This is a genomic window from Ruegeria sp. K7, assembly GCF_056531785.1.
In genome coordinates, this window is record NZ_JBQFMJ010000003.1 from 55163 (window position 1) to 109634 (window position 54472).

Here is a 54472-nt window from a genome sequence, read left to right on the forward strand (position 1 = left end):
GCGGGGGCTACGATCCTGAATACCGGAATCGGCTGGCACGAAGCGCGAATTCCGACGATTGCCACCAGCGTCCCACGCGCAGCTTTTGCGTGGGTGACCAAAAAGCTGATGGGCAAGGTGTCGATCCCGGTGATCACCTCGAACCGGATCAACACACCCGACGTGGCCGAAGAAGTTCTGTCGACCGGTTGCGCCGACATGGTATCCTTGGCACGGCCAATGCTGGCGGATGCGGATTTCGTGAACAAGGCCATCGCTGGCGACGGCGCAAAGATCGCGCCCTGTATCGCCTGCAATCAGGCCTGTCTGGATCATACATTCAGCGGCAAGCTGACCACCTGCCTGGTCAACCCGCGTGCCTGCAATGAAACTGAGCTGGTGATTTCCCAGGCCGAGTCGCCAAAAACCGTTGCCATTGTTGGCGCAGGGCCTGCCGGACTGTCCACCGCGATGACCGCCGCCCAGCGTGGTCACGACGTGACGCTGTTCGACCGCGCCGCCGAAATCGGCGGCCAGCTGAACATGGCCAAGCAGGTTCCGGGGAAAGAAGAATTCTGGGGCCTCGTCGATTGGTACCGCACCATGATGAGCGATCTTGGCGTGAAGCTGGAACTGAACCGCGAGGTGAGGGCAGAGGACCTGACCGGATATGACGAAGTGGTGATTGCCACCGGCGTCACCCCGCGCGATCCGCAGATTCCGGGGCAGGATCGGGACAATGTCCTCAGCTATGTCGACGTATTGCGCAACAAGGCCAAGGTCGGGAAGTCCGTGGCCGTGATCGGCGCGGGCGGCATCGGGTTCGACGTGTCTGAGTATCTGGTCGAAGAGGGCCACAGCCCGACCACTGACCTGCCCGCTTGGATGAAGGAATGGGGTGTTACTGACCCGGCCAAGCACCGCTCGGGCCTTGCGCCGGAAGGGCCGCAACCCGAAGCGCCAAAACGTCAGGTCACGCTGCTGCAGCGCAAAAAACAGGCGCATGGCAAAGGTTTGGGCAAAACCACCGGCTGGATTCATCGCACGACACTGAAAATGAAGGACGTCAATTTCGTGGGCGGCGTGAACTATGAGCGTATCGATGATGAAGGCCTGCATGTCAGCTTTGGCGAAGAACGCGCCGACCCGACGGTGATTGCGGCGGATACGATCGTTCTGTGTTCCGGTCAGGTGTCCGAGCGCAGTCTGGCAGATGCGCTGATCGAACGCGGGATTACGCCACATGTCATCGGCGGCGCGGATGTTGCGGCCGAACTGGACGCCAAACGGGCAATCAATCAGGGCACGCGGCTGGCTGCGGCGTTCTAAGGAGACGACCCTTCGTTCGGCCTTTGTGGAAATTGGCCGCACACAGGTTTCGGTCTATATCTTAGGTGCTGCGCCCGTCTGCCGGGGGCGCAGACCTGACCGGGTGCAACTGTGGAGAAGGCCATGGCAACGGGCGAAGACAATCGGCGCGGGTTTCTCACCGGCGCGGTCACTTTTATCGGGGCGATCTGGGCTGCAGGGCGCACCGCTGCCGCGCAACTGACGCCGAATGCGGCAGAGGGTCCGTTCTATCCCACAGAACCGATGCGCGCCGCCGATGCGGATAACGATCTGGTCAAAGTCGTCGGTCTGGTCCGGGAAGCCGGAGGTGAGGTGATCACCCTAAAAGGACGGATCTCAGACAAGGCCGGGCGTCCCCGGGCAGGATACCGGATCGAGATTTGGCAATGCGACGTGAATGGAAAATACATTCACCCCGGCGACAGGCGGAATGTGCAATACGACCGGGGGTTTCAGGGCTTTGGACACGACATCACGGACGCGCAGGGTCGCTATAGTTTCCGGACAATCAAGCCAGGCAGCTATCCGGGCCGGACGCCGCATATCCATGTCAAGGTTTTAGAAAGCGACCGCGAGGTTCTGACCACGCAGTTCTACGAGGCGGGAAACCCCGGCAATAAGCGGGATTCGCTCTATCGGCGTATGTCCTCGGCCGAGGCCCGCAACGTTTCGATGACATATGTCGAGGTCTCGGGCGGGATAGAAACGACAGTCAACATAGTTGTCTGACAGGAAACGTTGTCAGTATTGCATGGCTCTGCGCGCCAAAAATTTGCCCGCCGTGGTTAACGGTGATTACCGCAAAGTTCGGTGTAAGGCGTTACTCCACCGTAATCGTAATCACCTCGGACACAATCGGCGTCGCATGCGGTACGTGGCCCGCATCGCCCAAAACCAGTTGCAGCGTGTGTTCGCCCGGCTCAAGGTCCAGCGTAACCTGGGTCTGGCCGCCACCGAAATGCAGGTGATTGTCGTCTGCGGGCAGGCCATAGGACAGCTCGTCCGCTCCATCCTCGCCCTCACCCAATGGCGGGCGATCGATCAGCAGGTGGTGATGGCCGGTGTTTTCCTTGTCCGTCCCCGCAGGGGCAACCCCCATGCCGCTGAGGCCAAACACCACCGTGACCGGCGACTGGACGGTGTCACCATCCGCGAGATTGACAAAATAGACCCGGGCGTCGGGGTTTGACGGCGTTTCACCCTGGGCCAACGCAAGCGAAGCGGACAGGCAAAGCGCGGCAACACCAATAAATGTTTTCATGATTCCCTCCCTGGACACAAATTTGCCATTCTCAACATAGCACGATTGGGCAATTGCCCCCTGATTTGCTGACAATGCACGTCCTGTAGCGCGCATGGAAACCACTGTTTCAGCGTTTCCCATGTGCAAACGATCCGAATCAAATCCCAGATATTATCCCATGTCTGCCCCGTTTCCGCCCAAGTTCAGGGCCATGGTCAGGCAAAGAACCAAGACCTGGGGTACGCGAATGGACCGATTGACCGAAATGGAAGCCTTTTCCAATGTAGTGGATCAGGGCGGCTTTACAGATGCGGCCAAAAAGATGGGCATCTCCAAATCGGCTGTCTCCAAGCATGTATCGAGCCTTGAGGCACGATTGGGTGCTAGACTGCTGAACCGGACAACGCGCCGCGTTTCGCCCACCGAGATCGGGCTGGCATATTATGATCGTGCCCGCCGGGTGCTGAATGACGCAGGCGAAGCGGACGCGCTGGTGACATCGATGCAGTCCGCCCCGTCGGGTCTGCTGCGGATCAGCGTGGCCACGGATTTTGGTGTGAATCACCTGTCGCCTGTGTTGTCCGGCTTTTTGTCGGCCTATCCCGACATCACCGTGAACATGGTGCTGAACAACCGGTACGTGGAGCTGATCTCAGAGGGGTTCGACGTCGCAGTGCGAATCGGAGAGCTGGAAGACAGCACGCTACGCGCGCGCAAGCTGACCGAAACCGTCAAACGGATGGTTGCGGCCCCCAGCTATATCGAGAAATACGGACGCCCGCAGAAGATTGACGATCTGAACGAACACAAGCTTCTGCACTATTCCAGCCAGTCATCCGGCAATGTCTGGAAACTGACTGCACCCTCGGGCGAAAAGCGGCAGGTTCGCACCGCCGGATGGCTGAGCGTCAATGACGGGCAATCCCTGCTGAACGCCGCCATCTCAGGGTTGGGTATCGCCTATCTGCCCAGCTATCTTTATGCCGACGCGATGAAGTCCGGCGCGGTACAGGACGCGATGCCGTCCCTGCCGGATGAGGTACAGGGCGTCTATGCCGTCTACCCGCCCGGCCGCTTCACGCAGCCCAAAGTAAGGGCATTCATTGATTTTCTGGCTGATTCATTCAGCGACAAGGGTCCGATGGACTGGTAAATTCTCCCCGTGGAACCTGAACGGCCCGCACGCCTGTCGTGCGGGTCTTTTTTTTGTCCCAGCCTAGGCAGGACTGTTAGGCACCTAATTGATCAGCAAAACCGCCTCGACCCGGCGATTGAGATCACGGCCTTCCGGCGTGGCGTTCGAGGTGATCGGTGCCAGATATCCAACCCCTTCCGCCTCGATCCGGTCCGGCGCGACGCCATGTGCCTCGATCAGGCGGGTACGGACCGACTGGGCACGTTTTGTGCTGACCGAGATATTGGCCTGCAGGTCGCCGGTGTCATCGGTGTTGCCCACAAGCGCCAGGCGCAGGTCGGGATTGTCACCCAGAAATCCCGCCAGCAGCGCCAGCGAGGCAAACGGACCCTCGCCCAAATCAACTTCACCGGTGCTGAAATGCAGGTCGTCCAGAATGACGTGCCCATTCTGCTGCAAGTCCGCCAGCAGGCCACCTTCGGTTTCGACCGTTTCCTCGACCACAACCGGGGGCGGCGAGGTTTCCGCCACTGGTGTAACACGGATCATCTGCACGTACCCGTCGGGCGGATTGCGGCTGACCAGCAGGCTCAGCACTTCCTGATCGCGCGAGGCGGACAGAAAACGATAGTCGTGAATTGCGACATACATGTCGGGTGTCGGAACCACTTCGATGCCAAAGCGGAAATCGAAACCGCCACAGGCGCGGGCCTCACATTCGAACCCAATATCAAATCCCTGCGCGACAAGCTGATCCCTGAGCGGGGCCAGAATCTGCAACGTCGTGCTGGATCCGGCCTGAAGCTTCCAGGTAAAGCGTTCGACCCGCCCCTCGACCTCGCGTGTCGGGACTGCGCCATCGGCGAACGGACCGGTCGGCAGCGCGTAACTGTCCAGCGGGCTGGTACGGTCGCTGATCTGACGGGCACCGGTTGGCATCGTCAGGTCCTGCGCCGCTGCCGGAGCGGCCAGCATCAACAGGCAAAGGGCAACGCAGCGGATCATCTGAACTGGGCGTGATAATCGTCGTTCGGGACCATACCCGTGGCGCTGGCCACCCGGTTCGACATGTTGAAAAAGCCGGTCACGTTGGCGATGTCCCAGATATCACGATCCGAGAAACCAACGTCACGCAGCCGCTGGCGGTCGGTTTCCTCGATCTCAGCGCTGGCTGTCGTCATTCTGGCGGCGAAATCCAGCATCGTACGCTGCTTGTCGTCCAACGGCGCCACGCGGTAGTTCATCACCAGCATCTCGCCCAACTGCGGGTTGCCGGACAATTGCCGGACGGCTGCGCCATGCGCCACAAGGCAGTAGAAACACTTGTTGATGGACGAGACCACAACCGCGATCATTTCGCGTTCCAGCTTGGTCAGCCCGCTGTCTGCCAGCATCAGATCGTTGTACATCGCGGTGAACGCGTTCAGCTTGTCGATATCAAACGCATTGGCCTTCAGCACATTTGGCACCATGCCCAGCTTTTCGACGCAGATGTCGAAATACTTCTGTGTCTCTGGCGGCAGCGGGTCGACCATGGGCAGGTTCAGCGCTGTGGGCATGTCTTGATCGGGCACGGCTGTCTTTCTCCTCAGGCCAGCTGGCGGTAGTGATACTCTCCGGCGATCTCCATCCCAAGGGAGTGATAGAGACGATTGGCGCCGGTATTTGCCTTGGTGCAGATCACGCTAAAGGTATGGGCGCCGTTGTCCAGCGCCCAAAAGGCCGCGGCGCGCATGGCCCATTGTCCCAGACCCTGTCGGCGATGTGCGGGCAGGATTTCCAACGCATGCATCATGGCAACCCCTTCATATACCGCCACAAATCCAACCCCCGCCGGTTGGTCCTTGCGCCGCAGAAGCAGGCCGGTCTTCGGGCCATCCGCCCGATCCATGACGGCCAGACGCTGCGGCCCGATACCGGCCGTCGCCCAAATCTCGCACATGATCGCAAGCGGTTTCCAGATGGTAAAAACAGTCACGCGCGGCACCGGCACGTCCGTCAAATGCCCGACCGGGCAGGCGTAGATGTTGACCGGATCAAGCACCGTGTAGCCGCGTCCGGCAAGCTGGGCATCCAGCGCGTCGTCCCCCGGACGCAGACAGAAGAGGCGTTTCTGCCCCAGTTCCACCATAGCTTTCTCGGCCGCATCAATATCGGCTTCGGTCGCGGAAGAAGTCGCACTGGCGGCGGACACCCGAGAGCCGCCACCCTGCCCTTGCCGCAGCCGGAACGGCCCGATTGTTTCGTACGCGGCGGCCGGCCATGTGCCATCCACCACGGCCTCCCAGTTGACGCTCAAAGCTGAAGCTCTTTCGCGAGGCGGGTGGTTGCGGCGTCGATACGGGCACCATCGGTGCCGCGCACAACGACGTTGGCACCAAAGACCCCGTTGATCTGGAACGGGTAGCAGCCGATGGTCAGATCGGAAAACTCCTCGGCCAGCGACGCCAGGGTTTGCGCGATATCCCCTTCACCGCGGTCGATGCGCAGGGTCTGTGATAACAACGGGCTGCCGCCGGTCAGCGTGGGCAGAACGCTGGCCACCATTGCCTGAAAGACGGAGGGCACCCCAGCCATCACATGCACGTTTTCGATGGTGAAGCCTGGCGCCGTCGAGACCGGGTTTTCGATCAGTACGGCACCGTCCGGAATGCGCGCCATGCGCAGACGGGCAGCGTTCAGGTCCAGCCCCGACTTGTCGTAATGCGCCTCGAGCAGGGCGCGCGCGTCGGCGCGAATGTCAATTGGGGTGTCAAACGCGCGGGCGATGCAATCGGCGGTGATATCGTCATGGGTCGGGCCGATGCCACCGCTGGTGAAGACATGATCGTGCGCGTCGGACAGCGCCCTGACCGCCGCCTCGATGGCCGGTGCCTCATCTGAAACGATGCGGACCTCTTTCAGGTCGATGCCGTGCTTGGTCAGCTCCTGAGCAAGATAGTGCATATTGGCATCGCGGGTGCGGCCGGACAGGATTTCATCCCCGATCACCAGCATTGCGGCGGTTGGATTGGCCATGTGCGCTCCCCTCTTGATCGACCGTTTGGGCAGGTATAGGCCGTGAGACATGCGATTTGAAACCCCTCTTGTCCCCGCCCGCCTGATCCGCCGATACAAACGCTTCTTGGCCGACTGCACGATTGAGGACGGGCGCGAGGTTACAGCCCATTGCGCCAACCCCGGCTCGATGATGGGACTGGCCGAACCGGGTGAGCAAATCTGGCTGGAGCCCAATGACGATCCGAAGAAAAAGCTGAAATACGGCTGGCGGCTAGTCGATCACGAAAACGGACATTTCACCGGGGTCGATACATCGGTTCCGAATAAAGCCCTGCGCGCAGCACTGAACGCCGGTGAAATCCCGGAACTGGCGGCATATGAAACCATCCGAGCCGAGGTGAAATACGGCCAGAACAGCCGCATCGATTTCCTTCTGACCGGGCCTAGCCTGCCGGACGCCTATGTCGAGGTCAAAAGCGTCACCCTGTCCCGCCAGCCCGGTCTGGCCGAGTTCCCAGACAGCGTCACCGCGCGCGGCACCAAACATCTGGGCGAGCTGGCGGCGATGGCCACACAAGGACACCGCGCCATTATGCTTTATCTGGTGCAGCGCACCGATTGCGACCGGTTTGCGCTGGCCGACGATATCGACCCCGCCTATGCGGCCGCCTTCGAGGCCGCGCAGGCGCAGGGCGTCGAGCGGCTGGTTTACGGAACGCGGATTTCGCCGGAAGGTGTTTGGGTAAACCCGAGACCCATTCCCACCTAAAGACGCCTTGCACGGCGCAGGCGTTTCGTTTCAACCCAGATTTGGATCACCACACAGATACCGACGGGTTACCTGCGTTTCCTGACAAGGTGGAGTTCATGGGTCTCCTTGAATTTGGGCCTCTTACTTCACGGCGTCTTGAGCCTCTTCGTACACCTCCGGCCAAAGCTCCGCATCCAGTCGCTTCACAAATGGCGCCAAGTGATCCGCCACCTCGCGCCAACGCCCGACCGACGACGTGCTGACGGGCCGGCGGACCTGAAGGCTGCTGGCGGTTTTGACCGCGTCCGATGAGGATTGCGGCGTCAGCATGCTTTCTTCGAACGACAGGTCGCAAACTTGGGCAAGCTCGGCTGCCGCGTCCTGCAGATTGTTGACCAGATACTCGTACCGGATGTCGTGAATACGGCCCGGCAGTTCCTTGTGCCAGTGCTGCATGTAGCGGCGGTAACGGTTGGCCTCGGCCGCCATCCATTTGAAGTCATGCGTGAAATACATCCCCTGCGCGCCGAAATTCTCGCGCCACATCGACAGGGCGACGTCCCTTGGATCGCGCTGGACGTTCAGGATCAGCGCATTGGGAAAGGCCTGTGCAATCGCGCCGAGATAGGCGTAGTTGCCCGGCATCTTGTCCACAAAGGCCGCGGCGTCCCGGTTCAGCTCGGGCAGGCGCTCGACATAGTAATCCGCCAGTGGTTGCGCCTGTGAATGCAGGCTTTCCTCTTTCATCACCCAGAACTGAACGGTGGCAAGCTCTCCCAGCCCCTGTACCTGTGAATGTGCCGACAGGATACGCTCGACCAGAGTTGTGCCCGATCTGGCAAGGCCGACAACGAAGATCGGTCGGGGAATGTCGGTTCGCGGGTCCGAAGATTCCTTCGGCAAAGGCGCAGCAAGACGGTCGCGGCATTCCTTCTCGCGGCTCTCCTCCAGACTTTCCAAACCGTCGCGCCGCAGTTCGTGCGCCTCGTCCAGATGATGCATCTCCTGCGCCAGGTCCTTGTCCAGACGCGCAAGGCTTGCGGCAGCGAAGTGAATCAGCGAGGCACTTTCACGGTTGGCGATCGGCCCCTCGCCGAGGAATTTTGAGACCTGAGCCCGCAAGGCAGGCAGATCGTCCTGCTTCAGGCCCGGCAGCTTGCAAATGAACTCCAGTGTTTCCGGATGACCGGGCGCCAAGGCAAGCGCTAGACGTGCGTGTTTCAGGGCTTCGTCCAGCCGACCGACCCCGGCCAGAGCCTTGGACTGGCGCAATTGCCCGTACTGAAATTTGGGATGCTGTTTGACAAGCGCCGTCAGGAGCCCGACCGCATCGTCCCAGCGGCGCAATTCGTCCAGAATATCGGCTTTCAGGCACTGCGCCTCGAGATTGCCGGGCTGGCGCTTCAGCACCAGATCAACGGCTTCCAACGCCTTTTGTTCCTTCTGCTCTCGCAGAAACGCCATCGCGCGAATGAACTGCTGGGGTGGCGTCAGGGGTGCGCGCGCGCCGATTTTGTCAATGAACGCCAGCGCCTTGCCAGCGTCGCCACCCTGAACAAGGCTCATGCCGTAATTCTGGATCAAATCCGCGTTTCCGGGTTCCAGCCGCCATGCCCGTTCGAAATAAGTCTGGGCCAGAGGGAACTTGCCCTGCTGGATCGCACACAGACCGGCAAGCCTTGGTAATGCCGACACGTTCGGCCATTTCTTGGCGGCTTTGGTTGCCCGTTTGAAAGCCCGATCGGCCCGGCCTTTCCTGAGCAGATCGCTGATGCTGGCGATTTCGGCCCTCAGCTGATCAGCTTTTTGCATTGCCATGCCTTTCTGTGATTTGCGCAAACCCGGCGGCTATTGCCATGTGCTATTTCATTCTGCCCGCAGGGTCTACCAGAGATGAGGCAACCCTCCGACTGCAGGTGCTACCCTGCACCCTCTGGTACTTTCTGCACAAGCAGCGTAAAAGGAATGCTGCGCGACACATTTGGAGCTTAGCGTCGATGAAAGAGCATCGTGGCCGTCTGACCAAGGACGGCATCCGCATTTATGAACAGGGTGACTTTGCCGGGATGCATGCGGCAGGGGCGCTGGCGGCGCGGATTCTCGACGACATTGCCGACCATGTTTTTCCGGGCCAGACCACAGGCGCGATTGACGGTCTCATCACGCAGATGGTCGAAGATGCGGGCGCGACTTCGGCCACTATCGGTTACAAGGGCTATCAGCACGCAAGCTGCATCAGCGTGAACCACGTGGTCTGCCACGGCATCCCCGGCGACAAAAAGCTGAAAGACGGCGATATCCTCAATGTCGACGTCACCGTCATTGTTGATGGCTGGTTCGGCGACACGTCGCGCATGTATGTTGCGGGCAAACTGCCGCGCAAGGCGGAACGACTGATCCTGGTAACCCATGACGCGTTGTTCAAGGGCATCGAAATGGTCAAGCCCGGCAATACTTTCGGCGATATCGGCCATGCCATTCAGACCTATGTCGAGGCCCATCGGATGAGCGTTGTCCGCGATTTCTGCGGCCACGGTCTGGGCCGGGTCTTCCACGCCCCGCCTAACGTGCTGCATTACGGTCGTCCGGGTACCGGAGCCAAACTGGAAGAGGGGATGTTCTTTACCATCGAGCCGATGGTGAACCTGGGCCGCCCCGAGACCAAGACACTGGCCGATGACTGGACCGCCGTGACCCGCGACAAGTCTCTGTCGGCGCAATTCGAGCATTCGGTGGGCGTGACCTCGGACGGGGTCGAGATCTTTACCCTGTCACCGGGCGGAAAGTTCCACCCGACCTATTCTTCCTGATCGGCAGCCTGCTCGCGCAGCAGTTTCAGCAGCATCGTCTCGTCACCCCATGGGGTGATTGCGTCATGGATAAACACGGGCGCGCGACGCGGTTTTGGCGGCGGGCCGGTCGTTGTGTCGGTATCGGATGTGATCGTCCAGAACGGAGACGGTAAGGCGCGGTCCATATCAGGGATGGTAGCACGCCCGGCTCAAATTCCCAAAAGCCGCGGGGCGTCGGCCATGTCGTGAAACACCTCTGCCCCCAATTGCGCCAGGGATGCCCCATCGTCATGGGCGGCAAACCCCAGGCACCGCATTCCGGCACGAATGGCGGCAGTGACGCCATTCACACTGTCTTCGATCACCACCGGGGACATCGAACCGAAACGTTCTGCGGCGGCCAGAAACATATCCGGCTCGGGTTTGCCGGTTCCCAGCACATGGGCGGAATACATCACATCGCTGAACCGGTCCCACAATCCATTCTGGCCCAATGTGATCCGCATCTTGTCCGGGCTTCCATTGGACGCGACACAGAACGGAATGCCCTTTTGATCCAAAAGCGTCAGCAGGCTTTGCACACCTGCCACCAACGGCACGCCTGCCCGCAGCTTTTCGTATGTTTCCGCATAAACCTGATCGGTCCAGTCGTCGGGCAGGTCCGCGCCCAAAGCCCGCGCTTTGTCCCGGACACCTGTCATGGTTCCACCCACGAACAGAGACATACACTCCGGCAGTGACAGGCTCAGCCCGTATCGCGCCAGATTTTCCATCAAGACCCGGTTCGAGATGACCTCACTATCAACCAGAACTCCGTCGCAATCGAAAATGACCAGATCGTGCATACGGTCCTCCGCCTGTTTTCGGTTGAGCTAGCCGAGGATCGACCAGCCTGCAAACCTGTAATCCGCGCAGGTCGTTTCAATCCGAAACGCCACGCTGCATCAATGAGATATGGGTGTCGCCGTATTTCCGTGCATCCAGCAGGCTGAACCCCTCAGGTACAACCATGGCAGAGTTTTCTTCCCAGACCAGAACCGCGTGGTCGCTGATCCAGCCGCCGGTCAGGGCAGCGGCAATTGCCTTCTGGCCCAGCGCCTTGCCGTAAGGCGGATCCAGAAAGATCAGATCACAGGGCGCGCCGGGGTTTTCACCCAACCGGGTCGCATCGCGGCGGATCAGGTTGGTGCGGTCGGCACTGCGGGTCAGGTCGATATTGCGTCGGATCAGCCCCTGCGCCACGCGCCCGTCATCGACAAAGGTCACATGAGATGCTCCGCGTGACAGCGCCTCGAGCCCCAATGCGCCTGTGCCCGCGAACAGGTCCAGCACCCGCAGGCCGTCAAAGTCGATCTTGTGGGCCAGAACATTGAACAGGCTTTCGCGGACCCGGTCCGTGGTGGGGCGCAAATGCGCGCCTGCGTCCCCCTTGCCGACCGGGGCCAGCGCGCGGCCCCGGAAGTCTCCGGCGATGATCCTCACGCCTTGAGCAGCGGTTTCAGGTCCGCGTCGGGGTCGGCCACAGTCGCCGGATCCGCCGTCTTGCCCATTTCGATCAGGCGCTTGCCGACCATGTAGGCGCGCGGGTCGTTCATCGCATCAACGGCAATCAACCGATCCCCGCTGTAATACCAGAACGACACCGTCTGACCCTCGCCCTTTCGGGTCACAACGCGGTCATAACCGGTGTTCAGCCCCGCGATTTGCAGTTTCACATCGTACTGGTCTGACCAGAACCACGGCGTTGCAACATAGTCCTTTGCAGCGCCCAGCATGTTCTGGGCCACGATTTCAGCCTGATCGATGGCATTGGGAACGCTTTCCAGGCGGATACGATCGCCCTTGTGCGGGAAGGACGCGCAGTCGCCCGCCGCCCAGATCGACGGGTCCGAGGTGCGGCCATGGGCGTCGGTTTTGATGCCATTGTCCAGTTCCAAGCCTGCCATTTCAGCCAGTTGGGTCGAGGGGGAGATACCAACGCCGACCACCACGAAATCAACCGCAAGCTCGGTGCCGTCGGTCAGTACCGCGCCGGTGACCTTGCCGTTGTCGCCAACCAGACGGTCCAGCCCGACGCCTTCGCGGATGTCGGCGCCATATTCACTGTGCAGGGCGCGGAAATAGTCGCTGGTCTCGCGGGCAGCGACCCGTTGCAGGATGCGGTCGGCCATCTCGACCAGCGTCACCTTGACTCCGCGCTTCGCGCAGACCGCCGCAGCCTCAAGGCCAATGTAACCGCCGCCCACGATCAACGCGCGTGCGCCGTCTGTCACACGGGGCTCCATCTCGTCGATATGGGCCAGATCACGCACCACGTGCACGCCGTCCAGATCCCCGCCTATCGATGCGGGCAGGCGGCGCGGGTCCGATCCGGTGGTCAGTGCCAGCTCGTCGTAAGGAATGACCTCATCGCCCAGGGTCACGGTTTTTGCCTTTGGGTCGATGGCGGTGACACGCTGGCCAAGACGCAGGGTGATATTGTTCTCGGTATAGAAGCTTTCGGGTCGCAGGAACAGGCGTTCCAGCTCCATCTCACCCAGCAGGTAGGCTTTGGACAACGGCGGGCGCTGGTAGGGCAGATGCGGTTCGGCCCCGATCAGGGTGATGTCCCCCTCAAACCCGTCCCTGCGCAGTCTGGCAACAAGCGAAGATCCGGCCTGACCGGCACCAATCACGACAATATGGCTCATGTTCCTCCCACCCTGTCGAATTCCCGTGGTTAACTTGATCCGCTCACCTATATTGCGGCAGGGACCGACTCTGCAAATCCAAATGACAGGAGCGCTAAAATGATTTCAACAGGTGATATGCTGCCCGAAGCCACGCTGACCCAGATTGGTGCGGAAGGCCCGGAAGAGGTTCGGGTGTCGGACAAGACCAAAGGGCGCAAGGTGGTGATCTTTGCCGTACCGGGCGCATTCACGCCGACCTGCCATTCGGCGCATGTGCCCAGCTTCATGCGCACCAAGGATCAGTTCAGCGCCAAAGGTGTCGACGAGATCATCTGCATCTCGGTCAACGATCCGTTCGTGATGAAAGCATGGGGCGAGGCGACGGGCGCCTCGGATGCGGGCCTGACCATGCTGGCCGATGCAGCATCCGAGTTCACGAAAGCCATCGGAATGGACTTCGACGCCCCGCCCGCGGGTCTGATCGCGCGGTCGAAACGTTATGCGATGCTGGTCGAAGATGGCCGGGTCGTGGCGCTGAACCTCGAAGAAAGCCCGGGCGCATGTGAAATTTCGGCCGGCGAAGGTCTGCTGGACGTCATCTGAAATTGGAAGGCCCCGGGGCAAGCCGGGGCCGGTTAAAGTGCATTTAACTTGATGCAACGCCCCGAAGTGCGAATACTTGGCACATATAACCGGGGAGTTTGTTTATGATGCTAAAGATTTTTCCTTTGATTTTAGGTGGCGCAGGCTTGTTGGCGGCCTGTGGACCGGCCCCCACACCGCAGCAGCAAGCCGCACGGCAGCATGAGATTGCCTGCCTCAGCGGGACCTTGGGTGGTGCGCTGATTGGCGGGGCCATCGGCAATCAGTTTGGCGGCGGATCGGGCCAAACGATCCTGACGGCAGCCGGTGCGGCAGCCGGTGGCGTGTCCGGTCAACGTTACGCGTGCTGAGGAGAGGCAGGATGAAACGTGGTATTATAGTGATCATGGCCATGATGATGGCCGGTGCCGTTTCCGCGGAAAGCGTCGCCGAATTGCATGAGGGCGAGCTGAACGCCATCGACGGAAACAACGACGGCTTCCTGTCGCGGGACGAGTTCAACGCCTTTTCCGACTATGCCTTTCAGGCAATGGATGAGGACAAGAATGGCACCCTGGGTCAGGCCGAAGCGAAACCCTTTCTAAGTCTCGACATGTTCCGGAAAGTGGACCGCAACAACGATAGCCAGGTTTCTCGTGCCGAATATGACGCACAGATGAACCAAGATTTTCTGGCCGCCGACCAGGACGGCAATGGCCAGCTGGACTGAAACGGACCGGCCGCGGAACAACCGGGGCTGATCTGATGGGACGGGAGCCTTTGATGAACAAATGGATTGGCCTTGGTGTTCTGAGCGTGATGGCGGCCTGTAACGTCCCGCAGGCCCCGGTAGTGACAGGCCCCGACGGGCAGGCGCGTATCCAGATCAACACCAATGGTCTGACCTGTTATCAGACACGTTGTCTCGATATTAACCCGGCGGCGCGCAGCGTCCGGTCGATCGGCAACAAGACAACCCGGATTCCAGGCGGCATCAATGTCAGCGATGGCACGGTTACTCCGGCTGAATTCGAACAGATGGGCGTAGCCGCATCATTGGCGGGCGGTGTGGGCTCGGGTAGCGACCGGGGCTAGAGCAGACTGTCCATCTTGCGCGCCAGCTTGGCATCCAGCGCGGAAAGGCCGCCTACGTCCTGGGTGGACAGGACCACTTCGACCGTGCGGTAGATATTCGACCATTCGGGGTGGTGGTTCCACTTTTCCGCAAAGATCGCCACCTGCGTCATCCAGCCAAAAGCGTGGACAAAATCCTCGAAGATAAAGGTTTTTGTGATTGCATCCCGGTCATCGACCATCGTCCAGCCGTTCCTGAACAACGGATCCAGTAGCGGGCCGCGTGTCTCGGTCGACAATAGTTCGGTCATTGCTGTTCCTCCGGGTTCGATTTTCTGAACGGGCCATAGTCCGTCAGAATCTCAATCTCTTCTCCCACCGCGCGGGCTTCGGCGTCCAGATAATTCTGCACAGCGTCCGCAAATCCCGGATCGCCGATCCAGTGCAGACTGTGCGTACGCGTGGGCAGATAGCCGCGGGCCAGCTTGTGCTCGCCCTGCGCACCCGCCTCGACCCGTTTGAGGCCATGAGCGATGGCGAAGTCGATCGCTCTATAATAGCACAACTCGAAATGCAGACAGGGGTGATGCTCGACACAGCCCCAATAGCGTCCGAACAGCGTTTCACGCCCAATGAAGTTCAGCGCCCCGGCAACCGGATACCCATCGCGTTCAGCCAACACCAACGCCATGTCATCTGCCATGGTTTCCTGTGCAATATCAAAGAACTGGCGCGTCAGATAGGGCGCGCCCCACTTGCGCGACCCGGTATCCTGGTAAAAGCGCCAGAAAGCGTCCCAGTGGTCGGGATGCAGATCCGTGCCCGTCAGTGTGCGAATGTCTCCGCCGAAGCCGTTTGCCTGTGCCCGTTCCTTGCGGATGTTCTTACGCTTGCGGGACGACAGTGCCCTCAGAAACGCATCGAAATCGGTGTAGTCGTCGTTGAGCCAGTGAAACTGCTGCGAGGTTCGGTGCATCAGTCCCATCTGCTCACCTGCACGCGCCTCATCATCGGTACAAAAGGTTATGTGGATTGACGAGACCCGGTTGTCGGCTGCCAGCTGCACCGCGCCCTGAACCAGCGCCGACGTGCCGACACCTTCATAGCCGGGGCGCACCAGAAAACGGCGCCCGGTTGCCGGGGTAAAAGGTACTGCGATTTGCAGCTTCGGATAGTAGCGCCCGCCGGCATTCTCATAGGCATGGGCCCAGCTATGGTCGAAGATATACTCGCCCTGGCTGTGCGATTTGGCATACATCGGGGCGGCAGCAATCAGCATCCCGTCCAGATAAGCCGCCAGATATTGCGGCTGCCAGCCGGTACCGCGCCCGACCGAGCCGCTCTCTTCGAGCGCCAGCAGGAACCGGTGCGTGGTGAACGGGTCCAGCGGACGCCCACCATCATCAGTCTCGGGACAAGCGCAACTGTCCCACTCGACCGCAGGTATCTGCGAGAGCGACCCAAGAACCCGAACCTCAATCTGTGCCTGATCCATATCCCCTCCCGCGTCTGTTCTTTATCTGTGACGGCCCGGGGCGGGATCAACCCGGATGTGCCGCCAGATACCCCTCGAAGGTCACGTTGTCGGCAACCTTGCGCGCCTCGGCCTCCTGCTCGGGCGAGCGAACGGTCCAGCACAGGATCGGCACGCCACGCGCCTTGAGTTCAGCCACGCGGGGACGGGAAAGGTCCTCCGCCTCGTGACTGATGAAAGCGGCACCGACCCGGTCGAAATCCGGGATTTCGCGCAAGTGGTCGCAAACCTTTTGCGGCAGAAGCTCCACCTTTGGATCGTAGGAACACGTGACCAGACCACGTGGCAGATGCGGGGCAAGCCGCGCCAGTTCCGCAACGCTGTTGGGGTTGAAGGACATCAGCGCCACGGGGCCTTCATACCCGCGCAGTGCCCGCACGGTGTCGTGTTCCAACGGCCCGATATCAGTGCCCATGGCACCGTCCTGATCCTTGAGCTCGATCAGCAGTGGTACCTTGCCCCCAATCAGCTCCAGCACTTCGTCCAGCGTGGGAATACCGTCATCGCCATGCAGTAGATGCATGGCCTTCGCCTGAGCGCAGGTGGTCTGGCGTATCGGGCCAGGCTGCCCGGTCAGCCGGGTCATGTCATAGTCGTGAAATACCATGGCCCGGTCATCGGCCGTCAGTTGCAGATCAACCTCGATGCCGTACCCGGCCGCGACAGCCGCGCGAATGGCCGCCCGGCTGTTTTCCGGGCGGTGATCCGCAATGTCGTGCAACGCCCGATGTGCAATCGGGGCTCGCAGGAACTCTGCTGGCAGAGATGGCGTCATTGGACTTCGAAAATGCCTTCGATCTCGACCGCGACACCTAGCGGCAGGGATGCCGCACTGACGGCCGAGCGCGAGTGGCGACCGGCTTCGCCCAGCGCCTCGACCAGAAAATCGGACGCGCCGTTGATGACCTGCGGCTGGGCCGTGAAATCAGCGGTCGAGTTCACAAAGCCGGTCAGCTTGATAACGCGCACGAGTTTCTCGATATCGCCGCCACAAGCCGCCTTGACTTGGGCCAGCAGGTTAATGGCGCACACCCTGGCTGCGGCTGCGCCCGCCTCGACATCCATGTCATCACCCAGTTTGCCGGTGATCAGATCGTCGGCCTTGGAAATCTGACCCGAGACATAGACGATGTTGCCAACACGTACGAAAGGCACGTAGTTCGCGGCCGGTGCGGGTGCGTCGGGAAGGGCAACGCCCAGGCTTTCCAGTTTCGCTGCAATGCTCATGTGATGATCCTCACCTTGTTTGACTCGGGCGGACGCTAACCGCGAACACGCGGTTGGAAAAGCTGGAAACCGTCATTTTTCATCGCTGAACGGCCTTGGCGAAACTTTTCTTATTCTGATCTGTTGAACTTGAGTCACTTTACCTACTTCCTTTCGGCGGGTTAAACGCTATGTGTTTCAAAGTGATTGCGAAACACATATGTGACGGCGAATTGGGCCTTGAAGCGCTGAAAAAGGCCACATTGAATAAGTATCCGGTGTACCCGCAACGGATGTATTGGAGTAACGAAGACCGTGTCGAGTAAATTCAGCCTGAAACCTCTGATCCTGCTGTCTGTGTTTGCTGTCCTGAGCGCCTGCGCATCCCAACCGCAGGACGAAGCCGTACGCGGAGAAATCTTTGATCCGTATGAAAATGCCAACCGGGGCATCCACAAATTCAACCTTGGCGTTGACCGGTTTCTGTTTCGTCCCGCCTCGAAAGGCTACGTGAAGATCGTGCCCGACCCGATGGTCACAAGCTTCAACCATTTCGCCGAGAACCTGACCATGCCCGGTCAGGCCCTGGACTATCTTTTGCAGGGCAATATCAAACAGTCCGGCAATGCGCTGCTGCGGTTTCTGATCAATACGACCGTGGGCGGTGTGGGCCTGTCCGACCCGGCAAGCGAATTGAACCTGCCGCCTGTGGATACGGATTTCGGTGAAACACTGCATGTCTGGGGGGTCGGTGAAGGCGCCTATGTCGAACTGCCTTTCTATGGTCCGTCGACCGCGCGGGACTCGGTCGGTGTGATCGTCAACCTGTTCTCGAACCCGATCAATTTCAGCCCGGTCCGCCCGGTGGACAACATCGGCGTCTATGCCGAAGTTGTGCGCCGGATGGGCGACCGGGGACGGTTTGCAGACACGGTCGACTCGATCCTGTATGAAAGCGCCGACAGCTATGCCCAGGCGCGCACGATCTACCTGCAAAATCGCCGCTTTGAACTGGCCAGAGACGATGAGGACGCCTATCTGGGTCTTTATACCGACCCCTATGCTGAAACCGGAACCGACCCTGTCAGGGACCCCTATCTAGACCCTTACGAGGACCCCTATGCCGAATAACCCTCTGAACAGACGCGATTTTGTTGCCACCGGATTAGCAGGCCTTGCGCTTGCCCTAGCCCCCCTGCCCGCGCTTGCCCAGACCGAAGCCAGTGCCAAGGCTTTGGTTGTCAGCGTTGTTGACGACATCAATCGCGTGATCGCCTCGGGCAAATCCGAAAATGCCATGTTGCGCGATTTTGAAAAGATCTTCGTGCAATATGCCGATGTGCCGATCATGGCGCGTTATGTGCTGGGCGCCGACGGCCGCGCGGCCAGCCCAACGCAGCTGAAACAGTTCACCAAGGCGTTTCAGGGCTACATTTCCACCAAATACGGACGCCGGTTCCGCGAATTCATCGGCGGCGAAGTGACTGTTCGCGACGCGCGGAAAATCAAGGCTGGCTACGAGGTCAGAACCTCGGTCAAGCTAAAAGGATCCGCGCCGTTCGATGTAACCTTTCTGGTCTCGGACAAATCCGGGCGTGACCGGTTCTTCAATATGTTCATCGAAGGGGTGAACATGCTGCTGACCGAACGGACCGAAGTCGGAGCGATGCTGGATGCGCGTGGCGGCGACCTGAACAGGCTGATCAAAGACATGAACCGGCTCAGCTGATCCCATTCGAGAGATCAAAAAAACGCCGCGCGAAACCCTCGCGCGGCGCGTTTTCATTTCAGTTGAGGCGTTCGCCGGTCTCTTCGGCGAAATAAGACACTTTGCTCATGTCGAAAGCCAGGTTCAGCATCTGACCGGCCTGTGCGCTGGTTTCCGCATGCAGGCGCGCCGTGACCTGTTTGCCGCCCAGTTCCGAGACCACATAAGTGTCCGCGCCTGCAGGTTCGACCATATCGACCATGCACGCAGCCTCCTGTACGCCCGCTCCGGCACGAAAGCCTGCTTCGGCGATATCCTCGGGGCGCAGGCCAAGGATCACATCCTTTGGCAGGGACAAGTCGCGGGCATCGTTCAACACCAGCATCTCGCCCGCTCCGCGCGAGATAGCGATCTGGGTGCCTGACCCAGTGTTCGATGCTTTGGCCGGGATCAGGTTCATCGCGGGCGAGCCCATGAAGTCAGCGACAAACAGGTTGGCCGGGTTGTTATAGATCTCGGCCGGGCTGCCGATCTGCTGCACGATGCCGCCTTTCAGAACGACGATTTTGGTGGCCAGCGTCATCGCCTCGATCTGATCATGGGTCACATAGACGATTGAGGCATCCAGCGTCTGGTGCAACTTCTTGATCTCGGTCCGCATCTCGACCCGCAGCTTGGCGTCAAGGTTGGACAGGGGTTCATCAAAGAGAAACAGCTTGGGATCGCGCACCAGCGCCCGCCCCATCGCCACACGCTGACGTTGGCCACCAGACAACTGGCTGGGACGACGGTTCAGCAACTGCTCGATTTGCAGCAGTGACGCGACCTCTTTCAGTTTCGCGTCCTGCGTGGCCTGGTCGACGCCTCGCACCTTCATACCAAAGGTGATGTTTTTGGCGACAGTCATGGTCGGATACAGAGCGTATGATTGGAACACCATCGCGATGTCGCGATCCTTGGGGCTGACATGGGTCATGTCGTTGCCACCGATGGAAAGGGTGCCGCCCGAGATCGGCTCCAGACCTGCAATGCAGTTCAACAGGGTGGACTTGCCGCAGCCCGAGGGGCCGACCAGCACCAGGAAATCGCCCGGTTCGATCGAGATGTTGATGTCCTTCAGAATCTCGGTCGCACCGTAATTCTTATACAGGTTGTTGATATCGAGGATGGGAGCCATGGGTTATCCCTTCACGGAACCGGCGGTCAGGCCGCGGATGAAATACTTACCGGCAACGACATAGACGAGCAGCGTCGGCAGCCCCGCGATGATCGCGGCAGCCATGTCGACGTTGTACTCTTTGACGCCGGTGGTGGAGTTTACGATGTTGTTGAGCGCCACGGTCACGGGCTGTGTACCCGCCTGGCTGAACGACACGCCGAACAGGAAGTCGTTCCAGATTTGGGTGAACTGCCAGATCACGGTCACCACGATGATGGGCAGCGACAGCGGCAGGAAGATCGACCAGAAGATCCGCAGGAACCCGGCACCGTCGACCCGAGCCGCTTTGGTCAGTTCGGACGGAATGGTGACATAGTAATTGCGGAAGAACAGCGTGGTGAAGCCCAGCCCGTAGATCACGTGCACAAAGATCAGGCCCGGAATGGTCCCGGCAATCCCCATCATGCCCAACAGGCGCGCCATCGGCAGCAGGACAACCTGGAACGGGATGAAGCAGCCAAACAGCATCAGCGAGAAGATGATGTTCGCGCCTTTGAACCGCCATTGCGCCACGACATAGCCGTTCAGCGCGCCCAGCAGGGTCGAGATGGCCACGGCAGGCACCGCGATCAGGACCGAGTTCCAGAAATAGGGCCGCAGGCCCTCGCACTGGATACCGGTGCAGGCGCCGGACCACGCGGTTTTCCAGGCCTCAAAGCTGACCTCGCGCGGCAGGGAAATCAGGCTGCCCGTGCGAATTTCCTCAAGGCTTTTCAACGATGTGGTCAACATCACGAAAAGCGGCATCAGGTAATAGAGCGCGAACAGTCCCAAAAGGACATAAAGCAGCCAACGCAGGGCAATCTTGCCGGTGGCACTTTGGATGCGGGTTTGGGTTTGGGGCATCGACAGATCAGTCATTTTTCGCCCTCAGCTCTGAGTAAAGATAGGGAACCACGATGGCAAAGACGACCAGCATCATGATCATTGCCGACGAAGCCGCCTGACCGATATCGCCACGCGAAAACGCCATGGCGTACATGTAGGTTGCGGGCAGATCGGTCGCGTAGCCCGGACCGCCACCCGTCAGGGCGATGACAAGGTCAAAGCTCTTGATCGCAAGGTGCGCCAGCACGATGAAGGCAGACAGGAAGATCGGGGCCATCGAGGGGATAATGATTGCCGTATAGATGCGCCATGTGGGGATACCATCGACCTGCGCGGCCTTGATGATCTCACCATCCACCGAACGCAAACCGGCCAGGAACAGCGCCATGACAAAGCCCGAGCTCTGCCAGATCGCAGCAATGACGATGGTGTAGATGGCGTAATCCGGGTTCACCAGCCAGTCGAATTCGAAGTTCGGAAAGCCCCAGCCTTGCACCATCGCCTCGATACCCAGGCCCGGGTTGAGGATCCACTTCCACGCGGTACCGGTCACAATCATCGACAGCGCCATGGGGTACAGGTAGATCGTGCGAATGGCCCCTTCGACGCGGATCTTCTGATCCAGCAGAATAGCCAGCAACAGGCCCAGCATCATCGCGATTACGATGAACAGCGCGCCAAAGATATAAAGGTTGTTGATCGCCGTATCCCAACGGGGCGAGTCGAACAGGCGTTCGTATTGAATGAAGCCCTTGATCTCGTATTTCGGCAGAAGCTTCGATCGGGTCAGCGACACCCATGCGGTCCATCCGATAAAGCCGTAGACAAAGATCAATACGGCGATGAACGACGGTGCCAGCACCACCTTGGGCAGGTGGTTTTCCAGCCATTCGGACATTTTTTCCTCCGGGGAAAGATGCTCTGCCCCTCAGTATAGGGGGCAGAGCGTATTGGATCAGTAGCTGTTTGCCACCGCGTCCGCCAGTTGCTGAACCGCGTCAGCCGAGGACATATCCGAGTTGAAATGCGCGGTCACAACGTCGGTGATCGCACCAGCCTGCGCACCTCGCAGAGCCATACCATGCGCGTAAGAAGGCAGAAGCGAACCGCCTGCCGAGGTCGAGCCCATGTCTTCGGCCGAAATTTGCGCGCAGATGTCGAACGCATCCAGTGCAACATCCGTACGGGCCGGGATCGAGCCTTTGTTCAGGTTGAACACTTCCTGGAAGTTCGGCGCAACGATCAGCTTGGCCAGCAGTTCCTGGCCGGCGCGCTTGTCGTCACCTTCCACGTCAAACATGGCAAAGCTGTCGACGTTGTACAGGTAGCCGTCGCCGGGGGTCGAGGCGCACAGGAAGTCCTCGCCGGGCTTCTTGCCAGCCGCCAGGAATTCGCCCTTTGCCCAGTCACCCATGATCTGGAACGCCGCTTCGCCATTCATCACCATGGCGGTGGCCAGGTTCCAGTCACGGCCCGAGAAGTTTTCGTCGACGAACCCGCGCAGGGTGCGCATCTGGTCAAAGACCTGAACCATGGTGTCCGAGGTCAGCGTTTCAGGGTCCAGATCAACAAAGGCCTTCTGGTAGAACTCGGGTCCACCCAGACCCAGAGCAACCGCTTCGAATACGGTCGCGTCCTGCCAGGACTGACCACCATGGGCCAGCGGGATCACACCGGCGGCCTGCAGTTTCTCGGCTGCAGCGTTGAACTCTTCCCATGTCGTGGGCATTTCGATGCCGTTGGCAGCCAGCACGTCAGCGTTCGCCCAGATCCAGTCGATGCGGTGAACGTTCACAGGAGCGGCGCACCATGTACCTTCGCACATCATGTGACCGGCGATCGACGCGGGCAGGACATCCGCCCAACCTTCGGCCTCGGCCACGTTCGAGATGTCAGCCAGAACGCCTTCTTCGTACCATTCCTGAATGGCCGGGCCTTTCAACTGAACTGCGGTCGGAGCATTACCGGCCAGAACACGGGCCCGCAGCGCGGTCATTGCCGCATCACCACCGCCGCCGGCAACGGGCATGTCAGTCCAGGTACCGCCATTCGAGGCGAATTCTTCCTGCAGAACGGCAACCGATTTGGCCTCGCCGCCGGATGTCCACCAGTGCAGAACTTCGGCCTGCGGCTCGGCCGTAACCGAGGTGCCTGCGACCACAGCCAGTGTCGAAACTGCGGACAATGCAAAACGTTTCATAAAGGGATCCTCCCAGATACTTTTTTAGCCACCGGACCGGCGGCGATGCGCGATACTACGGATAGCTGACGGCCGTCTGGCAATGATTTTCCGGGGTAAATCCCGGCAATGGTGGAATTTTTCCCACCATTTGTTACAGCCTGTTACGTTGGACTTGAATCTGTTGCCGTTCGTTACAATTGGCGAGCGGGACTGAAACCGTGACAGGGAGGAGAAGCGTGACCATTTCGCGCTTGTTGGTGGTGGATGACGACCCCGAAATGCGGTCGATGATGACCCAGTTTCTGCAACAAAACGGGTTCATCGCACTTCCCGCCAGTTCGGACATGGAGATCCGCACGCATATGTCCTCGGGGCGCATCGACCTTATTCTGCTCGATGTCATGCTGGGGGATGAGAACGGCGTGGACATCTGCGCCCGATTGCGGCGCGAACAGGATGTCCCGATCATATTCGTGTCCGCCTTGTCTGCCGATCATCAGCGCATGGCCGGGTACGAGGTGGGCGCGGACGACTATATCGCCAAGCCTTTCAACCCGCATCTGCTGCTGGCGCGGGTGCGGGCCGTGATGCAGCGGACTCGGCGCACGCCGTCTCTGGCCTATCGCCGCCGCACCCGGACCTTTCGCTTTGCCGGCTGGGTATATGACGGAAAACGGGACGAGGTTTTTTCGCCCGAGGGCTATCTGGTGCCCCTTTCTCAGCGCGAAAGCGCTTTGCTCAAGGTGTTACTGGCCAATCCGCATATCCCGCTGACCCGGGTCGAGATCGCCGCAGCGTTGGACGTCACCGGTGATGGCGACAAGAGCGAGGCACAGGGCCGCGCCATCGATATGCTGGTGGGACGTCTGCGTTCGAAGATCGAGGCCAATCCCAAAGAGCCGCAAATGCTGCGAACCGAACGGGGGCTGGGATATGTCTTTGCCGCGGACGTTTCGGTGGAAGAGGACGCATGAACAGGCCTGCGTTGCGTCTGCGCAGCCTGGGCTGGATCTGGACAATCGCCGCGTTTTCCGCCGGTTTGGTTTCAGCCGGACTGTGGTTTGCGTCTGCGCAGGCGTGGGAGGGTTTCCTGACGCGGGCGCAAGTTGCGGGCTTCGCGGTCTATGAGGACCTGCGTGTCGGCAAAACCCCGCCCTCCGGCATCACGATAACCCGATTGCCCGTGACAAGCGCCGCTCTGGCCGAAGTCGGCCGGTTCGAACAACTGCCCGGCATGTCGGATCGCAGTTTTGTCACAAACCTGTCGATCTTCACCGACAGTTCCGCCCCGCTGAGCGGGCGCGAACTGACCCTGGCCGTCATGTCGGACCGCCTAGTTTACCCCGTTTCGGACATTCTCTCGGGCAGTGATCAGACTGGGCCGGAAAAGATGGGCAGCCTGACCCGGCTGCTGGCGACCTATTGCAGCGAACCGGTTCTGATCGCCCGCTTTGGGCGCAGTGCGTGGCAGATGGTGGACGGAACCGACGTCTGGGGCTGCGGTGCCGCACCAGCTGATCTCCGGCTGTCCGCAATTCTGGTGGCCGTTGTTGCGTTGGCGATCCTTCTTACCTCGGTCGGGAATGTCAGCGACACATTCACCCGGTTCTCACACGCACTGCGCGACCGAAAGCGGCGCGGCGGGCCGGACAGCTACGATACCGAGGGCCCAGGCGAACTGCGCGAAATCGTCGAGGCCGTGAACGACCATCTTGATGCGGAACGGGCGCAGCTGGAAAAGCGCGCCATTGTCTTGTCTGGCGTCAGTCACGATCTGGGCACACCGGCTACGCGCGTTCGGTTGCGCGCCGCCCTGATCCCCGACCGAGACCTGCGCGAGAAACTCGAGGCTGACGTGGACCAGATGACAGGAATGATCGAAAGCGTCCTGACATTGACACGGTCCGAACTCAGTGTCGAGGAACCACGCCAGATCTCACTGACGGCGCTGGTTGAATCTGTGGTGGCCGATTACCAGGACATGGACCGGCCCGTCACCCTGAAACAGGCCGCCCCGGTTCTGGTCGAAGGCGGGCGGTCGGTTTTCATGTCGCGCCGCGGCCACGGCTCGATGCCCGAAACCCGGCGAATTCTGGTTATCGGGCGACCAATTTCGCTGAAACGCGCATTGACCAATCTGATCGACAATGCGCTAAAATACGGGCGGCAGGCCGAGGTCGAGCTTGCGACAGATGCCCAGACGGCCACCATCACAGTCGAGGACAAAGGCGCCGACCTGACCGCCGCGGATATCGAGGCACTGATGGCACCTTTCCGGCGCGGGTCGAATATCGGATCTTCTGACGGCTATGGCCTGGGCCTGACGATCGCAGCAACCATCGCCGAACAGCATGGTGGAACACTTAGCTTCGAGGCCGGAGAACAGGGATTGCGTGCCCGTCTGCACATCACACGGCAATAGAGGTCCTTGTCAGATCGTGTAACTGCGCACCAACGCGCTTGCGATCAGGGACCACCCGTCAGCGATGACAAAAAAGGCCAGTTTAAACGGCAGTGACACGGTAGCCGGGGGAACCATCATCATGCCCATCGACATGAGAACCGCTGCGACCACAAGATCAATGATCAGAAACGGCAGGAAAATCAGAAATCCGATCTGAAAGGCCCGCGCAATTTCAGACAGCATGAAAGACGGCATCAGAACCGAAACCGGCGCGTCCGGCGACAGCGCAATCGTGTCGCCGCCCGGGCGCAGGGCCGCCATGGCGTGAAACGTATCCGGATCAAGCCGAGTGGCCATGAAGGCGCGAAATGGAACCAGCGCACGTTCCAGCGCCGGTTCCACATCCATTGTCTCTTCAACCATCGGGCGTATTCCGGTTTCCCAGGCCTCGGTGAAAACCGGCTCCATGATGAAATAGGTCAGGAACAGGGCTAAGCTGACGATCAACATGTTCGGCGGTGACTGCTGCAGGCCGATGCCCTGCCGCAATAGGGCCAGAACCGTAATCAGAAACGGAAAGCAGGTGATCATGATGGCCAGTCCGGGCGCCAGACTCAGCACGGTAATCAACAGGATCAGCTGCACTGTGCGCGCCGAGATCGACCCACCCTCGCCCAGCGACAAGGTCACATCCTGCGCCGCCGCCAAAGACGGGGTCAGCAGCGCCAGCGCCAAGGCAAGCCAGACCAGCGGACGCATCAGCCGATCCCGCGCTGAAGATCCGATATCTCGGTCAGGCGCACGGCCAGTTGACCGGCCTGATCGCCCTCCAATTCTTCCAGAAGCCCCCGCGCAACCAGCTGGTCGCCAACATACAGGTCAACGGGATCCTCGATACGCTTGTCCAGGGTCAGTACCGCGTTTTCGCCCAACGCCAGCAGGTCGCGGATCAATGGCCGCGCCCGACCGACCGAGACCGTCACTTCGATCGGGACGGTTTCAAACGGATTTGATTTGCCCTTATTTAGGGTCTGATTTTCGCTCATTTGACAGTGCCTTTCTTGCCTCGAACAGATAAGCGTCGAATGCGCTGGAAATCGACGCCAGCAAGGCGTTGCAATCCACCTCCTGCTGCGACATGCCAACCTGCAGCCGCGCCGTCCCCGGTTCCAACGATGAATCCTCGATCACTTTTGGGGGTGGGCTCAGACCCGGCGGCACAAGAGCGCCGACACCATTCCCCTGCCCCACAGGAACCAGTATTTGCATGGGCTGACCGATCTGCTCGCCAGCCAATTCGCACAACTGCTCCACCAGACGGGTCCCAAAGCCCCGCTCCAGCGTTTCCGGCAGAACAAGACGGACGAGCCCCTCGAACATCGGCTCAAGCGACAGCGACATCCGGTTCAGCGCCTCGTGATAGGTGAAGGACATGTCTTCAAGCGAGGCGGCCAGCGCAGCGGACGTCCGATCAAGGCTTTGTTCCTGTGCGGTCAGGGCATCCTCCCAACCCGCCTTGTAGCCGTGTTCAAATGCGGCAAGGCGATGCTCTTCCAGCGCCTCCTCGTCCAGCAGATGAACCTGAACACCACTGGCCTGTGCCGAGAAGTCTTCAAGGAGATGGGCGATGGACATCACACAGCCTCCTCACCTTCTTCAAGCCAGCTGCGCAGAATTTCGACTGTTTCTTCCTGCTTTTCACCGATCATTGCGCGCAAGCGGTCAACCGGGTCAGCGCCGGCAGGCGACCCCAGCGCGGGAACCTCTGCCTGCTTCGCCTGGCTGGGTATTTGCGCAAACTCTACCCCATCCGCCGTCGCGATTTCACCAACAAGAAACGGAGCGTCCTCAGACTCGGGCCTACGGTCCGCAGGCAAAAGCGCGGTGGCCGCAACCGGCTTTGTCAGAATCGGGCGGATTACAAACAACCCCAGGATCAGAGAGACAATCGCCAGCACCGCCATCTGAATCAGAGACATGGCGTCCAGATGGAGTTTCGGCCAGAAGGAACCGGAAACCAGCACTCCTTGAGGCTCTATCAAAGGCATATCCATCGATTTGAGTGTAATCACGTCGCCCCGCGCAGCGTCGAAACCAACGGCAGACGCGACCAGCTCGCGAAGCGCGTCCAGCTCGGTCTGCGGCAGTGGCACAAAGTTTTCCGTCCCTTCATCCGTCACTTCCCTGAAACCGTTAACGAGAACTGCCACTGTCAGTCTTTTGACCGCCCCAGGGGCGTTGTGCACTTCCAGTTCGGTCTCGGACACTTCGTAATTCACCCGTTCCCGGGTCTGGGTCGCAGTGGAGTTAGATTCGTCACCGCCCGCCGCGTCGCCATCCGGAAGGTTCGACGCGACGGTCACATCCGAGGACTGGTTGCGCGCACTGTCCGTACGTTCTTCTACATCCGTGCTAATCGCCACGCGCGTTTCGGGATCGATGCGGCGTTCGCGGATCGATTCAGTTCTTGTCACCGTATCGACACTGACTTCGACCACTGCGTTTCCCGCACCAACGCGGGCCTCGACCAGGCGCAAAACCCGCTCGCGCAGGGTTCGGGCCTTGTCATCAGCCGTGTCTGCCGCGGCCCGACTTTCCTGCGCGCCGATCACCGCTCCGTTTGAATCGATAACCGCCACGTTTTCCGGGGTCAGGCCACTGACTGCCGACGACACCAGAAAGCGAATGGCACGGGCCTGATCTGCCGTAATCTGACCACCCGAAGGCACCAGATACACCGATGCTGTTGGCGCGGCGCTGCGCTTGAACGGGTTGGAAGAACTGTTTGCGATATGAACACGGGCCTGACTGACATAGGCACTGCCGACGATGGTCCGGGCAAGCTCACCCTCCTTGGCACGCCAGTAGGCGGCATCGAACATCTGCGACGTGGTGCCGAACCCGCTAAGCGAGTCGAGCAGTTCGTACCCGCGGTTGCCGTTTGCAGGCAACCCCTCGCTGGCGAGCGTCATGCGCAGTTCATCCCGCTGCGTTCCGGGGACATAAATCGAACCGCCGCGAATTTCGTATGCAACCCCGCGCTGATCCAGGGCCCGGACAATATCGCCAGCGGCCCCGCTTTCGAGCCCGGCATATAGCAACGTCATCGACGGTGCCGTCACCAGCCGGGACATGGCAAGAACCCCAAGAAAAACCAGCACCACCGCACCGGCGACGACAATTTGCCTACGCCTGTCCAAATTTGCCCAGACAGTTCCGATCTGCTGCACTCTCACCTCCGACTCGCCGACATTCTGCCCGGCGCAACCTCTGTTTGGACGATTGCCCTTAACAATCGGTTAGTCCCTGCGGGGTTATGACGGTGGCCGAACGGATGGATGAGGACGCCATGGCTGACGCAACGGCTGAAGAAAGCGAAGCCCCGGTAAAACCGAGGAAAACGGGCCTGATCGTCGGGGCGGTTTTGGCCGTTCTGGGTGCGGCCGGCGGTTATTTTCTGGCAACGTCCGGCCTGTTGCCGCTGGCTGGCAACGGTACCGAATCCGATGAAGAAACGGCTGAAATCTCTGCCGAAGCAGTGCCCGAGATTGGCTTTGTCGACCTGCCACCCGCGATCATTTCGGTGGATGTCGGCGATTCGCGTCATCTGAGGTTTCATGCCCAGCTTGAAGTGAATGCACCCTACATCGGTGATGTCGAAAAGATGAAGCCCCGCGTCATGGACGTTCTCAATGGTTATCTCCGCGCGATCGAAGTCGAAGACTTGGAGGATTCGCTGGCTTTGATCCGCATTCGTGGACACCTGCTGCGGCGTATCGAAATTGTCGTGGGCAAAGGGCGCGTCCGCGATGTTCTGGTGATGGAATTTGTACTGAATTAGGAGGCGAAATTGGAGCTGATTGCGGATATTTTGCTTGTCGCAGGCGCGCTTGGCGCCGGTCTGTATTGTTTTGTACTGTCGCGGCGGCTCCGGAAATTCACTGATCTGGAGCAGGGTGTCGGTGGTGCCGTGGCGGTTCTGTCCTCGCAGGCGGACGCGCTAAAAAGATCGCTTGAGTCGGCCCGGTCTGCCTCCGATCAGTCCGGAGTTGCTTTAAAAGACCTGACCCAGCGTGCCGAGTCCGTAGCCGGGCGGCTCGAGCTGATGATGGCTTCAATGCACGACATTGTCCCGGACGAGGACAACGTTGGCCCAGGTCCGGAAGACCCTGAGCCCGGTGAAGCCGAGACAGAAAACTCCGCGATTGAACCGGCGGTGGATTCGGAGACCCCGGCGCCACAGGGTCCCACAAAGCAACCGGATACGGAGAAACACGAGGATTTCGAGGTCGCACCTCAGCCAAAGGGACAGCCGGAAGGTCTGATGTTTTTCAGACATGCCCGCAAATCAGGCGAGGCTACGCCATGAAACAACGAAAAACGCCAAGCAGGCGGGGTCGGTCTCGTGGCGGAGTATTGACTGTGATTTCCTTGCTGATGGTCGGGTCCGCTGTGATCCGATTGGGTCTGGAAGCCGGCCCCGCTCTTGCAAAGGCTGCCGACCCGTCTCAGCCACTGCTGCAACCTGCTTCTCAAAAGGCACCGGATGTTCAGGTTCTGCTGACCGAACTGCTTCGCCGGGAAGAACAGCTGATACAACGTGAAAACACCCTTCTGAATAGGGAAAAGGCCTTGGAAATAGCAGATCAGGCCATCGAATCCCGCCTGATTGCCCTGCAGCAGGCGGAACAGGACCTGCGAGCCACTTTGGCCATCGCCGACACGGCCGCCGAAAGCGATCTGAGCAAGCTTACGGACATGTACCAAAGCATGAAGCCGAAAGACGCCGCCGCATTATTCGAAACCATGGACCCGGTGTTCTCTGCAGGTTTTCTGGCCCGAATGCCTTCCGATGCTGCGGCCGGCATTCTTGCCGGGCTCCCGCCCGAGGTCGCCTACACGGTGAGCGTCGTGATGGCAGGTCGCAACGCTTCGGCCCCCAAAGAATGATGAAACTATTGGTCGTACCCAAAACACATTTTGCCGGAGAACGCAGATGATCGGACTTGTAGGAATCATCGTCATTTTCGTCATGGTTTTCGGCGGCTATCTCGCAGCTGGCGGCAAGATGGCTATCATTATGAAATCATTGCCTTTTGAAATGATGATGATTGGCGGAGCCGCTGTTGGGGCATTTCTGATCAGCAACGACATGAGCGCGGTCAAGCATACCGCCAAAGACATGGGAAAGGTATTCAAGGGACCCAAATGGAAACCGCAGGATTACCGCGACCTGCTGTGCCTTTTGTTTTCCCTGATCCGCATGGCCAAAGCCAACCCGGTCGAGGTTGAGCAGCATATCGAAGAACCCGAAAACTCTACTCTGTTTTCTGCATATCCGAAAATTCAGGCAGACCAGGAAGCGGTGGATCTTATCTGTGACACGATGCGATCAGCGGACATGAATTATGACGATCCGCATCAGGTGGAAGAAGTGCTGGAAAAACGGATGGAGGCCAATTTCCACCACGCCATGCTTTCCAGCCACGCGTTGCAGACCGTGGCGGATGGGCTGCCAGCGCTGGGAATTGTCGCGGCGGTTCTGGGTGTGATCAAGACGATGGGATCGATCGACCAGCCACCCGAAGTTCTTGGAAAGCTAATCGGCGGCGCCCTGGTCGGCACGTTTCTGGGTATCTTTCTTGCCTATGGCCTGGTCGGACCGTTCGCGGGGAAACTGAAGGCAGTGGTCGAGGAGGACAACCATTTTTACCAACTGATCAAAGAGGTTCTGGTTGCCAACCTGCACAACCACAACGCTGCAATGTGTATTGAAGTCGGACGACAAAACACGCCAACGCACAACCGCCCCGGCTTTGCCGAACTGGAGGATGCGCTGAAGGAACTCAAACAGGCGGCGGCATGATCCGGGGTGCTCTTCTCGCTATTTCTCTGTTCGTGGTCGCCAATTGTGCCGCGGCACAATCCGTCACGGTTCGATCCGGCGAACATGACGGGCACACGCGGATTGTCGCGCAGGTGCCTCATGGAACCGAGTGGGCTTTGACCCAGAAAAAGAACGGTGCGCGTCTGAAGGTGGCCATTGACGATGTCAGGTTCGAAACAGGGTCTGTCTTTGCCCGACTCTCAAGCGCCCGTTTGAGCACGCTTTCTCAGGCTCGGTCTGGTGCCGAATTGGACATGGAATTCGGGTGTGACTGTGCCGCGTCTGCCTTTCTGTATCAGGGCACGATGATCGTCATCGATATTGCCCCGGCGGATATCCTGCCACCACTTGGCCCATTGTTGGTGTCCGTGCCAGACATCTCGCAGGGTTTCGAGCAAGAACAATCCGCGTCTGACCGGGCGCCAAAGCCATTTGCACTGCCGCTTCTTGAACAGGGATTGCAAAGAATAGAAGAACGGCTTTCTACGCGGTTCGTGCAAGGCGCGGATCGCGACGTCCTTGACCTGAACCTTGCCGGCCAGGGACCGCGCCGGGTGCCTGAGGTCCACGATTTGGAAGATTTGCCGGACCTGGAGCCGAACTTCCGGGTATCGTCAGTGCTGGAGGACTTGCCGGGCTTTCCGGTGCCGGACATTCCACCGGTGCCATCGCGCCCGGCCTGTCTGACACGCGCGGAAATCGGGTTTGATAGCTGGTCAGACGGGCGTTCCTTTTCCGAACAGATAGCCGGTCTACGAGTCGGACTCTTTGAAGAGTTTGACCGTGTGGATTCGGAAACTTTCATGAAACTGGCAAGACTATACGCTTTCCACGGTTTCGGAATCGAGGCTTTACAGATGCTGGATCTGACCACTTCGCAATCTTCCGATAGGGACCGGATCGCGGCCATTGCCCGGATCATTGACGATCAGACAGTCGCTGAACCGAACCCGTTCGAAAACCTTCAAAGGTGCGCCAGTGACGCCGCGCTCTGGTCGGTATTAAGTGAACAGACACTACGGTCCGATGCTGATCTGGAGGCCATTGAACAAGCTTTCCCGCGCCTGCCGGACCATCTGCAGCGCCACTTCGGCCCGTCATTGGCGAATATCCTGGTGGAAGGCCAGAAACTTGAGGCGGCGCGACGGATCCTGCGGACAACCGACAGAGTTGAGCCCGAAAGCCGGCCTGAGGTCAGTCGCGCGAAAGCTGCGGTTGCCAGTGCCGAAGGGGATGACCCGCAAACAGAGGCTTTACTGAACGAAGTCATCTCGTCACCGGATGCCGTACTGGAAGCCCCGCTGGCGCTGGCGCAACTGATAGAAAAACGCTGGGGGGAAAGGGGTGCGGTCTCGGCTCAGGAAGTCGATCTGGCGGCAGCATATGTGCTGGAGTTCCGGAGATCGGAAATTGGGTCAATTATGTTGCAAGCCCATGCAGTGGCGCTGAGCCTGAGTGACCGGTTCGATGCGGCGGTGGATCTTGCCGAAAGCTTGCCTGCGAGTGAAGGCAGGGCGGGAACGCTGAACCAGGTTATGTTGATGGTGGCGGAACGCTCGGATGACATTACATTCCTGCGCCGAACCCTGGGCTTGGCGGATGACTTCGTGTCGGATCTGAGCACCGAAACTGCCATCGCACTTTCCGATCGGCTGGCGACGCTCGGGTTTGCTTCAAAGGCCCATTTCTTCGCCAGCCGTCCGCAAGACAGTATCAAACGGTCGGAGCGTGCAAGGCTGAGGGCTCGCGCGGCCTTGCTGGGCGGGCGTCCTCATCAAGCCATGCTCGAGCTTGCCGACGATGATAGCGTTCAAGCCGACCTTCTTCGGATTGAGGTGGCCCGTACTGTCGGAGATTTCGTAAAAGCCGGTGAACTATCGAAGAAGCTTGGGACGCTGAATGAAGCCGATAGATATTTCTGGCTGGCCAATCTGACAGATCAAACTGCAGATCAAAACGGGCAGTTCGCAAAGATTGCCGCAACGACGCGGGCTTTGGCAAAACAACCAGCACGAAACCCGGCCAAACCGCTGGCAGATGCGGCATATCTTTTGAAAGATAGTGAAGATACGCGCCAAAAGATTGCCGAGTTGCTTGCCGCGCTTGATCCTTAACGAAAGCCACTGCCCACGATTGCATGAGTAGTTCAAGGGAATAGGCGCATCGGCTGTTCGATCACAAGCAGCACTGTAATGCTGTGGGAAAGGTAACTTTAGTCTTACCGGGCTTAATCTCTTCTTACCTTTTCGCCAGCGCTTTCTCGGTCGGTTGATCTTGATGTACAGAGTCTAAGGTTTCGAGAAGCAGTAAGCTTCGATCTGATTTCATTTAGCAGACTGATCAAAAGCAGGCCGATCCGGGCACAATACAACTTGCGATTTGTCGCCGTTCAACCTGCCACTATCGGCGACGTGACCGAACATGGGTTGAATTCACACCGAATCGTTCCTTCATTTCTATTGGACGCAAAAAAAACGCGCCAAATTGCTCGCATGGCGAGGGGACAGGCTGGACAAATATCGGCTCAATCAGAAGCCGGTCAGCGGAAATCTTGAAAAGTTCCTAAAATGTTCTATATTTGTTCTCATGTGGAACGGAGGTTTTCGAGCTATGACCAACGCTGCCCGCCAAAGCTGGTTTGATGCGCCCAGCAACGACTATCACATGCTGCCGGTGACGGACCGGCAGATGCGCTATGCCCGTGCCATTGCGGAAAAGTCTGCTCTGGAAATTCCAGTTGAGGCGCAGCGAGACCGAAAATCAATGTCGGACTGGATTTCGGCACACAAACCTAACGATCCTTCACCCTTCGCCAATTACCCGACTGGCAAGCAGGTGGCCTTTGCCGAACGTATTTCACGCAGCAAACGCCGGCCTATTCCTTCCGAGTGCTTTCGCGACAAGCAACGCATGTCGCAGTGGATTGACAGCAACAAATAGACTCTGTTGCAAGGCTATTCAGGGGTCAGTGCGGATGCCTGTTGTGTTCGCGCCCATACAGCCCAACTGCCGCGGCCACGAACAGGCCCAGCAGAATGTAGCCGGTGATCGCTTCGGCCACTGCCAGGCCGCGGCACAGACCGGCGGGCTTCAGATCTCCAAACCCAACAGTCGTGAAAGTCACATATGAGAAATACAGAACATCGGCCGGACCTTTTGCGCCGACAACACACAGGTCATAATAGCCGAACGCGCCGTAAACCGCAGCGAACAGGAACGGCACGACCTGTATGAACGATATTCCCATCAACAGAAGTTGCCGCCGGGGAGACGTGACCTGAGTCATGTAGTACCAGGTCTGCGAGATCAGCCACAGCACCAGCGCGCCCGAAGCAATCGTGCCAATTGTGTTCCCTGCCGTGGCCTCGTTGAGACTGGAAAGAGCGTACCAGGCCAGAAAGCTGACCAGAACCAACCCGAAGGCGGCGGCCAAAGTCGATTTCCATTCTTCCAGCGTTCTTGGTTCGGTCGACATGGGTGTTCCGGACAGTTGCGTATGCGCGATCATCCGCATTCCGGCGGAAATCGACAACCCTTAACGCGTGGCGATCAGTTTGCGCCCAAATGCGCGTCCCCACGGGCGCGGGCCAGTGCAATCTGTTTCTGCCGTTCGCGAAAGCGCATCTTGTCCGCCTCCGAGGTCTCGGCAATGCAATGATGGCATGAAACGCCATGCTCGTATTCCGGCCGCTTCGTGTCATCCGGCAGAATCGGGCGGCGGCAGCCATGACACAGGTTATGCGGCCCTTCGACCAACCCGTGCCCGACTGAGACACGGTTGTCGAACACAAAACATTCCCCCTGCCAGGTGCTGTCTTTGGCCGGAACCTCTTCGAGATACCGCAGAATCCCACCTTTCAGGTGATAGACATCGTCGACCCCCTGCCCCAGCAGGTAGTTGGTGGATTTTTCGCATCGGATACCACCAGTGCAGAACATGGCGACACGTTTGTTGTGGAAACGGTCCTTGTTCGCCTCCCACCAATCCGGAAAATCGCGAAAACTGGCTGTTTTAGGGTCTATTGCGCCCTCAAAAGTGCCGATCGCCACCTCATAGTCGTTTCGCGTATCGATCAGTACAACGTCATCCGAGCGGATCAGGTCGTTCCAGTCTTCAGGTTCGACATAGTGACCGACGCGGGCCTGCGGATCGACATCCGGCTGCCCCATTGTCACGATCTCTTTCTTCAGGCGCACTTTCATCCGGCCGAAGGGCGGATGATCCGACGAAGCCTCTTTCCATTCCAGATCGGCGCAGCCCGGGAGGGCGCGGATATGGGCCAGAACAGCATCGATCCCGGATCGCGGGCCTGCAATTGTGCCATTGATCCCTTCTTGCGCCAGCAACAGGATTCCTTTGACGGACTGCGCCTGACACAGTTCCAGCAATGGCTCACGCAGTGCGGCGTGATCGGCGAATCGGGTAAAGTGATAGAGAGCGGCGATTGTGTACATGCGCGCGATCTAATACCACCCGCGCAGAGTCGCAAGAGAACGGATTGACGCCCCCCATCTGCCCGCCTACCGATAGATCGACGGAAGGAGGTCTGCATGACTCATGCCCTGATCGTGATCGATGTTCAGAACGATTTCTGCCCCGGCGGCGCGCTGGCTGTTCCCGGCGGCGACGAAGTAGTCGCCCCAATAAACGACATGATGGACGACTTCGACGCGGTCATTCTGACCCAGGACTGGCACCCGGATGGGCATTCGTCATTTGCAAGTTCGCATCCCGGTCGTAACCCATTTGAATCGGTCGAAATGCCTTATGGCCCCCAGGTTTTGTGGCCGGATCATTGCATTCAGGGCAGCCAGGGCAGCGCGTTTCATGCGGAGCTCAGAACCGATGCAGATTTGATCATTCGCAAAGGATTTCGCCCTGCCGTCGACAGCTATTCGGCCTTTTTTGAGAACGACCAGAAGACACCCACCGGTCTGGAGGGGTATCTGAACACCCGTGGCATCACCAAACTGACACTTGCCGGGTTGGCCACTGATTTTTGTGTTCAGTTTTCAGCACTTGACGCGGCGCGTCTGGGATTTGACGTGACTGTCAGGATGGCGGCCTGTCGCGCCATTGATCTGGACGGATCCTTGAAGGCGGCGGAAAACGCGATGCAGAAGGCCGGCGTCACCCTGGTCTAAGGCGTCGCGCCGGCTGCTGCCAGGAATCTGAGCAAGACAATCAACAGCACAGCCAGACCCAGCGCGATTCCAACGCGCCAGGGCAGCGTCCGCCGTTTGGGCGGCACCGGTTGCGGTGCGCTTTCCGGTTCAGGCTGAATGTAGGGCAGCAACTGTATTGGTGGTTTTCGGCGGCGTTTCCCTTGTGGGCGGGCGGTTTTGATGCCGTTCAGAAACGCCCACAAATCAAATTCACCACAATACTCACCCGCCAGGCCCGTGGCCTTGATATTGGCAAAAAGGCGCTGGATGACGAGGTTTCGCAAATCCTCGTCTTCTGCCCGATAGATACCATTGGGCAAACTGCTGTTCCGGGTTTCAAAATCGAACCCGGCATCCACAAACATCTTGCGGATATTCGGTGACGTGTCGCGCAGGGCTTCTGCCGTCTGAAAGTCGCGGAACAAGGCTCGGGCCCGCGTCTTCCCATTTTGCAAAGCTTCTGTGTCCGCCTGAGCTGGCTCCACTTCGTCCTGTGCAATCGTTACAATATCAAAGTCGTACTCGAGACCCATTCACTAAACTCAACTCACATGTCCATCCCCTCTTTTCACTAACCCGTGAAAAGCACACACAATTTGCCCGCAATGTGACTGGACCTTGTCATTGTCACCAATTGGGCGACTCTTGCCATTCATCGTTCCGATTGATCTAACAATGGAAATCGCAGGAGTTCCACATGGTCGATATTGCGACACGCGTGTACAATCACAAATGGAAGATCGACCCGATTGTCCGGTCTTTGATCGACACGGACTTCTACAAACTTCTGATGTGCCAGTCAGTGTTTCGAAATAAGCCCCAAACGGACGTCGTTTTTTCGCTGATCAACCGGTCGAATCACATTCCGCTGGCGAAACTCATCGATGAAGGCGAATTGCGCGAGCAACTGGATCATATCCGCTCGCTCAGCCTCAGCCGCGGCGAAAGCACGTGGCTGCGCGGCAATACTTTCTACGGAAAGCGGCAGATGTTCCGGTCGGATTTCATGGAATGGTTCGAAAACCTGCGCCTGCCGCCCTATCACCTGGAACGCAAAGGCGATCAGTACGAGCTGACCTTTGAGGGCAAATGGCACGAGGTCATGCTGTGGGAAATCCCGGCGCTGGCGGTGTTGATGGAACTGCGGTCGCGCGCGGTTCTGAATGACATGCGCCGGTTCGAACTGCAGGTACTATATGCCCGTGCGATGACCCGGGTCTGGGAAAAGATCGAACAACTGCGCGGTATTGGCGGCTTGGGGATCGCCGACTTCGGAACCCGCCGGCGTCATTCCTTCCTGTGGCAGGACTGGTGCGTTCAAGCGATGATCGAAGGGCTGGGCAGTTCGTTCACCGGAACGTCGAACTGCCTGATCGCGATGCGACGCGAGGTCGAGGCCATCGGCACCAATGCCCATGAACTGCCCATGGTTTATTCCGCACTGGCCGATAGCGACGCGGACCTGGCCCAGGCGCCTTATGACGTCCTGAGCGACTGGCACGAGGAACATGACGGCAACCTGCGGATTATCCTGCCCGATACCTATGGCACCAAGGGGTTTCTGGACAGCGCGCCCGACTGGCTGGCCGGATGGACCGGCATTCGTATCGACAGCGGCGATCCGGCCGCCGGTGCCGAGATTGCCATCGACTGGTGGAAATCCCGCGGCGAGGATCCGCGCCAGAAACGTATCATTTTTTCAGACGGGCTGGATGTTGCAAAAATTCAGGAATTGCACGGCCAGTTTGCGGAACGGGTCAACGTGTCCTTCGGTTGGGGGACCCTGTTGACAAATGATTTCCGGGGGCTCGTGCCAGATGATGCGCTGGCGCCGTTTTCGCTGGTGTGCAAGGCAGTTTCTGCCAATGGCCGACCGACAGTGAAGCTATCGGACAATCCCGAAAAGGCTATGGGTCCGGCGGATCAGATCGAACGCTACAAGCGCGTGTTCGGAGTTGGCGCGCAAAAGGCGATCGAAGTGATCGTCTAGATCATCGCCCGTGGAAAGCCGCCACCGTTTTCAGTTGCGAAAACCCGTACAGCGCCTCGAACCCTTTTTCGCGTCCGTGACCGGATTTTCCCACCCCGCCAAAGGGTAATTCGACCCCGCCACCTGCACCGTAATTGTTGATGAACACCTGTCCCGAACGCAGTTGTTTCGCCAGCCGCATCTGCCGCGCCCCGTCGCGGGTCCAGATGCTGGCAACCAGACCATAATCGGTGCTGTTTGCTATATTTAGAGCCTGCTCCTCGGTGTCGAAAAGGATCAGAACCTGTACCGGGCCAAATATCTCGTCCCGGGCCAGGACGTGATCCGGCGGCACGTCCGAGAATAGGGTCGGGCGAACATAAGCGCCGCTTTCCGGCGCACCCTCAGCGATCCGCCCCTGTGCCGCGATTTTCAGATCGGAACCTTTTTCAAGAAACCCGGTCACGATCTGCTTTTGCCGGTCCGAAATCAACGGGCCGACCCGCAAATCCTGCATCGCCGGTCCGACAGACAACTGTTCATAAGTTTGGGCCATGCGCGATCGGACCTGATCGTAGATACCGCGCTGCAACAATATGCGAGACGAGGCGGAGCAGGTCTGGCCGGCATTCTGAATCCCTGCGTTCACCAGAAACGGCAGCGCAGCATCCAGATCGGCATCGTCAAACACCAGTTGAGGGGACTTTCCGCCCAGTTCCAGCGTCACCGGCACCACGTTGCGCCCCGCCGCCTGCTGCACCAATGCGCCCGTGGCAACGGATCCGGTAAATGAGATATGGTCGACATCCGGATGTGCCGACAGCGCCGCTCCGGCCTCGGCCCCAAGCCCGGGCACGACGTTCAGCGCGCCGGGCGGCAAGCCGGCTTCAAGCGCCAGATGCGCAAAAGCCAGCGCGGTCAGGCATGCCTCCTCTGCCGGTTTCAGAACACAGGCATTGCCCATCGCCAACGCAGCGCCAACAGACCGGCCGATGATCTGCATCGGGTAGTTCCAGGGCACGATGTGGCCGGTAACCCCGTGCGGCTCGCGCAGCGTGTAGACAGTATAGCCGTCCAGATATGGAATCGTCTGGCCCATGACCTTGTCTGCTGCGCCACCGTAGAACTCGCAATAGCGCGCCAACGCAACTGCATCTGCGCGAGCCTGGGTCAGAGGTTTGCCGACATCCATCGCCTCGAGAGTGGCAAGGTCTTCGACCTTTTCCAGAACCAGTTGCCCCAAGCGGGTCAGAATACGTCCTCGGTTCAGCGCCGTCATTCGGCCCCACGCTCCATTCGAAGCGGACCGGGCCGCGCCAACAGCAGCATCGATATCCTGCTTCGTGCCGCGCGCAATCTGGCAGATTTCTGATCCGTCCGAGGGATTGGTCAGGGGCAAGGTACCGCCGCTGATCGGTAATATCCACTCGCCTGCTATCAGACACCGAGTTGGGTCAAACCAGATCTGATCAGTCATTCAATGTCTCCAATTCAGGCTCTAACAAGGCAGTTTACGCGGCACCTCGATTGTAATCCGGCAGCTTTGGCGCAGCGGAAATCAGCTTTTGTGTATAAGGATGCTGAGGATTGCTGAAGACGGCTTCAGTCTCACCCTGTTCAACAATTCGTCCGGATTGCATCACCATGACCCGATCCGTGATCGTGCGAACGACACTCAGATCGTGGCTTATGAACAGATAGGTCAGATCATAGGTCGCACAAAGCTCGGCCAGCAGGTCAAGGATTTGCGCCCGAACCGATACATCCAGCGCCGAGACCGCTTCGTCAAACAGGATCAGTTCCGGCCGAATGATCAGCGCACGGGCGATGGCGATCCGCTGACGCTGCCCACCCGAGAATTCATGTATGTATTTTCCGGCGTCACCGGGGCTGAGGCCAACGGCCGTCAGCATCTCGGAAATCCTGTCCTGCCGCTCTGATCCCGTCGGCGGGGTGTCCAGCAGGTGAAACGGCTCGGTGATCAGCCGCCCGACACGATGGCGTGGGTTGAAGCTGCCAAATGGGTCCTGAAACACCACCTGCATGTTACGGCGCACCGCAAGATTGGGCTTGTGGGCCGCAAAAACAGGCTGCCCGTTCAACAGAACGTGCCCACCCTGAACATCTTCAAGCCCTAGAATTGCCCGTGTTAGTGTCGATTTTCCGCAACCGGACTCTCCGACCAGACCAAGGCGCTCACCCCGGCTGAGGGTAAAGCTGACGTCATCCACCGCCCGGTGGCGAGCCGGTGTTTCGAATAGCCGCCTGCGGGGCAAACGGTAGTCACGAACGACATTTGTCACCTCCAGCAGCGGGCCCGGTCGAACGGGATCGGGAAGTGTGACCTGATGGTCCGAGGCTTCGAACAACATACGGGTATAGGGGTGCTGCATGTTCCGCAGCAGATCGTTCGTTGCACCCCTTTCCACCACTTCGCCGTGGCGCATGACAATAATCTGGTCCGCCATGTCGGCGACAACCGCCAGGTCATGGGTGATCATCAGCAATCCCATGCCGTATTCGCGAACCAGCCCCTTCAAAAGGTCCAGAATCTGTGCCTGCGTGGTGACATCCAGTGCGGTGGTCGGTTCATCGGCGATCAGAAGCCGAGGTCGCAAGGCGATGGCCATTGCGATCACAACGCGCTGACGCTGACCGCCAGATAGTTCGTGCGGATAGCGCGATAGCGGAAACCGGTCGGGCGGCAGGCCGACGCGGGTCAGAACCTTTTGCGTTTGCTCGCGGGCTTTGGCGGGTGACATCGCCTTGTGGATCAGAATCGTTTCCGTCACCTGATCACCGATCGTCATGACCGGGTTGAGCGCAGTCATCGGCTCCTGGAACACCATGCCGATGGCCGCGCCACGCAGGGCGCACATTTGGCTCTCGGACCGCTGCATCAGATCCTGTCCGTCCAGCTGAATGGTGCCGTTGGCCACCGCTCCGTTCGGCAACAACTGCATCACGGCCAACGCGGTCATGGATTTGCCGGATCCACTTTCACCGGTTACGGCCACGATCTGTCCGGGATCAATTGTCAGGCCGACTTGTCTGAGGATCGGCGCGCCATGAATCGACAATGACAGGTTCTCGATTTGCAACAGGCTCATGTGCGGGCCACCCGAATACGTGGATCCAGAAAGTCGCGCAAACCATCGCCCAGCAGGTTCAGCCCCAGAACCGTGACGATGATCGCCACCCCCGGAATCAGAGCCAAATGCGGGGCAAAACTGACCATAGTCTGCGCATCCGCCAGCATCCGCCCCCAGCTTGGCGTGGGCGGTTGCGCACCCAGACCGACATAGGACAGGCCCGCCTCGGCCAGGATGCCAAGGCTGAACTGGATCGTGCCCTGCACGATCAGCAGATTGGCGACGTTGGGCAGGATATGTTCGATCGATATCCGCGCCGCGCCCTTGCCCGAGACACGGGCGGCGAGAATAAACTCCCGCTCCCACAGCGACAGAGCCGCGCCGCGGGTAATTCGGGCGAACACCGGGATGTTGAATATCCCGATGGCGATGATCGCGTTGATCGCACCGGCGCCAAAAACAGCGGTGATCAGGATGGCAATAACCAGCGAAGGGAAGGCAAAGACCAGATCGTTGCCGCGCATGATCACCTCGTCCAGCCAGGATCCTTTGCGGGCGGCCGCCGCCAGTCCCAAGGGCACGCCCAGCGCCATGCCGATGCCGACGGCCACCAGCGCAACCGCAATCGACGTGCGCGCACCGACCATGATCATCGAAAACATGTCGCGCCCGAAATGGTCGGTTCCGAACCAGTGTTTTGGGTCCGGTGTCTGCAACTTGCCGGGGATGTTCAGCGTGGCGTGGTCGTAAGGCGTCCAGACAAATGACAAAAGGGCCGCCAGCAGAACCAGCGAGGACAGCGCTGTGCCGAGGATCAGGTTACGGCTCATGTCCGGCTCCTTAACCTTGGATCAACGGCGGCGTAGGCCAGGTCGACAAGGAAATTGACGGTGATGACGGCGAAGACCAGCAGCATGACCACGGATTCCACTACGATCAGGTCGCGCGCCGAGATGGCCTGAAACACCAGTCGCCCGAGGCCGGGCAGATAGAACACCTGCTCTATGATGATCGAGCCGGCCAGAAGGAAGGAAAACTGCAGCCCGATGATGGTCAACACCGGGATCAGCGCGTTTCTAACCCCATGCCGCCACAGCGCCCGGCGGCGGGTCAGCCCCTTGGCCCGGGCAGTGCGCATGAAATCCTCGCCCAGAATGTCCAGAAGGGCCGACCGCATCACGCGCGCCAGAATCGCCGCCTGCGGCAAGGCCAGCGCGACTGCGGGCAGGGTCAGGGAATGCAGGCCGGTCCAAAGGCCATCCTTCCATCCTGCAAACCCTCCGGCATTGAACCAGCGCAGGTTGATGGCGAAGATCAGCACCAGCATCATCGCAAACCAGAAATTCGGCACCGCGATGCCCAGCTGCGTGGCACCCATAATAGCCAGATCACCCGGCTTGCCACGGCGGGATGCTGCGTAGATCCCAGCGGGAAAGGCTATCAGGGTAGACAGCGTCAACGCATAGAGCGCGAGCGGGAGCGACACCCAAAGACGATCCGCGATCATCTGGGAAACAGGTGTGCGATACGTGTAGGACGTGCCGAAATCCCCCACCAACATGCCGCCGACCCAGTTCAGATACCGTTGCAGCTTTGTCCCATCCAGCCCAAGTTCAGCCCGCAGCGCCGCCAAAGTATCGGGCTGTGCATTCACGCCCAGCATGAATGAGGCCGGATCACCCGGCGCAACCTCGATCACCGCAAAGATGACGACCGAGGCGACGGCGAGGCTGATCAGCAAAGAAATCAGACGTTTGAGGGCATAGCGCAGCATCAGGACCACGTTAGGGGCGCATACCGCACGGGTCCAGCACCTAAGGTGTCATCAAAAAGGCAAAAACCGCATAGCCGACAATGGCTGCGTAACCCAGCGGGTAAATCCACTTGATCGCATAGTTGTCCAGGTTTCGTGCCGCGTCCTCGCGACCGGACACTTTCAGTTTGCGCAGCGCAACATTGAACACGATCAGCGCCCCGGTCATCAGGAACATGCATTGCAATATGAAGTCCAGAAAAGTCAGGTAGCCCAGCTTGGGCAGGTCGGCAGAAATGGCCCAGTTGAAGGCCACGAATACCAGCAGGTTACCCCCGGCGATCTCGATCCGGCGGCGGTATTCATCCAGAAAAAACAGCGCCCACCCGACAGAGATCAGCACCAGCATCGGCAGAAATACCCGGATCACATAATAGGTCAGGTGCCGGTGACCCTCGAAGGCCAGGGCGATCTGGTCACTATCCCGGCCGGACAGTCCGATCACGGTCGAGCGCTCGACCCGGGCGTTGTCCAAGATCCACTCTTCCTCACCCAGCAGATCGCCGAGGCCGGAATGCGCCTCGAGCGGGTAATAGGACACGTATTCAGTCGGAAAAACCGAGACGACTTCGAAATAGAACTGCTGCGTGTCGAAGGGGTATTTCCGGAAATCGAAATGCGGGGCCTGCAAGGTCAGCGAGGATTTCTCGACATAGACAACATGCCCGTCATGGCGCAGCGAGGCGGCGGCTTCATGGACCCACTTGTTGGATTGCTGGTTATGCACCACAAACGCAGGCAATACCGCCCCCAATTCGCGGGCGTGATTGGCTAGCACCGGAGGGTTAAAGACCTGAATTTCGCGTCCGACGTCATCCCGGTCAAAGGCCAGCGTCGGATCGGTCCATTCGGCCCTCAATATGACGACGGCCCCATAATTTTCAGCCTTCTGATCCACGCTTGTGATCTGATCGATCCGGATGCCGATTCCAACCTGGAGCGGGTTTTCCGGTGTCCCTTTCAGCGCGTGAAGCCCGCCGCCCAGCGTGTTCTGCGCCAATGCCGGCCCGCCCCCGATCACAGAGAGGCATGTCATCACAGCCAGGAGACATATGACGCGGACCAGTTTCACATTCGGGCTCGCTTTGAGTTGGGGATCACCGGGGCCGCCAGACGCGGCCCCGGCGTGATATTATTCTGACCAGCTGATCCCGGTCAGATCAATTGCGGCGGTGGGCGCATTCTGCCACAGCCCTTGCACTCCGGCCCGGGCCACGCCCAGCTTTGCCAGCTGGAACAGATATCCATTGACGTAGTCATTCGAAATCAGCCGTTGCGCCTCGCCCAGAAGCCGTGCGCGTTCGTCAGGATCGGTCGTGGAATTCAGGGTATCCATCAGAGCCTGAAAATCAGTGCTGTCATACTGGAAATAGTAGTCGGGGCGCGCATAGATACCGATATCCATCGGTTCCGTGTGGCTTACGATGGTCAGGCCGAAATCTTTGCCTTTGAACACCGTCTCTAGCCATTGCGCCCATTCCACGTTGATGATTTCGGCCGTTATACCGACCTCGGCCAGCTGCGCGGCAATGATTTCACCGCCACGGCGGGCATAGGATGGCGGCGGCAGATGCAGCGTGGTTTCGAACCCGTTTTCCAGACCCGCCTCGGCCAGAAGCGCCTTTGCCTTTTCAGGGTCGTAGGCAGAATTGCCGGTCAGATCCACATAAGCCGGGTTGTGCGGCGCGAAATGAGTGCCGATTGGCGTGCCGTATCCGAACATGGCGCCGTCAATGATGGCCTGACGATCAATAGCATGAGCCAGCGCCTGGCGAACGCGAATGTCATCGAACGGGGTCAGCTTGTTGTTCGTCGACAGAATCGTCTCGCCCTCGGTCGAGCCGACCAGAACCTGAAACCGCGGATCGGCCTCGAACTGAGGCAGATTCTCGGGAGCCGGGTAAATGTCGAAAACGTCCACATCCTCGGCCATCATGGCGGCAAAGGCAGCGGTCGGGTCCGAGATAAACTTGAAGGTGGCCGTTTCCAGCGCGGGCTGGTCACCCCAGTAATCAGGATTGCGGTTCAGCGTAATGCTGTCGCCCTGAACCCAATTGCCAAAGGTATAAGCGCCGGTGCCGACCGGATTTGTCTTGATGTTTTCTATGCTTTCGGGCGCAACGATCACCGCGTCGCCCCAGGCCATGTTGAACAGAAAATTGCCATTGGGTTCGGACAAGGTGACTTTGACGATCAGCGGGTCAACAACCTCGACATCCTGAATTCCGGCGAACAACGCCTTCTGCGCATTGGCGCTGTCTTCGGCGCGGGCGCGATCCAGGCTGAATTTGACGTCCTCGGCGTCCATGGTTGTGCCGTCATGGAACGTCACCCCGTCGCGCAGCGTGAAGGTGTATTCGGTGCCATCATCCGAAATCTCCCAGCTTTCCGCCAAACCCGGGACAACGGATCCGTCACCCATGAAACGGGTCAGGCCCTCGAAGATATTGGTGTAAACGACCGAATCTATCGCTTGTGCCGCCGCGCTTGTCGGGTCCAGATGCGGCGGCTCAAGCCCCATCGCTATTGTGATATCTGATTTGGCCAGGGCCTGGCTGGCAAACAGGCTGGCACTGACGGCCAGTGCTGACACAAAGGGTCGAAACATCTGTATTGTCACGAAATTAACTCCCCACTGAAAACAGACCGGCTCATGCTGTCACCGGCTTTATTGATAACAATGTCACTCTAAACCTCGGGTCATTCAAGGAAATGTTCGCGCAACCGGGGTTTCTTCGCCAGCGCGCGATCTGCTATGCTGCACTGCAACATTGACCCTGCAGGAACGAGCATGAGCGCCACAGCCCGCAAAAAAGCCCCAAATGCCGAGGATATTCGCGCCCGAAAAGGCGGTGATCCATTGGTCAGCCTGACCGCCTATACCACTCCGATGGCGCGGCTGATGGATGCCCATTGCGATTTTGTTCTGGTGGGCGACAGCGTCGGCATGGTGCTGCACGGGCTGGAATCGACCCTTGGGGTGACGATGGAGATGATGATCCTGCATGGACAGGCCGTCGCGCGCGGGTTGGAGACGGCCTTGATGGTCATCGACATGCCCTTTGCCAGCTACGAACACGACCCGGCACAGGCGTTCAAGAACGCGGCCCGCCTGATGGCAGAGACCGGCGCGGGAGCCGTCAAGCTGGAAGGCGGCGTTGAGATGGCCGAGACGATCCGCTTTCTGGTCAGGCGTGGCATCCCGGTGATGGCTCATATCGGCCTGACGCCGCAATCGATCAACACGCTGGGCGGCTACAAGGTACAGGGCCGAGATGGTCAGGCCCACGCCGTGCTGGCCGACGCCCATGCCGTCGCCGAAGCCGGCGCATTTTCCGTCGTGTTAGAGAAAGTTCCGCAAGGGTTGGCCGACCGCATTACGGCTGAGATTGCGATACCGACGATTGGTATCGGTGCGTCCGCCGGGTGCGATGGGCAGATCCTGGTGGTAGACGACATGGTGGGATTTTTCACCGCTTTCAAACCGAAATTCGTCAAACGGTATGCCGAGCTTGGCCCTCTGGCCGAGGCTGCCATTACCGAATACGCCGCCGAAGTGCGGGCGCGGACTTTTCCGGCGGACGAACATGTCTTTGCCGACCGGGCGCCGTCCAAGGGACCCGGGAAATGACCGCTCCAATCCTTCGCCGTCTGGCGGATTTGCGCGCGCTGACCACCGATTGGCGTCGCAAGGGCGAGGTGATCGGGGTTGTTCCCACAATGGGTGCGTTGCACCTGGGGCATCTGTCGCTGGTCGAGGCCGCGAAGGCGGGCACCGACAGGGTGATGGTCACGATCTTTGTGAACCCCAAACAGTTCAACAACCCCGAGGATCTGGCCAATTATCCGCGCACCGAAATCGAGGACGCGCAGAAACTGGCCCCATTGCGTGTCGACGCGATCTATGTGCCCGAGCCCGAGGAAATCTACCCGCAGGGCTTCGCCACCAATGTATCTGTCATGGGTCTGACCAATGTGCTTGAGGGCGAATTCCGCCCCGGTCACTTTGACGGAGTCGCCACGGTGGTCGCAAAACTGTTCCTTCAAACACAGTCAGATCGAGCCTATTTCGGGGAAAAAGACTATCAGCAACTGTTGGTCGTTCGTCGGATGGCGCGGGATCTGGATATCCCCATCGAGGTGATCGGCTGCCCCACGGTGCGCGAACCCTCGGGTCTTGCCATGTCCTCGCGCAATCTGCGCCTGTCACCCGAAGGGCTGAAGACTGCAGCGAAGATGAGCAGGGTCATGCAGGAACTGGCGGACGCGCTGGATGGCGGGGTAGCTTTCGATCCGCTGGCTTCGAAGGCGCACACTGCCCTGCTGGCTGCTGGCTTTGCGCAGGTGGAATATTTGAAACTGCACTGCGCCGAGACACTGGAACCCTTGAGCCATGCTGAGCGGCCCGCTCGTCTGCTGGCGGCGGCCTGGCTTGAAGGTGTTCGGCTGATCGACAACATTCCTGTCTGAACGCTCTGGCACGATTGTCATTGTTTGCGCTAAAGTCCTGCAAAACCAAACGGGAGAGGGCGCAGGCGTGACCTATATTCTTGCCATTGATCAGGGCACCACATCATCGCGGGCCATTTTGTTCGACACGGATATGCAGCGCGTCGGCACCGCGCAGCACGAATTTACTCAGCACTTCCCGCAGGAGGGCTGGGTCGAGCATGATGCCGAGGAAATTTGGGAAAGCGTCCTGCGTGTCTGCCGCGAGGTGATGGACAACACCGGCGTAACCGCAGATCAGATCGCTGGCATCGGTATCACCAATCAGCGCGAAACCACCGTCGTCTGGGACCGCGCCACCGGCAAACCGATCCACAACGCCATCGTCTGGCAGGACCGCCGGACCGCCGAGATCTGTGCCCGCTACAAGCAGGCCGGTTGTGAAGATGACGTCACCGCCCAGACCGGTCTGCTGCTTGATCCCTATTTTTCGGGCACCAAGGTAAAATGGCTGCTGGACACCGTACCCGGCGCGCGGGAACGGGCCGAAGCCGGAGAGTTGATGTTCGGCACCATCGACTGCTTCCTGATCTGGCGCCTGACGGAAGGGCGCAGCCACGCCACCGACGCAACCAACGCCGCACGCACTCTGCTGTTCGACATTCACAAGGGTGAGTGGAGCGCCGAAATCTGCGATCTGCTGGATGTGCCGATGAATATGCTGCCGAAGGTACATGACTGTGCGTCGGACTTCGGAAATACGTATCTATTTGGGGGCAATATTCCGATCCTGGGCGTGGCCGGGGACCAGCAGGCCGCCACCATCGGACAAGCCTGTTTCCAGCCCGGGATGATGAAGTCAACCTATGGCACGGGTTGCTTTGCGCTGCTGAACACCGGACCAACGCCGGTCAAATCCAACAATCGCCTGTTGACCACCATCGCTTATCAGCTGGACGGTCAGCGGACTTACGCGCTGGAAGGGTCGATCTTTGTCGCCGGGGCGGCGGTTCAATGGCTGCGCGACGCGCTCAAGATTATCGACTCGGCGCCGGAAAGCGGAGAACTGGCGCAGCAGGCCGATCCCAACCAGCATGTTGTGCTGGTTCCGGCCTTCACCGGCCTTGGGGCGCCCTATTGGAAGCCGGATTGCCGCGGCGCGGTGTTTGGCCTGACCCGCAATTCAGGCCGCGCCGAGTTTGCCAAGGCTACGCTGGAAAGCATCGCCTACCAGACGCGCGACCTGTGGCATGCCATGCAGGGTGATTGGGGCGCGGATACCGATGTCACCCTGCGCGTCGATGGCGGGGCGAGTGCATCGGATTGGGCGATGCAGGGCCTGTCGGATTATCTCGGCGCCGAGGTTGACCGCCCTGTGATGCAGGAAACCACCGCCCTGGGCGCTGCCTGGCTGGCCGGGATGCGCGCCGGCATCTATCCGGACCAGCAGGGATTCTCGGAAACCTGGGAGCTGGATCGCCGGTTTGAACCGGAAATGTCTGCCGAAGACCGCGATGCGGCCTATGACCGTTGGAAACGCGCCGTTTCCGCGGCGATGGCGTTCTGAAACCGGTGAAGGATCAGCTGTGATCCTTCATCAACCGCTGCTTCTGCCGTGACCAATCGCGCTTGGCCTGGGTTTCGCGCTTGTCGTGCAGCTTCTTGCCCTTGGCGATGCCGATCTTCAGCTTCGCGCGGCCCTTGTGGTTGAAATACAGAACCAGTGGCACCAGTGTCATGCCCTTGCGCTGGGTCGCGTTCCACAGGTTCGACAATTCCTTGCGCGAAACCAGCAGCTTACGCCGGCGGCGTTCTTCGTGTTTGAAGACCTTGGTCTGTTCGTAGGGCGCGATGTAACTGTTGATCAGCCACAATTCTCCGTCATCGACCGAAGCATAGCTTTCGGCGATGTTCGATCCGCCAGCGCGCAGGGACTTGACCTCGGACCCCTCCAGCACGATGCCGCACTCGAGATCGTCCTCGATCGCGTAATCGAAGCGGGCACGCCGGTTTTCGGCGATGACTTTGTAGTTCGGGTCTGTCTTCTGTTTGGCCATGACGCGTTGATTTAGGCGGCTTGGGCGGACCTTGCAAGCCGTAGACGTCAGGATGGCGCCGAGATGATCAGATCGGGGCCAAAAATCGTGTCAGAGTGGTTGTGCAGATAGATCTTCAACCACGGCGTAAACCGGGATGGGTGGCGCTGCACCTCGGCCAGAAGATCGTGATAGTCGATCCAGCGGATCTCCATGACTTCTTCCGGATTAGGCTCGATTTTCAGAGAACCACGAGCCCTGGCCAGAAACACGTCGACGACTTCATGTTCGATCATGTTGTTGCCGACATCGGCGTGGTATTCCAGCCGATGACGGTATTCCGGGTAAAGCCCTGTAATCCCAAGTTCCTCGCGCAGACGGCGCACAGCGCATTTGGATGCGGTTTCACCCCAGTCAGGATGTGTGCAACAGGTGTTCGCCCACAGGCCCGGCGTATGGTACTTTCCCAACGCCCTGCGCTGCAGCAATATCTCTGTCCCACGCACGACAAAGACCGACACCGCCTTGTGTCGCAGGCCCTTTTCATGCGCCTCAAGCTTGTCGACGGGGGTCAGTTCGCCATCGACCCATGCCGGGATCATGATACCCATTTGTTGTCTCCTGCAGCCAATCCGCCTGTGTGACGGGACATTGCGGATTACCTTTGGCCGGATCGGCTTGGCGTCGCGGCATCACATGTTCAGAGCGTGACTGGCCGCGCATTCCCAACGTGGCGCTGATCGTACGCGTTATCAACCGCACGAAAGGCCGCAGGGGCTGCGGCCTTTTGTACTCACACAGGTCGTCTGATGGCTGGAGATTATTCGCCCGAAACGCTGACGATATAAGCGTAGACGTCTTCGCCGCCGCTTTTCAGTTTGAATGTCATCTTGGACTTGGCAGCTGTGTCATCCAGATAGGATTTCAGAAAGGTCTTGGGATCTTGCGAATACTCGACAAAGGTCGCTTCATCCCAAACCAGCCCGTTTTCACCTGCAGCCACGATGCTGTCGCCGTATTTGAACCCTTCGACGGTGCCTGCGGTCCGACCCGCGATTCCATACAGGTTCGGACCGGTTTTGCCGCCCTTGACGATAACTTCGCCAGCAGGATCGGCGATCTGGTGGCAGGATTTGCATTTGTTAAAGGTCTTTTTGCCGGCCTCGGCGTCGCCTTCTGCATATGCGGGTAGGGCCATCAGGCCGACGATTGCGGTTGCGAGGATGCGATTCATAGCTTTTGCTCCGATACGAATTGGCTGCACCGAATGGATCGTCGGCGCAAAAAAGAGTCAACGCGCAGATTGCCGCGCGCGGCCACTGTGCCACTGCGGCATAGTGGCCGTCCTTAACTTATGTCATGTGACCCGGACCAACAGGGCAAAAGATCGCCAGCCGCTGGTGTTGCCAGATAAATCGCCCGCGCAATGGCGCGCGTCAGACATAGCGAGGCGGCGTGCCCGATCATTCCCAGCTCTGCCTCGTTCTCCAAAGGTATTGACCCGGCGCTGACACCAAAGACCAGATCACCGTCACCCGGCGTGTGGGCGGGCAGGATGGCGCGTGCAATACCATCATGCGCGGCCACGGCCAGCCTTTGGCATTGCGGTTTGGTCAAAACGGCGTCCGTCGCAACGACAGCAATGGTTGTGTTGGTCTTGTCCGGCTCGGCCGGACGCATGGCCTGCGCCTTGCGGCTGACCTGAGGCAGCCCCAGGCCTGCGCTGGAATCAGGCCCTAAACCGCCGAATTCGTCGCCAATTTCGTAAGGCGCAGCCCAGAAATGACGGTCGCCGGGCGTGGTGACACTGCCCAGCGGGTTGGCTGCGACCAGTGCCCCGACGGTGACGCCCGTGTCCAGAACAAGCGATGCAGACCCAAGCCCGCCCTTGTACATAGCGGCCAGGGCTCCGGTCCCTGCACCGGCCGTGCCCAGCGCAAAGTCCTTTGAGGCCGCGTCAAAAGCGGCGCGCCCCAAGGCACGGTACGGGTTCTCGGTCCAGCTTTTGTCACCGCCGTTGAGCAGATCGAACAGGATTGCCCCGGGCACGATCGGGACCACGGTATGGCCGACCGGATACCCCCGGCCTTGCGACCGAAGCGCATCCGACACGCCGGAACTGGCATCCAGTCCAAAAGCCGATCCGCCGGACAGGGCGATGGCATCTATCTTTGTCACCGTTTTGTCGGGGGCCAGAAGATCGGTTTCGCGCGTACCCGGCGCGCCGCCCATCACGTGCACGGACGCGGTGAAAGGCTGATTGGCCGTTAGAACGGTTGTGCCGGATTTCAACCGGCCATCCTGAGCATTTCCGACCAAAAGCCCGGGGATATCGGTGATCAGGTTCTTAGGTCCGGGTTTCATCGAGAGGGTTTCCCTTGTCTCAGCAAAGCGCTGCCCCCTGTGGGGGTGCTTTTCAACAAAAGAGGGCGCAGGTCAGATACAGCGGCCACCGTCAACCTCCAGCGCGGTTCCGGTGATCATGCTGGCCTCGTCCGAGCACAGGAAACAAGCGGCGTTTGCCATGTCCTGAGGCGTGGAAAACCGGCCCAGTGGAATGGTCGACAGGAACATGGCGCGAATCTCGGGTGTGTCTTCGCCCATGAAGGATTTCAGCAAGGGGGTTTCTCCGGCCACCGGGCAGATCGCATTCACGCGAACGCCAAAGGGCGCCAGTTCGACGGCCATCGTCTTGGTTGCGGTGATCATCCAACCCTTTGAGGCGTTGTACCAGTTGAGGTTCGGGCGCGGCGACAGACCAGCTGTGGAAGCAACGTTCAGGATCGCGCCCGAGCCTCGCGACTTCATTGCCGGTACAAATGCCCGCGCAGTGTGAAAGACCGATTTCATGTTAACGCTGAAGACGCGGTCGAAATCCTCCTCGCTCACTTCCTCCAGCGGTGTCGGCAGATGCGTCACGCCTGCGTTGTTCACCAGAATATCAACCTGCCCAAACTGGGCGATGGCGGCGTCTGCCATGGTCTTAACGGAAACCGCGTTGCCGACATCAACGTGCTGGGCGACGACTGCCGCGCCGAGGGTAGCGGCCATCTGCTTTGCCGCATCCTTGTTGATATCCGCGACCATCACGCGCGCGCCCTCGTCAATAAACTTCTGGGCGATCCCGGCACCGAACCCCGAGGCGCCGCCAGTCACGATTGCGGTTTTATCCTTAAGCCTCATCGCGTTACCCCTCTGCCGATGTTCAAGGTCAGACTATCAACGCCCCGGCAAGATACCAGATTAATCTTCGGACACCTTGCCCCGCAGCGCTTTGACGTCGCCACGCGCCTTTTTTGCCGCAAGCCGACGCTTGACCGAACCGTAGGTGGGCTTGGTTGCAATACGCCGCTTGGGCTTGACCAATGCGCGGGTGATCAGCTCGGCCAGTCTGGCGCGCGCGATTTCACGGTTGCGCGCCTGCGAGCGGGTCTCTTCGCACTGGATGATGATCGCGCCCTCTTTGGTCCAGCGTCGCCCGGCCAGCCGTTTCAGCCGGGCTTTGACCGGATCCGGCAGGGACGGGGAGCGCGCCGCCTCAAACCGCAACTCGACAGCGGTGGAAACCTTGTTGACGTTTTGCCCGCCTGGACCGGACGAGCGCACAAAGCTCTCGGTCATTTCCCAGTCCTGCAGGATGATATCGTCCGTAACGCGCAACATGCGCGCGACCTTACAGGTGGCGCGCAGAAACAAAAAGGGCCGCCCCGGCGGGACGGCCCTTCGAAAGTTCAGGAGGTCGGGTCGGTTAGATCAAACGACCAGCCGGAGCGAGCGCTCCGCCAAGGGCTGCCTTAACAGGCGATCCCCCCGGTTGTTCCGACACCTCTCTCCAATCTCTTTCTCGACACTGGATCACCTCCTTTTCTATCTGTTGCGGTTGAAAAGAAGCGTGACACAAGTTGTGCCAATCTCAAAGCACTTTTTTACACAGGCTGAGCGGTCAGTCGCGCAACGATCACTTTGAACGGGATCAGCGCGATCATCGCCAGCGACAGTTTCACTAGCCAGTCGGCAAAGGCCAGCGTTACCCACAAAGGTGCCATTGGACCGGACAGCATGAAGGGAACAGGTTCCCATGCCCAGCTGATGGCCGCATCGGCATCGGCGCCGAAGAACGTGACCGACGCCGAGAAGGCGATGGTGAAGAACAACGCGGTGTCCAGCGCCGAGCCGACCAGGGTCGAGACCAGCGGCGCGCGCCACCAGCGGCCGCCGCGCATCGCGTTGAACACAGTAACGTCCGTCAGCTGCGCGATCAGGAAGGCGGTTCCGGACGCGACAGCAATCCGCAGCGGCACCGCGGCATAGGTGAAGCCATCGCCCTGCAGCATGATCTGGCTGCCGATGAGCGAGCAGATGATACCGGTGACAAATCCGGCAAACACGACCTTGCGGGCC

General features: G+C 59.4%; 62 protein-coding genes (2 of these 62 cut by a window edge). 24 read left to right on the top strand and 38 right to left on the bottom strand.

The genetic code is table 11. The features are described from left to right. Both ACR0FE_RS07240 and ACR0FE_RS07245 read left to right on the top strand, forming a co-directional pair. On the top strand, nt 1–1308 hold the 3' portion of the coding sequence (locus ACR0FE_RS07240; RefSeq protein WP_480912018.1) for an FAD-dependent oxidoreductase. 720 nt of this gene lie to the left of the window's left edge; the window shows 1308 of its 2028 coding nt (coding positions 721–2028); its start codon lies beyond the left edge, outside the window; its stop codon occupies nt 1306–1308. Nucleotides 1309–1431: 123 nt separating this feature from the next. After that, nucleotides 1432–2058 carry a dioxygenase family protein gene (locus ACR0FE_RS07245; protein WP_480912021.1) on the top strand — a complete coding sequence of 209 codons (627 nt, stop codon included), beginning with the start codon at nt 1432–1434 and terminating at the stop codon, nt 2056–2058. 91 nt (nt 2059–2149) lie between these two features. Here the strand turns inward: ACR0FE_RS07245 and ACR0FE_RS07250 are convergent, their stop codons facing one another. Next, nucleotides 2150–2590 carry a DUF4399 domain-containing protein gene (locus tag ACR0FE_RS07250; protein ID WP_480912024.1) on the bottom strand — a complete coding sequence of 147 codons (441 nt, stop codon included), beginning with the start codon at nt 2588–2590 and terminating at the stop codon, nt 2150–2152. A gap of 229 nt (nt 2591–2819) precedes the next feature. Between ACR0FE_RS07250 and ACR0FE_RS07255 the strand changes: the two genes are divergently transcribed. Further along, entirely contained in the window at nt 2820–3725 is a 906-nt protein-coding gene (locus ACR0FE_RS07255; RefSeq protein WP_170679902.1) for a LysR family transcriptional regulator, read from the top strand. Nucleotides 3726–3809: 84 nt separating this feature from the next. On the opposite strand, the gene ACR0FE_RS07260 is transcribed toward ACR0FE_RS07255, so the two are convergent. Genes ACR0FE_RS07260 through ACR0FE_RS07275 form a run of 4 tightly spaced genes read right to left on the bottom strand, consistent with a single transcriptional unit; the run spans nt 3810 to nt 6725 of the window. Continuing rightward, nucleotides 3810–4712, bottom strand: coding sequence for an OmpA family protein (locus ACR0FE_RS07260; protein ID WP_480912027.1), 903 nt, complete (start codon nt 4710–4712; stop codon nt 3810–3812). Beyond that, complete coding sequence (locus ACR0FE_RS07265; RefSeq protein WP_480522963.1) at nt 4709–5281, bottom strand: peroxidase-related enzyme; 573 nt, start codon at nt 5279–5281, stop codon at nt 4709–4711. The genes ACR0FE_RS07260 and ACR0FE_RS07265 overlap by 4 nt, the downstream gene beginning before the upstream one ends. Nucleotides 5282–5295: 14 nt before the next feature. Then, nucleotides 5296–6006 (bottom strand): GNAT family N-acetyltransferase, encoded by a 711-nt coding sequence (locus ACR0FE_RS07270; protein WP_480912031.1) that lies wholly within the window; start codon nt 6004–6006, stop codon nt 5296–5298. Then, the gene (locus ACR0FE_RS07275; protein WP_480906042.1) at nt 6003–6725 is read right to left on the bottom strand and encodes a competence/damage-inducible protein A; all 723 of its coding nucleotides are present in this window, start codon (nt 6723–6725) and stop codon (nt 6003–6005) included. Before ACR0FE_RS07275 ends, ACR0FE_RS07270 begins: the two co-directional genes overlap by 4 nt. A 49-nt stretch (nt 6726–6774) precedes the next feature. Here ACR0FE_RS07275 and sfsA point away from each other — a divergent pair, with 49 nt between their 5' ends. Then, the gene (sfsA, locus tag ACR0FE_RS07280) at nt 6775–7476 is read left to right on the top strand and encodes a DNA/RNA nuclease SfsA (protein ID WP_480912034.1); all 702 of its coding nucleotides are present in this window, start codon (nt 6775–6777) and stop codon (nt 7474–7476) included. Nucleotides 7477–7599: 123 nt separating this feature from the next. Here the strand turns inward: sfsA and ACR0FE_RS07285 are convergent, their stop codons facing one another. Then, nucleotides 7600–9276 carry a tetratricopeptide repeat-containing sulfotransferase family protein gene (locus ACR0FE_RS07285; RefSeq protein WP_480912037.1) on the bottom strand — a complete coding sequence of 559 codons (1677 nt, stop codon included), beginning with the start codon at nt 9274–9276 and terminating at the stop codon, nt 7600–7602. Between the two features lie 179 nt (nt 9277–9455). On the opposite strand from ACR0FE_RS07285, the gene map reads away from it, so the two are divergent. Beyond that, entirely contained in the window at nt 9456–10268 is an 813-nt protein-coding gene (gene map / locus ACR0FE_RS07290) for a type I methionyl aminopeptidase (protein ID WP_480912040.1), read from the top strand. Here map and ACR0FE_RS07295 read toward each other — a convergent pair. From ACR0FE_RS07295 to ACR0FE_RS07310, 4 genes are all read right to left on the bottom strand, one after another. Beyond that, nucleotides 10256–10435, bottom strand: coding sequence for a hypothetical protein (locus ACR0FE_RS07295; protein WP_170613006.1), 180 nt, complete (start codon nt 10433–10435; stop codon nt 10256–10258). The genes map and ACR0FE_RS07295 overlap by 13 nt on opposite strands. Before the next feature lie 24 nt (nt 10436–10459). Next, nucleotides 10460–11095: an HAD family hydrolase gene (locus ACR0FE_RS07300; RefSeq protein ID WP_480912043.1), complete on the bottom strand. Its 636-nt coding sequence runs from the start codon at nt 11093–11095 to the stop codon at nt 10460–10462. 76 nt (nt 11096–11171) lie between these two features. Next, nucleotides 11172–11732: a 16S rRNA (guanine(966)-N(2))-methyltransferase RsmD gene (rsmD, locus tag ACR0FE_RS07305; protein ID WP_170613002.1), complete on the bottom strand. Its 561-nt coding sequence runs from the start codon at nt 11730–11732 to the stop codon at nt 11172–11174. Further along, nucleotides 11729–12940 carry an NAD(P)/FAD-dependent oxidoreductase gene (locus tag ACR0FE_RS07310; RefSeq protein ID WP_480912046.1) on the bottom strand — a complete coding sequence of 404 codons (1212 nt, stop codon included), beginning with the start codon at nt 12938–12940 and terminating at the stop codon, nt 11729–11731. Before ACR0FE_RS07310 ends, rsmD begins: the two co-directional genes overlap by 4 nt. A 99-nt stretch (nt 12941–13039) precedes the next feature. On the opposite strand from ACR0FE_RS07310, the gene ACR0FE_RS07315 reads away from it, so the two are divergent. From ACR0FE_RS07315 to ACR0FE_RS07330, 4 genes are all read left to right on the top strand, one after another. Beyond that, on the top strand, nt 13040–13525 hold the full coding sequence (locus ACR0FE_RS07315) for a peroxiredoxin family protein (protein ID WP_170612998.1): 486 nt from the start codon (nt 13040–13042) through the stop codon (nt 13523–13525). 104 nt (nt 13526–13629) lie between these two features. Beyond that, a complete protein-coding gene (locus ACR0FE_RS07320; RefSeq protein ID WP_170612996.1) occupies nt 13630–13875 on the top strand; it encodes a glycine zipper 2TM domain-containing protein in 246 nt (81 codons plus the stop codon). A gap of 11 nt (nt 13876–13886) precedes the next feature. Continuing rightward, nucleotides 13887–14234, top strand: a complete 348-nt coding sequence (locus ACR0FE_RS07325) for a hypothetical protein (RefSeq protein ID WP_170612994.1) — start codon at nt 13887–13889, stop codon at nt 14232–14234. 53 nt (nt 14235–14287) lie between these two features. Beyond that, on the top strand, nt 14288–14599 hold the full coding sequence (locus tag ACR0FE_RS07330) for a hypothetical protein (protein WP_170612992.1): 312 nt from the start codon (nt 14288–14290) through the stop codon (nt 14597–14599). On the opposite strand, the gene ACR0FE_RS07335 is transcribed toward ACR0FE_RS07330, so the two are convergent. From ACR0FE_RS07335 to ACR0FE_RS07350, 4 genes are read right to left on the bottom strand one after another with little or no spacing between them, the layout of a single operon-like run. Further along, a complete protein-coding gene (locus ACR0FE_RS07335; RefSeq protein WP_480912050.1) occupies nt 14596–14889 on the bottom strand; it encodes a 4a-hydroxytetrahydrobiopterin dehydratase in 294 nt (97 codons plus the stop codon). The genes ACR0FE_RS07330 and ACR0FE_RS07335 overlap by 4 nt on opposite strands. Then, a complete protein-coding gene (locus tag ACR0FE_RS07340; protein ID WP_480912051.1) occupies nt 14886–16073 on the bottom strand; it encodes a GNAT family N-acetyltransferase in 1188 nt (395 codons plus the stop codon). Before ACR0FE_RS07340 ends, ACR0FE_RS07335 begins: the two co-directional genes overlap by 4 nt. Before the next feature lie 46 nt (nt 16074–16119). Continuing rightward, on the bottom strand, nt 16120–16887 hold the full coding sequence (locus tag ACR0FE_RS07345; RefSeq protein ID WP_480912053.1) for a glycerophosphodiester phosphodiesterase family protein: 768 nt from the start codon (nt 16885–16887) through the stop codon (nt 16120–16122). Continuing rightward, a complete protein-coding gene (locus tag ACR0FE_RS07350; RefSeq protein WP_170612984.1) occupies nt 16884–17339 on the bottom strand; it encodes a RidA family protein in 456 nt (151 codons plus the stop codon). The genes ACR0FE_RS07345 and ACR0FE_RS07350 overlap by 4 nt, the downstream gene beginning before the upstream one ends. A 294-nt stretch (nt 17340–17633) precedes the next feature. Between ACR0FE_RS07350 and ACR0FE_RS07355 the strand changes: the two genes are divergently transcribed. After that, complete coding sequence (locus ACR0FE_RS07355) at nt 17634–18449, top strand: MlaA family lipoprotein (RefSeq protein WP_480906073.1); 816 nt, start codon at nt 17634–17636, stop codon at nt 18447–18449. Then, a complete protein-coding gene (locus ACR0FE_RS07360; RefSeq protein WP_480912056.1) occupies nt 18439–19047 on the top strand; it encodes an MlaC/ttg2D family ABC transporter substrate-binding protein in 609 nt (202 codons plus the stop codon). The genes ACR0FE_RS07355 and ACR0FE_RS07360 overlap by 11 nt, the downstream gene beginning before the upstream one ends. A 58-nt stretch (nt 19048–19105) precedes the next feature. Here the strand turns inward: ACR0FE_RS07360 and ACR0FE_RS07365 are convergent, their stop codons facing one another. The 4 genes from ACR0FE_RS07365 to ACR0FE_RS07380 are packed head-to-tail and all read right to left on the bottom strand — an operon-like array spanning nt 19106 to nt 23273. After that, the gene (locus ACR0FE_RS07365) at nt 19106–20203 is read right to left on the bottom strand and encodes an ABC transporter ATP-binding protein (RefSeq protein ID WP_480912059.1); all 1098 of its coding nucleotides are present in this window, start codon (nt 20201–20203) and stop codon (nt 19106–19108) included. A gap of 3 nt (nt 20204–20206) precedes the next feature. Then, complete coding sequence (locus ACR0FE_RS07370) at nt 20207–21106, bottom strand: carbohydrate ABC transporter permease (RefSeq protein ID WP_480813783.1); 900 nt, start codon at nt 21104–21106, stop codon at nt 20207–20209. After that, on the bottom strand, nt 21099–21971 hold the full coding sequence (locus tag ACR0FE_RS07375) for a carbohydrate ABC transporter permease (protein ID WP_170612976.1): 873 nt from the start codon (nt 21969–21971) through the stop codon (nt 21099–21101). Before ACR0FE_RS07375 ends, ACR0FE_RS07370 begins: the two co-directional genes overlap by 8 nt. Nucleotides 21972–22028: 57 nt before the next feature. Beyond that, complete coding sequence (locus ACR0FE_RS07380; RefSeq protein ID WP_480912063.1) at nt 22029–23273, bottom strand: ABC transporter substrate-binding protein; 1245 nt, start codon at nt 23271–23273, stop codon at nt 22029–22031. 218 nt (nt 23274–23491) lie between these two features. On the opposite strand from ACR0FE_RS07380, the gene ACR0FE_RS07385 reads away from it, so the two are divergent. Beyond that, a complete protein-coding gene (locus ACR0FE_RS07385; protein WP_170807035.1) occupies nt 23492–24229 on the top strand; it encodes a response regulator transcription factor in 738 nt (245 codons plus the stop codon). After that, entirely contained in the window at nt 24226–25677 is a 1452-nt protein-coding gene (locus ACR0FE_RS07390; RefSeq protein WP_480912065.1) for a sensor histidine kinase, read from the top strand. Before ACR0FE_RS07385 ends, ACR0FE_RS07390 begins: the two co-directional genes overlap by 4 nt. 9 nt (nt 25678–25686) lie before the next feature. Here the strand turns inward: ACR0FE_RS07390 and fliP are convergent, their stop codons facing one another. The 4 genes from fliP to fliF are packed head-to-tail and all read right to left on the bottom strand — an operon-like array spanning nt 25687 to nt 28889. Continuing rightward, on the bottom strand, nt 25687–26418 hold the full coding sequence (gene fliP / locus ACR0FE_RS07395; protein ID WP_480912068.1) for a flagellar type III secretion system pore protein FliP: 732 nt from the start codon (nt 26416–26418) through the stop codon (nt 25687–25689). After that, complete coding sequence (locus ACR0FE_RS07400; protein WP_170807038.1) at nt 26418–26705, bottom strand: FliM/FliN family flagellar motor C-terminal domain-containing protein; 288 nt, start codon at nt 26703–26705, stop codon at nt 26418–26420. The genes fliP and ACR0FE_RS07400 overlap by 1 nt, the downstream gene beginning before the upstream one ends. Next, complete coding sequence (locus tag ACR0FE_RS07405; RefSeq protein WP_480912071.1) at nt 26680–27294, bottom strand: FliH/SctL family protein; 615 nt, start codon at nt 27292–27294, stop codon at nt 26680–26682. Before ACR0FE_RS07405 ends, ACR0FE_RS07400 begins: the two co-directional genes overlap by 26 nt. After that, on the bottom strand, nt 27294–28889 hold the full coding sequence (gene fliF / locus ACR0FE_RS07410) for a flagellar basal-body MS-ring/collar protein FliF (RefSeq protein WP_480912074.1): 1596 nt from the start codon (nt 28887–28889) through the stop codon (nt 27294–27296). Before fliF ends, ACR0FE_RS07405 begins: the two co-directional genes overlap by 1 nt. An 86-nt stretch (nt 28890–28975) precedes the next feature. Here fliF and ACR0FE_RS07415 point away from each other — a divergent pair, with 86 nt between their 5' ends. From ACR0FE_RS07415 to ACR0FE_RS07440, 6 genes are all read left to right on the top strand, one after another. Next, complete coding sequence (locus tag ACR0FE_RS07415) at nt 28976–29500, top strand: flagellar basal body-associated FliL family protein (RefSeq protein WP_480912077.1); 525 nt, start codon at nt 28976–28978, stop codon at nt 29498–29500. A 9-nt stretch (nt 29501–29509) separates the two neighbouring features. Further along, the gene (locus ACR0FE_RS07420) at nt 29510–30028 is read left to right on the top strand and encodes a hypothetical protein (RefSeq protein ID WP_480491073.1); all 519 of its coding nucleotides are present in this window, start codon (nt 29510–29512) and stop codon (nt 30026–30028) included. Further along, the gene (locus ACR0FE_RS07425) at nt 30025–30609 is read left to right on the top strand and encodes a MotE family protein (RefSeq protein WP_480912080.1); all 585 of its coding nucleotides are present in this window, start codon (nt 30025–30027) and stop codon (nt 30607–30609) included. Before ACR0FE_RS07420 ends, ACR0FE_RS07425 begins: the two co-directional genes overlap by 4 nt. A gap of 46 nt (nt 30610–30655) precedes the next feature. After that, the gene (gene motA, locus ACR0FE_RS07430) at nt 30656–31525 is read left to right on the top strand and encodes a flagellar motor stator protein MotA (protein ID WP_480912081.1); all 870 of its coding nucleotides are present in this window, start codon (nt 30656–30658) and stop codon (nt 31523–31525) included. Beyond that, complete coding sequence (locus tag ACR0FE_RS07435; RefSeq protein WP_480912084.1) at nt 31522–33660, top strand: hypothetical protein; 2139 nt, start codon at nt 31522–31524, stop codon at nt 33658–33660. The genes motA and ACR0FE_RS07435 overlap by 4 nt, the downstream gene beginning before the upstream one ends. Before the next feature lie 496 nt (nt 33661–34156). Then, the gene (locus ACR0FE_RS07440; protein ID WP_170612952.1) at nt 34157–34486 is read left to right on the top strand and encodes a hypothetical protein; all 330 of its coding nucleotides are present in this window, start codon (nt 34157–34159) and stop codon (nt 34484–34486) included. Between the two features lie 25 nt (nt 34487–34511). On the opposite strand, the gene ACR0FE_RS07445 is transcribed toward ACR0FE_RS07440, so the two are convergent. Together ACR0FE_RS07445 and trhO are read right to left on the bottom strand one after the other, a co-directional pair. Next, nucleotides 34512–35054 carry an ion channel gene (locus ACR0FE_RS07445; protein WP_480522987.1) on the bottom strand — a complete coding sequence of 181 codons (543 nt, stop codon included), beginning with the start codon at nt 35052–35054 and terminating at the stop codon, nt 34512–34514. 41 nt (nt 35055–35095) lie between these two features. After that, nucleotides 35096–36001, bottom strand: coding sequence for an oxygen-dependent tRNA uridine(34) hydroxylase TrhO (trhO, locus tag ACR0FE_RS07450; RefSeq protein WP_480912088.1), 906 nt, complete (start codon nt 35999–36001; stop codon nt 35096–35098). A gap of 96 nt (nt 36002–36097) precedes the next feature. Between trhO and pncA the strand changes: the two genes are divergently transcribed. Beyond that, the gene (gene pncA / locus ACR0FE_RS07455; protein ID WP_480912091.1) at nt 36098–36691 is read left to right on the top strand and encodes a bifunctional nicotinamidase/pyrazinamidase; all 594 of its coding nucleotides are present in this window, start codon (nt 36098–36100) and stop codon (nt 36689–36691) included. On the opposite strand, the gene ACR0FE_RS07460 is transcribed toward pncA, so the two are convergent. After that, on the bottom strand, nt 36688–37245 hold the full coding sequence (locus tag ACR0FE_RS07460; protein WP_480912092.1) for a hypothetical protein: 558 nt from the start codon (nt 37243–37245) through the stop codon (nt 36688–36690). The two genes, pncA and ACR0FE_RS07460, sit on opposite strands and share 4 nt — an antisense overlap. Before the next feature lie 164 nt (nt 37246–37409). On the opposite strand from ACR0FE_RS07460, the gene pncB reads away from it, so the two are divergent. Next, entirely contained in the window at nt 37410–38702 is a 1293-nt protein-coding gene (gene pncB / locus ACR0FE_RS07465) for a nicotinate phosphoribosyltransferase (protein ID WP_480813767.1), read from the top strand. Between the two features lies 1 nt (nt 38703). Here pncB and ACR0FE_RS07470 read toward each other — a convergent pair whose 3' ends face one another. The 6 genes from ACR0FE_RS07470 to ACR0FE_RS07495 form a co-directional block, all read right to left on the bottom strand. Then, nucleotides 38704–40158 (bottom strand): aldehyde dehydrogenase family protein, encoded by a 1455-nt coding sequence (locus tag ACR0FE_RS07470; RefSeq protein ID WP_480912094.1) that lies wholly within the window; start codon nt 40156–40158, stop codon nt 38704–38706. Between the two features lie 34 nt (nt 40159–40192). Beyond that, nucleotides 40193–41791: an ABC transporter ATP-binding protein gene (locus ACR0FE_RS07475; protein ID WP_480912097.1), complete on the bottom strand. Its 1599-nt coding sequence runs from the start codon at nt 41789–41791 to the stop codon at nt 40193–40195. Beyond that, nucleotides 41788–42603: an ABC transporter permease gene (locus tag ACR0FE_RS07480; RefSeq protein WP_170807051.1), complete on the bottom strand. Its 816-nt coding sequence runs from the start codon at nt 42601–42603 to the stop codon at nt 41788–41790. Before ACR0FE_RS07480 ends, ACR0FE_RS07475 begins: the two co-directional genes overlap by 4 nt. Then, entirely contained in the window at nt 42600–43547 is a 948-nt protein-coding gene (locus ACR0FE_RS07485; protein WP_480912100.1) for an ABC transporter permease, read from the bottom strand. Before ACR0FE_RS07485 ends, ACR0FE_RS07480 begins: the two co-directional genes overlap by 4 nt. 40 nt (nt 43548–43587) lie before the next feature. Further along, nucleotides 43588–44622, bottom strand: a complete 1035-nt coding sequence (locus ACR0FE_RS07490) for a ligand-gated ion channel (RefSeq protein ID WP_480912103.1) — start codon at nt 44620–44622, stop codon at nt 43588–43590. A gap of 96 nt (nt 44623–44718) precedes the next feature. Further along, nucleotides 44719–46194 (bottom strand): ABC transporter substrate-binding protein, encoded by a 1476-nt coding sequence (locus tag ACR0FE_RS07495; RefSeq protein WP_480912455.1) that lies wholly within the window; start codon nt 46192–46194, stop codon nt 44719–44721. Between the two features lie 183 nt (nt 46195–46377). Between ACR0FE_RS07495 and panB the strand changes: the two genes are divergently transcribed. From panB to glpK, 3 genes are all read left to right on the top strand, one after another. Continuing rightward, nucleotides 46378–47217 (top strand): 3-methyl-2-oxobutanoate hydroxymethyltransferase, encoded by an 840-nt coding sequence (panB, locus tag ACR0FE_RS07500; RefSeq protein WP_170612936.1) that lies wholly within the window; start codon nt 46378–46380, stop codon nt 47215–47217. After that, entirely contained in the window at nt 47214–48056 is an 843-nt protein-coding gene (gene panC / locus ACR0FE_RS07505) for a pantoate--beta-alanine ligase (protein WP_480912107.1), read from the top strand. The genes panB and panC overlap by 4 nt, the downstream gene beginning before the upstream one ends. Nucleotides 48057–48123: 67 nt before the next feature. Next, nucleotides 48124–49602, top strand: a complete 1479-nt coding sequence (gene glpK / locus ACR0FE_RS07510) for a glycerol kinase GlpK (RefSeq protein ID WP_480912109.1) — start codon at nt 48124–48126, stop codon at nt 49600–49602. Between the two features lie 13 nt (nt 49603–49615). Here the strand turns inward: glpK and smpB are convergent, their stop codons facing one another. From smpB to ACR0FE_RS07545, 7 genes are all read right to left on the bottom strand, one after another. Next, nucleotides 49616–50092 carry an SsrA-binding protein SmpB gene (gene smpB, locus ACR0FE_RS07515; protein ID WP_170612930.1) on the bottom strand — a complete coding sequence of 159 codons (477 nt, stop codon included), beginning with the start codon at nt 50090–50092 and terminating at the stop codon, nt 49616–49618. 47 nt (nt 50093–50139) lie between these two features. Continuing rightward, entirely contained in the window at nt 50140–50682 is a 543-nt protein-coding gene (gene idi, locus ACR0FE_RS07520; protein ID WP_170612928.1) for an isopentenyl-diphosphate Delta-isomerase, read from the bottom strand. A gap of 209 nt (nt 50683–50891) precedes the next feature. Beyond that, nucleotides 50892–51305, bottom strand: a complete 414-nt coding sequence (locus tag ACR0FE_RS07525; protein ID WP_170612926.1) for a c-type cytochrome — start codon at nt 51303–51305, stop codon at nt 50892–50894. A 113-nt stretch (nt 51306–51418) separates the two neighbouring features. Next, entirely contained in the window at nt 51419–52435 is a 1017-nt protein-coding gene (locus tag ACR0FE_RS07530; RefSeq protein ID WP_480912112.1) for a P1 family peptidase, read from the bottom strand. Nucleotides 52436–52507: 72 nt separating this feature from the next. Continuing rightward, complete coding sequence (locus ACR0FE_RS07535) at nt 52508–53254, bottom strand: SDR family oxidoreductase (protein WP_480912114.1); 747 nt, start codon at nt 53252–53254, stop codon at nt 52508–52510. Between the two features lie 60 nt (nt 53255–53314). After that, nucleotides 53315–53734: an alternative ribosome rescue aminoacyl-tRNA hydrolase ArfB gene (gene arfB, locus ACR0FE_RS07540; RefSeq protein ID WP_170612920.1), complete on the bottom strand. Its 420-nt coding sequence runs from the start codon at nt 53732–53734 to the stop codon at nt 53315–53317. Nucleotides 53735–53997: 263 nt separating this feature from the next. Continuing rightward, nucleotides 53998–54472 carry the 3' portion of a queuosine precursor transporter gene (locus ACR0FE_RS07545; protein ID WP_170612918.1) on the bottom strand. The gene runs 170 nt beyond the window's last position, so the window shows 475 of its 645 coding nt (coding positions 171–645); its start codon lies beyond the right edge, outside the window — the gene reads right to left on this strand; it ends in the stop codon at nt 53998–54000.

Coding starts and splice junctions, on each gene's coding strand:
- ACR0FE_RS07525 (WP_170612926.1), bottom strand. CDS start 51,305: ATGAATCGCATCCTCGCAACCGCAATCGTCGGCCTGATGGCCCTACCC.
- sfsA (WP_480912034.1), top strand. CDS start 6,775: ATGCGATTTGAAACCCCTCTTGTCCCCGCCCGCCTGATCCGCCGATAC.
- ACR0FE_RS07535 (WP_480912114.1), bottom strand. CDS start 53,254: ATGAGGCTTAAGGATAAAACCGCAATCGTGACTGGCGGCGCCTCGGGG.
- fliP (WP_480912068.1), bottom strand. CDS start 26,418: ATGCGTCCGCTGGTCTGGCTTGCCTTGGCGCTGGCGCTGCTGACCCCG.
- ACR0FE_RS07365 (WP_480912059.1), bottom strand. CDS start 20,203: ATGGCTCCCATCCTCGATATCAACAACCTGTATAAGAATTACGGTGCG.
- ACR0FE_RS07435 (WP_480912084.1), top strand. CDS start 31,522: ATGATCCGGGGTGCTCTTCTCGCTATTTCTCTGTTCGTGGTCGCCAAT.
- pncB (WP_480813767.1), top strand. CDS start 37,410: ATGGTCGATATTGCGACACGCGTGTACAATCACAAATGGAAGATCGAC.
- ACR0FE_RS07495 (WP_480912455.1), bottom strand. CDS start 46,194: ATGTTTCGACCCTTTGTGTCAGCACTGGCCGTCAGTGCCAGCCTGTTT.
- ACR0FE_RS07475 (WP_480912097.1), bottom strand. CDS start 41,791: ATGAGCCTGTTGCAAATCGAGAACCTGTCATTGTCGATTCATGGCGCG.
- ACR0FE_RS07390 (WP_480912065.1), top strand. CDS start 24,226: ATGAACAGGCCTGCGTTGCGTCTGCGCAGCCTGGGCTGGATCTGGACA.
- ACR0FE_RS07320 (WP_170612996.1), top strand. CDS start 13,630: ATGATGCTAAAGATTTTTCCTTTGATTTTAGGTGGCGCAGGCTTGTTG.
- ACR0FE_RS07445 (WP_480522987.1), bottom strand. CDS start 35,054: ATGATCGCGCATACGCAACTGTCCGGAACACCCATGTCGACCGAACCA.
- ACR0FE_RS07245 (WP_480912021.1), top strand. CDS start 1,432: ATGGCAACGGGCGAAGACAATCGGCGCGGGTTTCTCACCGGCGCGGTC.
- panC (WP_480912107.1), top strand. CDS start 47,214: ATGACCGCTCCAATCCTTCGCCGTCTGGCGGATTTGCGCGCGCTGACC.
- ACR0FE_RS07350 (WP_170612984.1), bottom strand. CDS start 17,339: ATGAGCATTGCAGCGAAACTGGAAAGCCTGGGCGTTGCCCTTCCCGAC.
- ACR0FE_RS07375 (WP_170612976.1), bottom strand. CDS start 21,971: ATGTCCGAATGGCTGGAAAACCACCTGCCCAAGGTGGTGCTGGCACCG.
- arfB (WP_170612920.1), bottom strand. CDS start 53,734: ATGTTGCGCGTTACGGACGATATCATCCTGCAGGACTGGGAAATGACC.
- ACR0FE_RS07255 (WP_170679902.1), top strand. CDS start 2,820: ATGGACCGATTGACCGAAATGGAAGCCTTTTCCAATGTAGTGGATCAG.
- ACR0FE_RS07425 (WP_480912080.1), top strand. CDS start 30,025: ATGAAACAACGAAAAACGCCAAGCAGGCGGGGTCGGTCTCGTGGCGGA.
- ACR0FE_RS07300 (WP_480912043.1), bottom strand. CDS start 11,095: ATGCACGATCTGGTCATTTTCGATTGCGACGGAGTTCTGGTTGATAGT.
- ACR0FE_RS07460 (WP_480912092.1), bottom strand. CDS start 37,245: ATGGGTCTCGAGTACGACTTTGATATTGTAACGATTGCACAGGACGAA.
- idi (WP_170612928.1), bottom strand. CDS start 50,682: ATGGGTATCATGATCCCGGCATGGGTCGATGGCGAACTGACCCCCGTC.
- ACR0FE_RS07330 (WP_170612992.1), top strand. CDS start 14,288: ATGAACAAATGGATTGGCCTTGGTGTTCTGAGCGTGATGGCGGCCTGT.
- ACR0FE_RS07380 (WP_480912063.1), bottom strand. CDS start 23,273: ATGAAACGTTTTGCATTGTCCGCAGTTTCGACACTGGCTGTGGTCGCA.
- ACR0FE_RS07480 (WP_170807051.1), bottom strand. CDS start 42,603: ATGAGCCGTAACCTGATCCTCGGCACAGCGCTGTCCTCGCTGGTTCTG.
- ACR0FE_RS07440 (WP_170612952.1), top strand. CDS start 34,157: ATGACCAACGCTGCCCGCCAAAGCTGGTTTGATGCGCCCAGCAACGAC.
- panB (WP_170612936.1), top strand. CDS start 46,378: ATGAGCGCCACAGCCCGCAAAAAAGCCCCAAATGCCGAGGATATTCGC.
- ACR0FE_RS07490 (WP_480912103.1), bottom strand. CDS start 44,622: ATGACATGCCTCTCTGTGATCGGGGGCGGGCCGGCATTGGCGCAGAAC.
- ACR0FE_RS07415 (WP_480912077.1), top strand. CDS start 28,976: ATGACGGTGGCCGAACGGATGGATGAGGACGCCATGGCTGACGCAACG.
- ACR0FE_RS07295 (WP_170613006.1), bottom strand. CDS start 10,435: ATGGACCGCGCCTTACCGTCTCCGTTCTGGACGATCACATCCGATACC.
- ACR0FE_RS07315 (WP_170612998.1), top strand. CDS start 13,040: ATGATTTCAACAGGTGATATGCTGCCCGAAGCCACGCTGACCCAGATT.
- ACR0FE_RS07325 (WP_170612994.1), top strand. CDS start 13,887: ATGAAACGTGGTATTATAGTGATCATGGCCATGATGATGGCCGGTGCC.
- ACR0FE_RS07485 (WP_480912100.1), bottom strand. CDS start 43,547: ATGCTGCGCTATGCCCTCAAACGTCTGATTTCTTTGCTGATCAGCCTC.
- ACR0FE_RS07530 (WP_480912112.1), bottom strand. CDS start 52,435: ATGAAACCCGGACCTAAGAACCTGATCACCGATATCCCCGGGCTTTTG.
- ACR0FE_RS07400 (WP_170807038.1), bottom strand. CDS start 26,705: ATGAGCGAAAATCAGACCCTAAATAAGGGCAAATCAAATCCGTTTGAA.
- ACR0FE_RS07260 (WP_480912027.1), bottom strand. CDS start 4,712: ATGATCCGCTGCGTTGCCCTTTGCCTGTTGATGCTGGCCGCTCCGGCA.
- smpB (WP_170612930.1), bottom strand. CDS start 50,092: ATGGCCAAACAGAAGACAGACCCGAACTACAAAGTCATCGCCGAAAAC.
- map (WP_480912040.1), top strand. CDS start 9,456: ATGAAAGAGCATCGTGGCCGTCTGACCAAGGACGGCATCCGCATTTAT.
- motA (WP_480912081.1), top strand. CDS start 30,656: ATGATCGGACTTGTAGGAATCATCGTCATTTTCGTCATGGTTTTCGGC.
- pncA (WP_480912091.1), top strand. CDS start 36,098: ATGACTCATGCCCTGATCGTGATCGATGTTCAGAACGATTTCTGCCCC.
- ACR0FE_RS07250 (WP_480912024.1), bottom strand. CDS start 2,590: ATGAAAACATTTATTGGTGTTGCCGCGCTTTGCCTGTCCGCTTCGCTT.
- ACR0FE_RS07405 (WP_480912071.1), bottom strand. CDS start 27,294: ATGTCCATCGCCCATCTCCTTGAAGACTTCTCGGCACAGGCCAGTGGT.
- ACR0FE_RS07345 (WP_480912053.1), bottom strand. CDS start 16,887: ATGACGCCATCTCTGCCAGCAGAGTTCCTGCGAGCCCCGATTGCACAT.
- ACR0FE_RS07275 (WP_480906042.1), bottom strand. CDS start 6,725: ATGGCCAATCCAACCGCCGCAATGCTGGTGATCGGGGATGAAATCCTG.
- trhO (WP_480912088.1), bottom strand. CDS start 36,001: ATGTACACAATCGCCGCTCTCTATCACTTTACCCGATTCGCCGATCAC.
- ACR0FE_RS07370 (WP_480813783.1), bottom strand. CDS start 21,106: ATGACTGATCTGTCGATGCCCCAAACCCAAACCCGCATCCAAAGTGCC.
- ACR0FE_RS07360 (WP_480912056.1), top strand. CDS start 18,439: ATGCCGAATAACCCTCTGAACAGACGCGATTTTGTTGCCACCGGATTA.
- ACR0FE_RS07470 (WP_480912094.1), bottom strand. CDS start 40,158: ATGACTGATCAGATCTGGTTTGACCCAACTCGGTGTCTGATAGCAGGC.
- ACR0FE_RS07285 (WP_480912037.1), bottom strand. CDS start 9,276: ATGGCAATGCAAAAAGCTGATCAGCTGAGGGCCGAAATCGCCAGCATC.
- ACR0FE_RS07310 (WP_480912046.1), bottom strand. CDS start 12,940: ATGAGCCATATTGTCGTGATTGGTGCCGGTCAGGCCGGATCTTCGCTT.
- ACR0FE_RS07340 (WP_480912051.1), bottom strand. CDS start 16,073: ATGGATCAGGCACAGATTGAGGTTCGGGTTCTTGGGTCGCTCTCGCAG.
- ACR0FE_RS07335 (WP_480912050.1), bottom strand. CDS start 14,889: ATGACCGAACTATTGTCGACCGAGACACGCGGCCCGCTACTGGATCCG.